We start from the raw sequence: 55,230 nt of genomic DNA, 5'->3' as shown, positions 1-55,230 counted from the left end.
GATTGTCTTGATAATTTTTGTTTGTAAAAAAATCAATATGATTTAATATGTTTTCATAAATATTAGGATTTAAAGAAGTAGTATATAAACTTAAAGTATCTAAAAACTCTTTAATGCTTGTATAATTGTATTTAGCTTGTTTAAATTCTTTAAATAAGAAAAGATAAGATCCTTTATACCAATTCTTATGAGTTTTTATTAAAGCTTCTCCCAAAAAATAACAAAGATGTAGTTTTAATTTTAAAGCTTCTTTATAGTCTTTACAATCTTTTAAGGGTGTATAAGTAAATTCTGGAAAGATTTGTGTGATTTGTTTATAGAGTATTTTTTGTTTTTGATGGGTTCTTTTTAAAATATAAAGCTCTTTTATAAGCTTTAAATACTCAATCCCCCCCCCAGAATACTATTATTATTTATTTTTTTATTAAAATTAATTAAAGCAAGTCCAAGTTTATAAGAGAGGGTATTTTTTATTCTATATGAGGCATTATCTTGCATTATTGTTCCTTTTCTGGCGCGGCGGACGGGGCTCGAACCCGCGACCTCCGGCGTGACAGGCCGATATTCTAACCAGCTGAACTACCGCCGCAAAAGAATGAAGTGGTGGTCACTATAAGACTCGAACTTATGACATCCACCTTGTAAGGGTGGCGCTCTACCAACTGAGCTAAGCGACCTAATATATTTTTGGCGACCCCTAGAGGATTTGAACCTCTGTTTTCACACAGAGAGAGTGATGTCCTGGGCCACTAGACGAAAGGGTCAAACCCTATAAAAGTGGTGTCCCGTGTTGGATTCGAACCAACGGCCCCCTCCTTAAAAGGGAGATGCTCTACCGGCTGAGCTAACGAGACAATGGCGCGGCGGACGGGGCTCGAACCCGCGACCTCCGGCGTGACAGGCCGATATTCTAACCAGCTGAACTACCGCCGCAAAAGAATGAAGTGGTGGTCACTATAAGACTCGAACTTATGACATCCACCTTGTAAGGGTGGCGCTCTACCAACTGAGCTAAGCGACCTAAGTGGTGTCCCGTGTTGGATTCGAACCAACGGCCCCCTCCTTAAAAGGGAGATGCTCTACCGGCTGAGCTAACGAGACGTGTTTAAAAACTGAGTTGTGATTATGCCAAAATATAAAGTATTTTGTCAAGGGTAAAAAGAAAAATATATCATTAATTAACTTTAATAAAATATAATCTTATCTTAAACTTAAAAATATAAAGGAAAATAGTGCGTTTTGTTTTTTTATTATTAATATTGTTTAATTTTATTTTTGCAAATATATTAAGTCTTGATAAAGCTTTTAATGTTACTTTAAATTCAGATAAACAAGCTCTTTATATTAATTTTAAACTTGGAGATGAAATTTATCTTTATAAAGATAAAATAACAATCAAACTTAATGAAAAAGATATTACAAAGTTATTAAATTTTCCAAATCCAATTATAAAAGATAATGAATACATATATTATAAAAACCTATCTCTTGCTGTGCCTAATATTTTACTAGATCAATATACACAAAAAAAAGATAGTTTATTGCAAATAACTTATCAAGGATGCTCAAATCAAGGCCTGTGCTATCAACCTCAAAAAATTAATTACTCCTTAAAAGAAAAAAATAATATTTATATCTATTCAAAAATAAATAAAATAAAACAACAAAACCCAACTTCTGCTTCAGAAGAAAGCATTATTGAAAAATTTATTAATACTGAAAATTTATTTACCATTTTAATAACTTTTTTTGGATATGGTTTATTATTATCCTTAACTCCTTGTACATTGCCAATGATTCCTATTTTATCTTCTTTAATTATGTCAAAAGTAGGTATTTCAAAAAAATACAGTTTTTTTCTATCTTTTATCTATGTTTTTTTTATGTCTTTAGCCTATGCGATCGCTGGAATAATTGCAAGCTATATTGGTGCAAGCGTTCAAGGATTGCTGCAAAAACCTGTTGTTTTAATTTTTTTCTCTCTTATATTTGTATTATTTTCTTTAGCCATGTTTGAAGTTTTTAACTTTGAACTTCCTAGCAAATTTCAAAATTTTATTCATAAAAAAACCAATCAAGGCAAAGGTATAATTAGTATTGCCATAATGGGATTTTTATCAGCTTTAATTGTGGGACCTTGTGTAGCCGCTCCTTTAGCTGGAGCTTTACTCTATATAGCAAATTCTGGAGATATGATACTTGGAGGCTTAACATTATTTACTATGAGTTTTGGAATGGGAATTCCTTTATTATTTATAGGTCTAGGAATTGGCTTTATTAAACCTGGACAATGGATGAAAAAAGTTAAAATTCTTTTTGGCTTTATAATGCTTGGTATGGCTATTTGGATTTTAGAAAGAATTTTAGATTTTAGATTTATTCTGATAGGATATGGAGTATTAGGTGTTTTCTTTTGTGTTTTTATGGGTATTTTTGATAAAGCAAAAAACTTTTTAAACTCTTTTAAAAAATCTTTACTTATTTTAATTCTTAGTTTAAGTATCGCATTGTTTTTAGCCGGAATCTTTAATATTAAAGAGGTTCCAAATTTTCTTTCTAATCAAACACAAAAATACAATTTTTTAAATTTTACTTATATCTCTAATTTAGATGAACTTTTAAATGTTATTAAAAATAGCCAAAAAAAAGTTATGATAGATTTTACTGCTACATGGTGTGAAAATTGCAAGCTTTTAGATAATATTACCTTTAAAGATCCTGCGGTTATTAAAGAGTTAAATGAATATAAACTTATAAAAGTTGATGTAAGTGAAAATAATGAAGAACAAATTAAAATAATGAAACACTTTAATGTCTTTGGTCCACCAGTTTTAATCTTTTTTCAAAATAACCAAGAAAAATTGAAAATTACAGGATTTATAAAGCCTCAAGATTTATTAAAAAAGATTTCTTTTGATGAAAATTAAAATCACTCTTGTGTTAAATTTTCATCTCTAGGAAAACCAACTTTATATGCATTAACACAATCTAAACTGATTATAGCATTGTGACGACACTCTAAAGATCTTTTTCTAGCCTCCTCTGGATGAGCTTTATAGTATTCTTCGCTTTTGTGCTCACAACCCATTAAAATAAATATAAACATCATAAATATAAATTTTATTTTCATATTATTTAACCTTTTTGTTTATTTTCCTGATCATTTTCATTATAAGAAAATATAGGCAAAGACCACTTATACTTAATAGCCAAAAGTCTTATGCTTACACCAAATAAAAGTGATACAAGAGTACATATCAAATCGCTAAATTCGAACCATATTCTTAATACAAAATAGACTGTTGCCGTAATAATAGCAATTCCTGCATAAATTTCTTTTTGAAAAACAAGTGGAATCCTCATACACAAAATATCTCTTAAAATTCCACCAAAAACACCTGTTATAACCGCCGCAGATACTGCTATAATATAACCATAATTCTGTTCAATTGCAATTTGTGCACCAAGTATACTAAAAACAACAAGCCCTACAGCATCAAGAGTTAAAAATAGACCTTCAAGCCTTGTAACTATACGCGGAATTCTTGTTGCAAATAAGGCAAAAAAACAAATTAAGATAATATATTCTGGATGTTTTACCCAAGTAAGTGGATAATGACCTAATAATATATCTCTAATACTACCTCCACCAATTGCAGTCACTAAAGCAATAAATATAACTCCAAACAAATCCATTTTGTATTTTCCAGCAGCCAGAGCACCTGTCATTCCTTCAGCAGATATTCCGATAATATATAAAATAGTAAGAAGCATAAATTTTTTGCCTAAAATATTTTACAATCAATCTTATAATTTTTAATTTTCTCGTCTTCTACATTTTGATTTGGGACTTGATAGCATTCTTTATAGCTATTTGTCTTTAAAATTTTAATATAATGACTAGGAATAGCGATATTATTTCTAATAAATTTTGGATTATCTTGATAAATTACTAAATTTAAAACCTCGATACTTCCATTTTTTAAAGCAAGCTGTCTTTCTCTTTTTTCAATTTTATTCCAAACTTTATTATTAATTTGTGCATTTTGTGGAGTAATATTACTCATTAAAAAAACTGATTTTTGCGCAGCCGCACTAAAACGAAATGAAGCATTTGGAGCAGTATGGCCTCTTGTATAACCACTCTTTTTATAATCTTGCCAATAAGTTCTATATTTTTTTGGTATATTTGTATCTTCTTCAAAGTATGGTCTATTTTTTAATTGAACAGCTTTTAAATTACTAGCTTCTACTCTATAAGCCACTGCTTTTGTTCCCTTATAACCATAATCATAACAATTTAAATAATAAAATTTATCCAAGACCAAAGAACAATCTTCATTGTTAAAATATTTCTTAAATTCTTTACTAGGGATATAACGATCATTAGCAAAAGTTAAGCCAAAAATACAAAACAAAATGATAATACTCTTTTTCATTAATAAAATCTCTAAATATTTTTAAAATTTTTATCTACAAAGGTTAATTATACTTTAGTTATTCTTAATAATTATTGTATTTTCGTAACATTAATTTTAATTTACATTAAACCTTGTTTAATTTTTATAATATTTTCAAGCAAAGATTTTTAAAATAAATTAAAATAATTTCTAGGAGTTTACATGAGTTTAAATTTTGACTTCTATGCAACACTAGTTGTTATAGTTTTAGTTTTATTACTTGGTTTTTTTATAACAAATAAAATTAAGTTTTTAAAAGATTATAATATTCCAGAACCTGTAGTTGGAGGCGGAATTGCATCTATAGTCATACTTCTTATATATTCTTTTGGGGATATAAGCATTAAATTTGACAATTCATTTAAAGATCCTTTGATGCTTACTTTTTTTGCCAGTATAGGTTTATTAGCTGATTTTTCTTCTCTAAAAAAGGGCGGGAAAAAATTAATTATTTTCTTATTTGTTATATCGGGATTGTTGATAACCCAAAACATTATAGGAATTGGCGTTGCTAGTGCTATGGGTCAAAATCCTCTCATTGGATTACTTGGAGGATCGATTACTATGAGCGGTGGTCACGGCACAGGTGCTGCTTGGGCAAGTGAATTTATAAAAGCTCCATATTTTTTCACACCTGCAACAGAAGTTGCAATTGCAAGTGCTACATTTGGATTAATAGCTGGAGGTATTATAGGGGGTCCTGTAGCAAGATTTTTAATTAATAAATATAGTTTAAAAACAAATCTAGAAGATAATTCATCAAATGAAGCTATTTTAAATTTTGAAGAACCTCAAAAAGAAAAACTTATCACCCCAACCTCTTTTATTAAGTCTCTTGCTTTAATAGGTCTTTGCTTATTAATAGGAAGTTATTTATCATCTTGGATTAAATCAAGCACTGGATTTACATTGCCAACTTTTGTATATTGTCTTTTTGTGGGAGTTATTTTACGCAATACTCTTTCTATTTCAAAAGTTCATCAAGTGTTTGATAGAGAAGTTTCTGTCCTTGGAAATGTCAGTTTATCGCTTTTCTTAACTTTTGCCCTAATGACTGTAAATCTTTGGGAGCTTGTTTCACTTGCGCTACCAATTCTAGTTATCTTAATTTTTCAAGTTATTACCATGATTCTTTATTCAATATTTATTACCTTTAAATTTTGTGGAAAAGATTATGATGCAGCAGTTTTAGCAGCGGGGCATTGTGGATTTGGATTGGGAGCAACTCCAACAGCTATGGTAAATATGCAAGCAGTTACAAATCATTATGGACCAAGTCATATGGCATTTATTATTGTGCCTCTTTGCGGTGCATTTTTTATTGATATAATCAACGCTTTAATTATTAATGCTTTTTTATATTTGCCATTCTTTGGTCATTAAACTATTTTATCTTTACTTTTGCACAAATGTTCTAAAAAACACTCTTTACAAAGAGGTTTTTTAGCCTTGCAAGTATACCTTCCAAAAAGAACCATTGCCTGATGAAGATAGTTTAAATTATTTTGAAAAATTTTTGTTAAATCTTTCTCGGTTTCTTCTGGAGTTTTTGCCTTACTAAGACCTAAACGATGCGACACTCTAAATACATGAGTATCTACAGCCATAAAATTTGCCCCACACCATTCGATTAAAACTACATGGGCAGTTTTTTGTCCAACTCCGGCCAAAGATTTTAAATCTTTCTCATTTAAAGGGATTTCTCCGTTAAAATTTTCACATACAGTTTTTGCCATTTTAATTAAGTTTTCTGCTTTATTATTAAAAAAAGAGCAAGTTTGAATAAAACTTTTAACACTCGCTAAATTGGCATTTGATAGAGCCTTTATATCAGGATATGCCTCAAAAAATGCAGGAGTGATTAAATTAACCCTTTTATCAGTGCACTGAGCTGAAAGCATTACGCAAACTAAAAGCTCATAAAGATTTCTAAATTTAAGCTCTGTTACAGGTTTATCAAATTTTTCTAAAAAAAGTTCTTTAATTTTTAAATTTCTTTTCATTTTTTTATTTTAGTTAATTAGCTTTAAACTAAGTTTAGATATAATCTATAGACAAAAATTTAAAAAAAGGAAAACAAAACGATGAAAAAAATTTCTTTAGTTGCAGCATCATTAATTGCTGGAATAAGTTTTAATTTAAATGCAGCTACTGTGGCTGTTCTTAATGGTAAAAACATTAGTGATACAGAAGTAGGAGAATTTTTTGCACCAATGCTAAGAGGACAAAATTTTACAAATCTTCCACAAGATCAGAAAAAAGCTTTAATTCAACAATATATTGCACAAGAACTTGTTTTACAAGATGCTAAAAAACAAAATTTAGAAAAAGATCCTCTTTATGCAAAAGAACTTGAAAAGGCTAAAGAAGGTATTTTATTGGCTGTTTATCAAGAAAAAATTCTTAACTCCGTTAAAGTTGATGAATCAAAAGTAAAAGCCTTTTATGAACAAAACAAAGACAAATATGTTCAACAAGCAAGAGTGCAAGCAAGACATATCTTAGTTTCTAGCGAAAAAGAAGCTACAAGCATTATTAATGAACTTAAAAATTTAAAAGGTGAGGCACTACTTAAAAAATTTAGCTCTCTTGCAAAAGAAAAATCAATTGACACAGGCTCAGCTTCTCAAGGCGGAGAACTTGGATGGTTTGATCAATCAACAATGGTAAAACCTTTCACAGATGCTGCTTTTTCTCTTAAAAATGGAGAGATAACGAAAACTCCTATAAAAACTAATTTTGGTTATCATGTTATTCTTAAAGAAAATTCTCAACCAAAAAAACAAATAAGCTTCAATGAAGTTAAACAAGGCATTGAAAATGGGCTTAAATTTGAAGAGTTTAAGAAAATAATGGCACAAAAAACTCAAGATCTTATTAATCAAGCAAAAGTGGAATATAAATAATGGGAATTTTAGATATAGTAAAACCTGGAGTTATAACCGGAGATGAACTTAATAAAATCTATGATTATGCTAAAGCTGAAAAATTTGCTATTCCAGCTGTTAATGTTGTAGGAACTAACTCTATTAATGCTGTTTTAGAAACAGCAAAAAAGGTTAATTCCCCAGTTATTATCCAATTTTCAAATGGAGGAGCAAAATTCTATGCAGGAAAAAATTGTCCTAACGCAGAAATCTTAGGAGCAATTAGTGGTGCAAAACATGTCCATTTGCTTGCAAAAGCTTATAATATCCCAGTAATTTTACATACAGACCACGCCGCTAAAAAACTTTTGCCTTGGATTGATGGTCTTATTAAAGCAAACATAGATTTCAAACAACAGTATTCTCAAGCACTGTTTAGCTCACATATGTTAGATTTGAGCGAAGAAAGCTTAGAAGAAAATTTAAGTATTTGTAGCTCCTATCTTAAGCAATTAAGTGCCCTAGGAATTTCTTTAGAAATCGAACTTGGTTGCACAGGCGGAGAAGAAGATGGTGTTGATAATACAAATATTGATAATGCCAAACTTTACACTCAACCAGAAGATGTGGCTCTTGCTTATGAAACATTAAGCAAGATTAGCAATAACTTTACCATAGCCGCGAGTTTTGGAAATGTTCATGGGGTCTATAAACCTGGAAATGTTACTTTACAACCTGAAATATTAAAAAATTCTCAAGAGTACGTAAAAAACAAATTCAAACTTTCTCACGCTAAGCCTATTAATTTTGTTTTCCACGGCGGAAGTGGAAGCGAATTAAAAGATATACAAGATGCAATCAGCTATGGTGTAATAAAAATGAATATTGATACAGATACTCAATGGGCATTTTGGGATGGTGTTCGTTTATATGAGAGCCAAAATAAAGCTTATTTACAAGGACAAATTGGCAATCCAGAAGGAGATGATAAACCAAATAAAAAATATTATGATCCGCGCGTTTGGTTAAGATCTGGAGAAAAAAGTATGATCAAACGTTTAGAAATTGCATTTGAAAATTTAAATTGTATTAATAAAAATTAAACCAACCAACGTTGGTTTAATTGTGAATATTTTTTAATTTTTACAATTAAACCAATACAAAAAAAGGTCCAATATGGAAATAAAATCAGAAGAAATTTCAGAACTTATTTTACCAGAAAGCAAAGAAAACAAAGGATACTTAGTTTATTTAAAAATTATTTTCATCCCTGCTATTTTATATATTTTAATTTTACTTGGATATTTTGGAAAAATTAGTTTTAAAGTGGAAATTCATACCGTTGTTATGACAGGTATTATTTTTATAACAGCTTTAATTTTTACAAGACACAATGCTGAGTATGCTTATAGCATCTTTGAACAACAAAAAAATGAATTTAAGCAGGCTTTAAAACGTTATATTATGAAACACTTTTTAACCATAGGCAAGGACACAAAATCAAATGCCAATTTCAATGACTTTGCTTACAATTACATAAAAGGAGCAAGAAATGAAAATTTTGCTTCTATAGGTTCTGCAATTTTTCCTATGATGGGAATTTTAGGAACATTTGTAAGCATTGCCTTATCAATGCCAAATTTTAATTCTAGCGATACAGCCTCTTTAGAACATGAAATTTCTCTACTTTTAAACGGAGTTGGAACAGCTTTTTATGTTTCTATTTATGGAATTTTTTTAGCCTTATGGTGGATATTTTTTGAAAAATACGGAATGAGCAAAATTCAAAAATTATTAAATCGTCAAAAGAACTCTACAAATGATTTTTTTTGGACAAAAGAAGAAATTGATCAAAGATACCTACGCGAAAGTTTGGAGCATTTTGATAAAATTGGGACTATTTTTAAACAAGTTAGCAACAATGATTTTTTTAAAGAATTAGATCACGCAATTGATAGAAAATTTAGTATTTTTCAAGATATGTTAAATGTAGAAGAAAAAGCTATAAGACTTAGTAGTGAACATATTAAACAAACTATGGGTGAACTAAGTAGAGCTCAAAGAGACCAAAGAGATCTTGGTAGACTTTACTCTGAAATGCTTAATGCGGTTGGTATTTTAAATCAAAATCTAAAAGAAATTAGCACCAGAATGTCAGAACAATATAATCGTTTACTAGACATTAGCTCCGAAAAAATTGCTCATTTTGATAAAACTTTAAGTAGTTTTGATGAAAAAGTGCAACATTTTCAAAAAGGATTTGAGCTTTATGAAAAATCTATGCTCGAAAATCAAGAAAAGATTTTTAACACTTTCAAAACAAGTCTTTTTGAAGGTATGCAAAAATTTAAAGAAATTTATGAAGAGGAAAGAAATATTGATGAGCAAATTGAAGTTATGAATACACTAAAAAAAGAAATCGAGGAGCTAGATAAAGAAACTAGTGAAGTAATTTCCAAGCTTGAAGATAATAATTCTTTATCAAATAACCAAAAAATTCGGGAAGAAAATAAAGAAGAAAATAAAGAAGAAAATAAAGAAGAAAATAAAGAAGAAAATAAAGAAGAAAATAAAGAAGAAAATAAATAAAAAGAAAGAATATGGAAAATCAAAATAAAGAAGAAAATAATTTTTGGATAGCCTATGCTGATTTAATGGCTGGCTTACTTTTTGTCTTTATTCTTTTAATTGGTGCTATTGTAGTAAAATATGTTTTAACCCAAAGTGATTTACAAGAAATTAAAAAAAATTTAAATAAGCAAGAACAACACCTTAAAAAAAGCGAAGAAGAATTAAAAAATAAAGAAGATATAGTTTTTAAATTAAGTAAAGAATTAAGCAAAACTTCTGATGCAATAAATCTTATCAACCAACAAAAAGCGGAACTTGAAGCAAATATAACAAACTATAAACAACTAAGCAAAGAATTAAATTTGAGTTTAGACAACAAAGATAAACAAATTTTAATTTTATTAGGACAGCTTGAAAAAAAAGATGAAGAATTTAAAAATTTAAAACAAGACTTTGAAGAAGCCAAAGAAAAAGTTCAAAACTTAAATTTTATTAAAGAAAATTTAAGTAAACAACTTCAATCAAAACTTGATTCTAATATCACTATAAATGAAAAAACTGGAGCAATTATATTACCAGCAGAAATTTTATTTGATAGAGATTCTTATATACTAAAAAATGAGGCAAAATCAAATCTTAAAAAAATACTTAATGAATATTTTAATGCAATATTAAACGATCCTTCTATTTTAAATAACATAGAAAATATTATCATAGAAGGGCACTCAGATAGCGATGGATCTTATATTTATAATTTAGACTTATCTCAAAAAAGAGCCTATGAAGTTATGAGTTTTATTTATACCTTTAATAAAGATCCAAGATTACAAAAACTTTTAATGGCAAGTGGAAGATCATTTTCTGATCCTATAATTAAAAATGGTGTAGAAGATAAAGAATTGAGTCGTAGAATAGAAATTAGATTTAGCATTAAAAATGATAATGCACTTAAAGAAGTCGAAAAATTTTTTGAATTTAAATAGTCCTATAGAAAAAATTACTTTTTGTGATTTTAGTTTTTATATAAAACGTGATGATTTATTAGGTGAAATTAATGGCAATAAAGCAAGAAAACTTTATTATTATTTCTTGAACAAATATCCAAAAAATCAACGTTTTATTAGTTTTGGGAGTTCTCAGAGTAATGCTTTGCTTGCTCTTAGTATATTTTGCAGACAAAATAATTATCAACTTCTTTTTGTTTGCGAAAAACTCTCTTCTTTTTTAGAACAAAATCCTCATGGAAACTATGCCTTAGCTCTAGAAAATAAAGCTTTAATTATACAGAATTTAGATTTTTCCCATCGCAGAGATAAGGCTCTTTCATTAAAACAAGAAAAAGATATTTTTATAGAAGAAGGAGTTGCCAATAAAGAAGCAGAAATTGGTTTTATACATCTTGCAAAAGAAATTGAACAACAAAGCAAAATTTTAAATTTAGATTTTGATATATTTTTACCTTCTGGGACTGGAACATCTGCGGCTTTTTTAGCAAAACATAGTAAATCAAAAGTTTTTACCTGTGCTTGTGTTGGCGATGAGGCATACTTAAAAAAACAAATTTTAACTCTTGATCCTTATTATGATTTTTCTAATTTATATATATTACAACTTTCTAAAAAATATCATTTTGCCAAACCTTATTTAGAATTTTATGAACTTTATTTAAAACTTAAAAAAGAATGTGGTATTGAATTTGACTTACTTTATGATATGCTAGGTATAAAGACTATGATGCATTATCAAGCTATTTTTAAAAAACCCATATTATACATTCATCAAGGTGGTATTATTGGCAATGACAGTATGTTAAACAGATATAAAAGAAAATTTACACATTTATAATTTTTTTAATTTAAATTGATATTTTATTTTATATAATTTTAACTAAAAATTAAAGTCTATAACTATGGGTAAAATTAAAAAATCTATTAAAAAAGCTGTTGCATTAGGCTATAAAAAAGATCAGCAAAATGCTCCAAAAGTTCTTGCAAGCGGAAAAGGTGAAAGTGCCTCTAAAATAATTTCTCTAGCCAAAGAACATGGAGTTCCTATAAAAGAGGATGAGGATCTAATAGAAATTTTAAGCAAACTTGACTTAGGCGATGAAATACCTCCTAATATGTATAAAGCGGTTGCTGAAGTATTTGCTTTTATTTATCAAATGGTAAATGAAACATCTGTAACAAAAAAATAATTAATATTACATTTATATAATTTTTTGTATTACTTTAAGAAAATCAAATTTATACTCTATAAACTATCAAATCAATGTAATTTTATTATCTAACAGTAAAAAATTAAATAACAAATAAGTAAAAGAATAACAAAACTCTTCAAGAGTTATCTTCAAAAAACTCCAAAATTTAAAATATTATTTTAGATAAAATTAGCTATATTTTTACCAAATTTAATATTTTGATTTTCTTGAATATTAAAATTTAAAAATCCTTTTTGAGACAATATAACAATAGTAGAACCAAGCTCGAAATTTCCTAACTCTTCTCCCTTTTTTATCTTTAAATTATGATATTTTGTAGAAAAATTATTGTATTTTCTAGTATTTGTTTGTATATTAGAATCAAAATTAAAACGCATTTTTCCAACATTTTGCGCTCCAACAAAAACAAGCCAAAATATAAAATTATTTTCACTTTTGCATTTTAAACACACTCTTTCATTTTCGCTATAAAGATTTGAAATTTTTTTTAAATATTTTTCATTTACACTATAAAGTTTTCCTCTAGTATAGACTGCACTTAAAATTTCTAAATCACAAGGGGCATGATAACGATGATAATCTTTTGGAGAAAGATAAATATTGACACAATCAAGCCCATTTTCAAGCTCTTTTGACTCAAAACTATCTCTTATAAGAGTATTTATATTATAAACTTTTCCTTTGATACTAAAACTAAAAAATTCATCTTTTTGAAAAAAGGAATTTGAAATCTGTAAAATTTTTCCATCGCAAGGTGCTATAAAATCATTTTCTAGATTTCTTGAAGTTTCTAAACTTCTTGTAAAAAGCGCATTTAAACTTTCATAATCACCAGCTTGTTTAAATTCGCTCATGTCAATTTTAAAATACTTTATATAAGCTTTATTAATCAATGTTTGCAAAGGTTTGATAAATTTAAATCTAGCTATAAGTCCAAAGACTCTTGAACTTTGATTAGAAAAGCTCATCTTTTTCCTTTTAATTCTAATAATACTATTTCACTTGGAGCAAAAACTCTTAAACTAGGACCCCAAAATCCAGCTCCGCTGCTTACATAAAGTTTTGTTTTTTCATTTAAATGATACAAACCATGTAAAAAACCTTGATTTAACTTAACAATAACCCCAAAAGGAAAAATTTGCCCAGCATGAGTATGTCCACTTAAAATAAGATCAAAATCATTTACATTATAAAGTAAAACTGTTTTTGGCTGATGAGATAATAAAATACTTGGTTTATTTTTGCTTAAATCTTTTTGAACCTTATCTAAATCTGGCCCATAAACACCTTGTCTTAGACCCATTAAATCACCTATTCCGGCTATATTGATAACTCCTAAATCTATATTTTTATTTAATAAAATGTGCATATTTGTATTTTCATTTAAAAGCTGTAAAACTTCATTCACATTATGATAATACTCATGATTTCCTAAAACATAGAAAGTTCCAAATTTTGATTTAAATTCATTCAATATGCCTATATAATCCTTTAAATGTTCAACATTAGTATCCACTAGATCCCCTACTATTACTATCAAATCAGGATTTAAGGCATTAGTTTTTATGATAAGCTTTTCTAAAAAATCTTTATGAAGATTTTTTCCTAGATGAATATCAGTAAGCATAGCTATTTTTAAATCTTGCTTGAGGTTATCAATATAAATTTGTTCTTTTTTAACATTAGGAATTTTAAGAGCATTATTAATGCTTATATATGTTAAAAAACCTCCCAATACCAAAATAAAAATTTCAAAAATAATGCGTAAAAATCTATATGGTATAGAATAATTTTTCCCTGAAAAAATACAGATAAATTTTATAAAATCTAAAAATAAAGTAATAAAAAAGAAACAATAACTAGGGGCAAATGATAAAGCCAAAATCTCATACACTTTATCAGTTAAAAAATCTTCTTTGCGAAGCAGAAAAAAGAATGCTTGCGAAATATAAAGCAATATAAAAAAATATTTAAAAAAATTATACAAATATTTAAAAAAAGAAATTCTAGTTATTAATCTTTTATAAATATATACATTTGCTAAAGCAAAAATAAATAAAATCGTGAAAAAAAAAATAAAAGCTAACATGTTCTAAATTATACACAAAAATATATTAAATTTTTATATATTTTTTTTTATTATAATGCAAATTTAACTAAAAAATTCATAAAGGTTATTATGATGTATAGATTTGCACCTTCTCCAACAGGAGATATGCATATAGGCAATTTACGTGCTGCAATTTTTAACTATATTTGCTCCAAACAAGATAAAAGTGGATTTGTTCTACGTATAGAAGATACAGATAAAATACGAAACATCGAAGGTAAAGATGAGGAAATTAAAGAACTTTTAAAACTTTTTGGTATTTCTTGGCAGTATTTATATATACAAAGCGAAAATTTAAATTTCCATCAAAAAATGGCTTTGAAGCTAGTAAGTGAAAAAAAGGCTTTTGCTTGTTTTTGCACCGAAGAAGAACTTAATCAAAAAAAAGAGTTGGCAAAAAAAAATAATCAGCCTTACCGCTATGATGGAACTTGTGAAAAATTAAAAGATATTGACGTTTTAAATTGTAATAAACCTTTTGTTATAAGACTTAAAAAGCCTCAAAACAATATAGGTTTTAAAGATTTGATTAAAGGAAATCTTGACTTTAAACCCGATGATATTGATTCTTTTGTTATTTTAAGGACAGATAAAACTCCAACTTATAATTTTGCTTGTGCAGTTGATGATATGCTTGAAAATATAACTTGTATTATACGAGGAGAAGATCATGTTTCAAATACTCCAAAACAAGAGCATATCCGCAAAAGTTTAAACTATGAAAAAGAAATTATTTATGCACATTTGCCTATTATTCTTAATGAAAATGGTGTAAAAATGAGCAAAAGAGAAGCACATTCTAGTGTAAAATGGCTTTTAGAATACGGTATCTTACCAGATGCGATTATTAATTACTTAATTTTACTTGGAAATAAAACTCCATGTGAAATTTTTACCCTAGAAGAAGCCTTTACTTGGTTTGACATTAAAAAAATTTCAAAATCTCCTGCAAGGTTTGATTTAAAAAAACTTTTACAAATCAATAGAGAACACATAAAGAGAATGCCAAATGCCAAGCTCAATGAAATTTTAGATTTAAATAAAGATATAGCAGAATTAGCTAAATTTTATACTCAAGAATCAAGTACTTTAGTAGAGCTTAAAGATAAAATGAAAGCTATTTTTTCTACTAAAGATTATAAAGATTTCAAAGAAGAATGTTTAATTCTTAAAGAAAATTTAAAGAATTTTAACTTACCTCAAAACTATGAAGACTTTAAAGAAGAACTGATGAAAAGAACTAATCTAAAAGGAAAAAAATTTTTTATGCCTTTAAGAATTGTTCTTACGGGAAATGTTCACGGCCCAGAACTTAGTGATTTGTATATTTATATAAGACCTTTTATCAATGACTTAGCAAGGATATAAAATGATTATAGATTCTTTAATACTCTCTTTGATTCAAATTTTACAAATTATTATTAATCTTTATATGTGGATTATTATTATTTCAGCATTGATAAGCTGGGTAAATCCTGATCCTTATAACCCTATAGTGCAAATTTTATACAAATTAAGTGCTCCTGCGTATAATATCATGAGAAAATTTCCTACACGTATTGGCAATATAGACTTAGCACCGTTAATAATCATTTTAGCTTTACAATTTTTAAGCATATTAATTTCAAATTTAGCGAGACAATTTGTATGAAAAAAATACTTTTAATTTTTTTATTATCTAATTTATTATTTGGTAATTCTTACGATCTAAAAGAGCTTAAACAAAAAGATAATTCTCTGGCTAAAGATTATTATATCTACAGACTTCTAGAAGAAAACAATATAAGCAAAAATGAAGCACAAAGTCTTAATTCTCATATTTTTCGTTATGTAGGAAAAATTAAAACTGAACTTGAAAAGATAATACCCGTTGCAACCTATATTAATCCTTTATATAAACAATGCTTTACTTATACTAAAAACAATATTTTAGATGCAAATCTAACATGTCAAAGCGTAAGATTAAACTCTATCACATTTATAGCTAGTTTAAACAATGAAACAAGAAAGATTCTAGCTTCAAATATGCAACAAGAAAAACCAGAAATTATTAATCTTTTACTTGCTTTTAATCAAGAAAAACCTGTTGCCTATTTAGACAAAAAAGAAGATGTTGATAATTTTTTTAAACTTTATAATTATTCTATGAAAATTGATTATCCTTTAAGTGCAACTTTTATCAATAAACTCTCCTTTTCTCAAAACTTTAAACAATTTGTCCAAAATGTTGTAATTAAAAAAGAAAATCCTAATTTTAGTCTATCTCTATTAAATGTTAAACCAGAAAATACACAAGAAAATTCTGCATTTTTTCTTGGTGTAAATGCCTTAGTTTATAATAAAAAAGATTTAGCTTTTAATTTTTTTGAACAAGCTTATAAAAGTTTTAGCAAACAAGAAAATAAAGATAATGCTTTATTTTGGATGTATATGATTAAAAAAGATAAGCAAGATCTAATTACTTTAGCTAATAGCACCTCATTAAATATTTACAACCTATATGCACGTGAACTTATAAATTTAGATTTTCCTAAAATCTTAAATCCTAAACCAAAAAAAGAAACAAACTTTTTTAATATGCAAGATCCTTTTGCGTGGCAAGAGCTTTCAAAAGAAATTGCAAATGCTAATCCAGATAAACTTAAAAATCTTGCCAATCAATTTAATACGCAAGAAACCTTGCCTATTTATACTTATATCCTAGAAAGGCTTCATAAATTTAAAAATCATTATTTTATAATGCCCTATTTTGAATTTATAAAAGATTATGATACTAAAAGACAAGCTTTAATTTTAGCTATAGCAAGACAAGAGAGTCGATTTATTCCAACTGCGATTTCAACTTCTTATGCCTTAGGAATTATGCAATTTATGCCATTTTTAGCCAATCACATTGGGAATAAAGAATTAAAAGTTGAAAATTTTGATCAAGATTTGATGTTTAATCCTAAAATAGCCTACTATTTCGCCAATCATCATTTAAATTATCTTGAAACTCATTTAAATTCACCCCTTTTTGTTGCTTATGCCTATAATGGAGGTATAGGTTTTACTAAAAGAATGTTGGCAAGAAAAGATCTTTTTAAAAAAGGAGAATTTGAACCTTTTTTATCGATGGAACTTGTGCCTTATCAAGAAAGCAGAATTTATGGCAAAAAGGTTTTAGCTAATTATATTGTGTATCGATATCTTCTGAACGATAATATAAAGATTTCGGATATTTTTGAAAATTTAGCTCAAAACAATGATTTAAACAAATCTTAATTTTAAGATTTGTTTCATTTTGATTAGAAGGTAGGGAAAATTTAAAATAGCTAGTAAATTCATTTTGAAATAAATATTTTAAATATTTACTATTTTTATCTATTTTAGATATCATGGCTTCTTTATCATTAATATAAACTTTTAAATGATCTATATTAAATGTATTAGGAGTAATTTGCAATGCAAATTCATCCTCTTTTGCCTTCTCATCTAAAACAGGATTTAAATAACTTATAGTGATTACAGAGCTTAATTTTCCATCATCAATTTTCTTTTTTTGAGAAAACATTAAAGTTTGTGTTTTTAAATTAATCTCAGTAATTTTATCATCTTTTAAAGAGCAAGCATTAAATAAAAAAAGAATCAATACTAAAATAAAAATTTTCATCAATAAACCCTAAAATTTTTAGTAATTATAACTTTTTGTCTCTATTTTTTGCTTTAAATAAGGTATAATTCCAAAAAAATATCCAAAGAGAAAAAATGACAAAATCTATTATGGCTTTTAGCGGGCCTTCAAATTCTGGAAAAACAACATTAATTACAAAAATCACTCAAAAAATGATACAGAACAATCTTAAAGTTTTGATCATAAAACATGACCCTTCTGATAAAGCTCAATTTGATTTTAATGGAAAAGATAGCTTTCGTTTTTTTCAAAGTGGTGCCGAAGTTATTGTTTTAAGCCCTACCAGAACAACTTTTTTTTCTCATCAAGAACGAGATATTTTAGAAAGTATTAAAATGGTAAAAGATTTTGATATATGTTTAGTTGAAGGTTTAAAAACGCTTGATCTTCCAAGAATTAGTGTATTTTGTAAAGAAATTGATGAAAGTTATTTTGCTTTTTCAGACGCTATTGCTTCTTATAAAGAAATTACAAATAAAAATCTTAAATGGCTTTATTTAGATGATATAGAAGGAATCTATACTTACATTTTAGAACACGCAAAAAAAATATAAGGAAAAATATATGCAAGAAATTTTTGATTTTATAAAAAAAGCTGTAATTAAAATCTCAAACGAACTTAAATTTCCAGATACCTCCTATGAAAAAACCCAAAATAACACAGGAGACACTCAACTTAAATTTGATATTTTAAGCGATCAAATCATTACAAATACTTTGAAAGAATGTCCAAATATCAAGGCTTTAATTAGCGAAGAAAAGCAAGAAGAATTAACAATCAATGAAAAAGCTAAATATATCATAGCTTATGATCCTTTAGATGGTTCTTCTTTAATGGATGTAAATTTTGCCATAGGATCTATTTTTGCCATTTATGAGCAAGAAGCTGATGCAAAAAATTTAAAAGCGGCTGTTTATAGTATATATGGACCTAGAGTTGAACTTGTAATTTGCGAAGATTTACCAAAACTTTATCGCTTGGATCAAAATAATCATTTTGTTTTTATACAAGAGCTTCACATGCAAGAAAAAGGAAAAATCAACGCAACAGGTGCAAGTCAAAAATTTTGGAGCAATAAACATAAAAATTTTATACAAGAATTATTTAACGAAGGTTATAGACTAAGATATTCTGGGGCAATGGTCAGTGATATACATCAAATTTTAATTAAAAAAGGCGGATTGTTTAGTTATCCTGCTACAGAAGATGCCCCAAATGGAAAATTAAGAGCATTTTTTGAAGTCTTTCCTTTAGCTTTTATTATAGAAAAAGCTGGTGGGCTTACAAGCAATGGAGATAACACTTCTTTATTAGATCTCAAATTTAAAGAAATTCATGCTAGTACACCTTGTTTCTTTGGATCAAAATATGAAATTCAAAAACTTTTAAATTTTAATAAGGCTAATTAATATGGAAGAAGCAGTCATTCTTGATAATTTTGAAAAAAACCTGCAACAAAATAAAGAAAAACTAGAAAATTGTCAAAGAACAAAAAATCTTACTTCTTGTTATAATTGCCCTGAAATTTTTACTTGTCAAACACGTAAAAATTATGTAGATGCAGTTTATAATAGTATGTCAAAAGGAAAAAATGAAGGTGGTTTTGACTTTTAAAAATTTAACTAAAGGAAAAAGATGCGTTATATAACTACACCAATTTATTATGTAAACGATAAACCTCATCTAGGTCATGCCTATACTACAATTTTAGCCGATACAATGGCAAGATTTTATCGCTTACAAGGATATGAAACAAAATTTTTAACAGGCACAGACGAACATGGACAAAAAATAGAACAAGCTGCCAAAAATCACAATAACTCTGCAAAAGAATACGCCGATAAAATAAGCTTAGAATTTAAAAAACTCTGGGATGAATTTGAAATTACTTATGATATATACGCAAGAACTACTGATCAAAAACATATTGATTTTGTTCAAAATATTTTTCTAAAAATGTATGAAAAAGGAGATATTTATAAAGATGAATATGAAGGACATTATTGCATCTCTTGTGAAAGTTTTTTTACTCCAACTCAACTAATCAATCATCTTTGTTGCCCAGATTGCGGAAAAGAAACTTCTCTTTTAAAAGAAGAAAGTTATTTCTTTAGGCTTTCAAAATATCAAGATAAAATTTTAAAATGGTATGAAGAATCCGATCCTATACTGCCTAAAAATAAAAAAAATGAACTTATTAATTTTGTTCAAAATGGCTTAAAAGATCTTTCGATTACTAGAACAAGTTTTAATTGGGGAATTAAACTTCCAAAAGAATTAAAAGACGATAAACATATTATTTATGTTTGGCTTGATGCACTTTTTATCTATGTAAGTTCTTTGCAAGATGAAAATTCAAAATTTTGGCCTGCACATATACATTTGGTAGGAAAAGATATCTTACGTTTTCACGCTATTTATTGGCCTGCTTTTTTAATGAGTGCAAATTTACCTCTACCAAAATTTGTAGCAGCACACGGATGGTGGATACAAGATGGAGAAAAAATGAGTAAATCTAAAGGCAATATTATAGATCCTAGAAAAATTGCTCATACTTATGGATTAGAAGCTTTTAGATATTTTCTTCTTAAAGAGGTATCTTTTGGCAATGATGGAGATTTTAATGAACAATCTTTAATCAATCATATCAATGCAGAACTTAGTAATGAATTTGGAAATTTACTTGGACGTATTATAGGAATGAGTGCAAAATACTCCCAAAATTACATAGATCATAAAGACGTTTTAATATATTTTAGCGAAGAATATCAGCAAGCAAAAAAACATTTAAAAGAAGCTATTAATTTTTTAGAAGTTTTACAAACTAATCATTATTTAGAAGAACTCTTTAAGGCTTTAAATGTAGCAAATTTAAGCATAAGCAAATATGAACCTTGGAATTTAATCAAAAACAACGAAAATAAAAAAGCAAATGCTCTAATCTCTCTTTGTGCAAATATCCTAGCACAAGTTAGCATACTTTTAAATCCAGTATTGCCAAATAGCACAAAAAAAGTTGCTAAAGCTTTAAATTTTGAAATATCAAGCAAAACTTATCAAAAACTCATTTTAAATAATGAACTTTTGGATTTTAAAGCTTCTCCTTGTGAAGCTTTATTTCCTAAAATTGAACAAAAAAGCCAAAAAGAAAATGAAATAAAACAAGAAAATAAAGCAAAAATTAAAATAGAAGATTTCTCTAAAATTGAAATCAAAATAGGCCTAGTTAAAGATTGTCAAGCCATACCAGGAAGCGATAAACTTTTAAGATTTGAACTTGAACTTGAAGATAATGAAATAAGACAAGTAATTTCAGGGATCGCTAAACACTATAATCCAAAAGATTTAATAGGAAAACAAATTTGTGTATTAAGCAATCTTAAAAAAGCAAAAATTTTTGGATACGAAAGTGATGGTATGATTCTTAGTGCTAAAAGCGGGGATAAACTTGTATTAATAACTCCTGAACAGTTGGTAGAAAACGGCTCTTTAATAGGATGAATATTTCAAATCTTAATGAACTTTTAAATACAAAAATTATCAACGAAGGAAAGGTCTTAAGCGTAGAAGGTTTTAGCCTTAATTTAAATGAAGTAAAATACGCTTATGCTTTTTTTTCAAATGATGAGCTAGAAATAAAAGAAGCTATTAAAAAAGGGGCTTTTGTTATTGTCTATGAAAAAGAAATTCCTATATTAGATAAAGAAATTTTTTATCTACAAAGCCAAAATTTAGAAGTATCTATTTTTAGACTTTTACGTTTTTTATGTGAAGAAAAAGAATTTAAATTTTTACTATGCAATCCTAATGAAATTCATTTTGCAAAAGCATTTTATTTAAAAAGTTTACAAGAGAATATTTTTTTAGATTTTAACTCTTTGATTAAAGCCGATAAAAATGAAATTTTTTGCTCTAGCAATAAAAATTATATTTTAAAACTTTGTGCCAATTTTGATCAACTTAATCAAGTTAATTTTGCCTTATTAGAAAGTTCGAGTCCTTTTTATATAAATTTAATTTGTGAAAACATATATTTTAAAAATATAAAATTACCTTTTATTTATGCACAAATTTTTGCTAATTTTATATCCTTTTTACAAGAAAAAAAACGTGATATTCGTTTTAATCTAAATAAATTAGATTTTTTTCAAATTTATTTTATACATTATGATTTTAAGCCTGCTGAATTTGGAAAAAGCGATAGAGCTCTTATTTTTGTTTTTAATGAAAACGATTTTGAATTTTTTAAAGAAAATTTTAAAAATATTAAAGGTTTTAAATCCGCTTTAAAAAATTCTTTATTTTGTGATTTTTCGTATTCTCATATTTTTGATTTAAAAAACAAAGATTTTAAGTACTGTCTTATACTAGATGAACATAAAAACTATATTAAAGATTTTTGTTTGCAAAATGAGATAGAAGAATCAAACCTATTTGACTGATTTTTCAAGGTCAATTAAAAATTTTTTAATCTCCAAGCCCCCATTATATCCGCCAATCCCATTACTTGCTACTACCCTATGACAAGGAATAAAAATAGGAATATCATTTTTAGAATTAGCATTACCCACAGCGCGAAAAGTCTTAGGATGAGCTATTTTTAAAGCTATATCCTTATAAGTTAATAAAACTCCATAAGGAATTTGAATTAAAGCTTTGTATACTTTTTGTTCAAATTCGCTTCCTTTAAATTTTAAAGGTGTTTTAAATTCCTTTAATTTACCTGAAAAATAAAGTTTTAATTCTTCTTTTGCTTGTTCTAATACTTCGCAACTTTTATCTTCAAAATAAGTTTGATGAAAATCAACCTTAGTCAAAAATTTTCCATCACTATGTAGAGATAAGTAACATAAAGGGGATTTAAAACAAATTTTAAACATTATTTATCCTTAAATAAAGAAAATTATATTATTCTACTTTTCTAAAAACAATTGATTATTTTTAATAAAAAATTATTAAGCAAATGCCGATTTAAACTTGAAGTTTAACACAAAAAAGGATTAAATTGAAATTTTTATTTTCTCTTATATTATCTCTTTCTTCTATATTAGCTTTTGATTGTAAAAATATCTTAAACCAAAAATTTGATTTATCTGATCAAAATATCATTAATAAAATTGACAATTGTAAAGAGTCTTTAAAAAATGCAATTTTTACAAAAGATCTTTATAAGATTTCTAATGAAATAAGAGGAAGCAATAGTTCTTGTTCGGGTATATCTTATTTGCCAAAGCTTACAGAGTTTAATCTTTTGTTATTAAAGATTTCTATTGATCCTTTAGCTTACCAAAAAGAGCTTGAAAGAAAAACAAATCTAGATAAAAAATACCAAGAACTAAATACTTATTTTAAATATTGGGCTTATCAAAGTATAGGAAATTTTAGACTTTACCAATCTTTTTGGCAAAAATACAACAACGCTTTAAAACCTTTAGAAAACTATTATCAAAAAACATTTAATTTGGATAAAACAACTTCGTTTTTTTTAGCAAAGCAAGCCTTAAATGAATTTTTAAATTGGGCAGTTGGTGAAACAAAAATTATAAAAGATATTTTACCAATATCCAAAATACTTGAAAATAAAAATTGTAACGAAAGCTGTTTAAAACAATTTATTTACACAAATAATCCCTCTAGAACAGAACTCACTATAGCATTAAGATCTGCCTTATTAAATCAAAGAAACACAACAATTATTCAAACTCTTTTAGATTTTGGTGCCAAGCTTGATGAAGGATATGAAAGTGCTATTTTTTATGCTTTAGAGAATTATCAAAATACAAAATTTTTAATCGAACAAGGAGCAAATGTAAACCAAAGTAATGCATTTGGAAAAACTCCTCTTTTTTATGCTATAGAATTTCAAAAAAAAGACATCATAGAACTTTTACTTAATAATAAGGCAGATGTAAATCATAAATACATTAACAACAATGAAAAACTAGCACTAAGCGCCAATATAGAAAGTGATACACCTTATTTTATAACCTTTTGTGCTCTTGAACATACTTCTAAAAATGTCCTAATGCATGCTGCAGCATACGGAAATACGGAAATTTTAAAACTTTTGGTGCAAAAAGGCGTAAAACTTTTTGAAAAAGATGATTTAGGTTTTAATGCCTTAGACTTTGCTTTAGCCGCTAAAAAAGAAGAAAATGCTAAATATCTAAAATCTTTAGGTCTTAAACCAAGCGAAAATTTATTTTATGGAGGTTCTTTAGAATGAAAACAGCTTTAATCACAGGAGCTAGTTCTGGCTTTGGAAGAGCTAGCGTAGAAGCATTAATTAATGAAGGTTTTAAAGTTATAGCCATAGCAAGACGCGAAGAAAGATTAAAGCTTTTAAAAGAAAAATTTAAAGATAAACTCCATATTATTGCACTAGATGTGCGTGATAAAGAAAAAATAAATTCTGAACTTAAAAATTTACCCAAAGAATTCAGCGATATTAGCCTTTTAATCAATAACGCAGGACTTGCGCTTAATCAAGACGAATTTGATAGCTTGAGTTTAGAAGATATAGATACTATGGTTGATACAAATATTAAAGGCTTTTTATATATTGCAAGGGTGATCATTCCCATACTTAGAAAACAAAAAAATGCTTATATTTTTAATATAGGATCAGTAGCAGCGACAAATCCTTATTTTGGCGGTAATGTATATTGTGGCACAAAAGCATTTGTAAGGCAATTTTCTCTTGCATTAAGAAATGATTTAAGATCAAGCAATATTAAAGTTACCAATATAGCTCCAGGACTTTGTAAAACAGAATTTTCCGAAGTTCGCTTTAAAGGAGATAAAGAAAAAGCAGAACAAATTTATAAAAACACCAAATTTATTAGCGCTGATGATATTGCAAAAGTTATTATTTCCATTATCAATCTTCCAGAACATATTAATATCAATGAAATAGAACTTATGCCAGTTACACAAACTTGGAATGGTTTTCATATAGAGAAGTTTTCATGAAAATTATATTTATATTTTTAATGCCTATTGCTCTATTTGCTGATGCTGATACTAATGCTAATTTATATGGTTTTTTTACTCTTATACCGCCTATTATAGCAATTGCTTTAGCTTTTGTTACAAAAGATGTTATCTTATCTTTGTTTGCAGGGGTTTTAAGTGGAACTTTTCTTTTAAGCTTGTCTTCTAATATTTTTTTAAGTCAAAAGATACAATTTTTAAATATCTACAATACCCTTTTAGAATCATTTACAAAAATGATTTCTTATATCTTGCACTCCACTTCAGATCCTTTAAATGCTGGAATTATTTTACAAATTCTTTGCATAGGAGGATTGGTAGCTCTTATTACCAAAATGGGTGGAGCTAAAGCTATAGCTTTAAATTTTGCAAAAAGAGCTAAATCTGCTGTAAGCGCTCAAATAAATACTTGGTTCATAGGCCTTTTAATATTTTTTGATGATTATGCTAATTTGCTAATCGTTGGTCCCATCATGCGACCCTTAGCAGATAAATTTAAAATTTCAAGAGAAAAATTTGCTTTTATTATTGACTCAACTGCTGCTCCGGTTGCTGGAATAGCTATCATTTCAACTTGGATAGGTCTAGAAGTTTCTTTAATTAAAAATGCCTATAATCATATAGGTATAGAAAATATTAGTGCTTTTGGAATTTTTTTAGAAACTATTCCTTACAGATTTTATAATATTTTTATGCTTTTTTTTGTTTTAATGACAGCATTAATGAAGAGAGAATTTGGACCTATGTATCAAGCAGAAATAAGGGCTAGAACTACAGGAGAAGTCGCACCAAAAATCAAATCTCAAGCACTAAATACAGCTGAATTAGAAGATCAATTTTTAGCACCAAAAGAAAATATAAGTATCAAAGCTTCAAGTGCTATTATTCCGATTTTTATTCTTATTTTTCTCTGTATTGTTGGTTTTTATTTTAATGGACTTGGCGTATTAGAAGGAGATGAGTTAAAAAAAGTTAAAGAAAATCCTTTATCTTTTTATGCTTTTAGAACAACTTTTGGGAACGCAGATTCTTCTGTAGTATTGTTTCAATCTGCTTTATTTTCTGCCATTATTGCCATTTTTATGGGAATTAGAAGGAAGATTTTTGATCTTAAAGAAGCAATAGAAACTTGGATTTATGGTTGGAAAACTATGATTTTTACTATAGTTTTACTTTTGCTTGCATGGTCTCTTTCTAGTATAGTTAAAGATCTTGGAACTTCTAAATATATAGTTTCTCTTCTTGTTGGAGAACTACCCTCTTTTGTTCTTCCTTCGGTAATTTTTCTATTTGCCTCGGGAATTTCTTTTGCTATAGGAACTAGTTATGGAACAATGAGTATTTTAATGCCACTGGCCGTACCTTTAGCCTACGCCATTGCACAACTTAATCAATTTGATCCTAATTCTTTGCATCATTATATGGTTATTAATATAAGCTGTGTTTTAACAGGGGCTATTTTTGGAAATCATTGCTCTCCTATTTCAGATAATGTTATACTCTCTTCAATGAGTGCAAAATGCGATCATATGGAACACGTTAGAACTCAAATTCCTTATGCTTTATTTATCTGTATAATCTCTTTAATCACTGGTTATTTGCCTATCTCTTTAGGATTTAGTGTGTGGATTATCCTACCTTTAAATCTAGCACTTATTGTAATTTTGTTAAGAATGATTGGAAAAAAAGTCGAATGAAAGATTTTTCTAAACTGTGCATCAATAATACTTTAGAAGAAAAAATTAGACAAATTAAAGAGCTTTTCAAAGAAAATTATAAAGAAGAATTTGAAATTTTTATTTCTTCTTTTAAACATTATAGAACAAGAGCTGAGCTTTCCTTTTATCACAAAGATGATGATATATTCTATGCTATGTTTGATGAAAAAACTAAGAAAAAATATATTATTGATACTTTAGATTTTTGCGATGAAAAAATATGTAATCTTATGCCTTTATTGCTTGATTACATAAAAAAGAATTTTGCATTAAAAGAAAAACTTTTTGGAGTGGAATTTCTAGCAAGTAAAAAAGAATTAAGCGTAACATTGCTTTATCATAAAGATATAAATTTAATAGAAAAAGAACTTTCTGATTTAAGTAAAAACCTCCAATTAAATCTTATTGCAAGAAGCAAAAAGAAAAAATTAATTTTTCAAAAAGAAATTCTTACCCAAAATCTAAATATTTTTGATAAAGAATTTATTTATGAATTTAATAATGATTGCTTTATACAACCAAATACCCTAATCAATGAAAAAATGATAGAATGGGTTTTAACAATACTTAAACAAGAAACAACAAAAGATTTATTGGAGCTTTATTGTGGTTATGGAAATTTTACAATAGCTTTAGCTTCTTGTTTTAAAAAAGTATTAGCCACAGAACTTTCTAAAAAAAATATACAATTTGCATTAAAAAATTGCGAGTTGAATCAAATTTCTAATATAGATTTTATAAGACTTTCAAGCGAAGAACTTAGTCAAGCATTTAAAAAAGAAAGAGAATTTAATCGTTTAAAGCATATAAATCTTGATGATTTTAATTTCTCTCATGTTCTAGTTGATCCTCCAAGATCTGGACTTAATAAAGAGGTTATAAATTTAATAAAAAACTATAATAATATTATTTATATTTCTTGTAATCCTTTAAGTTTAAAAGAAAATTTAGATTTTCTTTTAAAAACTCATCAAATTAAAAAATTTGCACTTTTTGATCAATTTGTTCATACCAAACATTTAGAATGTGGTATTTTACTTAAAAAGATATAAAAAAATAATTCATTAATTTTGCTAAAATTACAATCACCATGGCCAAAATAAAAACAATAGGATGTATTATCTTGCCTAAAGGATTTGGCTTTTTAAATATAAAACGACAAAACAAAGAAAATAACACCAAAGCAAAAATAATAGAAGCTAAAATAATCTTTATAGCAAAATAACCATTTAATGGCTTAAAATGAAAACTTGCTAACATTCCACCACTTAAAAATAATATTAAAACTATAAAAGGCATTATTTTAATTGCTGTATTTGATAAAAGTTTAGAGTCAAAATCATTATAATTCTTTTTTACTTTTCTTATAACAAAAATATCAACAAATAAATATCCTATAAAAAATATAGCACAAATTAAATGCACAAGCAAAATATATACATAATACCCACTCATATTTACTCCTTTTTTTTTCTGTATTCTATACAAAAAATAGAACAAAAAAATTAATATGTGTTAATTTATATCAATATAAAATTCTATGCAAATAAAGTCCATTGGGGGGAGCTAAAATTCTACAGTGCTCTTTTTTTGCCTCAATTTGTTCTTTAAGTTGTTCTTTGCTTAAACGATTTTCTAAAACAGCCAAAACACTAGCAACACTTAAACGAATTTGAGCCCTTAAAAAACCATTAGCCCTAAAAGTAAAAATGCTTAATTTCTTATAAGCATAGGCTTTAGCAAAATACATCTTTCTTATTGTACTTTTTGTAGAACTACCTTCTTTTTGAAATAACTTAAAATTATGCTCTCCGTTAAATAAAGCAAGAAGTTCATTTGCTTGATTTATATCAAATGAAGGATAAAAATAAGCATAACGTGATAAAAAAGGATTAAATTTGTCATGATTAAATATATAACGATATTCTCTTGCCTTAGCATCAAATCTTACTTCAAAGTCTTGTTCCATCTTTTGAATTTGTTTTATATGTATAAAAGGATGAGTATATTTATTAAGTTGATTTTTAAGATAATGTAAATCTTTAAAATAATCTCCACATTCTACACAACCTACGGCATTATTAGCATGCACTCCTTTATCTGTTCGTGAAGCCATTAAAAACGAATTATAAATTCCAAGATGAGAAAGAGCATTTTCAAAGTTATCTTGAACACTTTTTTTATGTGGTTGTTTAGCAGAACCTAAAAAAGCTGAACCATCGTAAGAAAAAACAAATTTTAATTTCATTAATAACGACTTAAAATCATTTTTTTAAAACATATAAACGAAGCAATAAAAATACTTAAAAAAATTAAAATACAGGATAAAATTGGGGGCTGATGAAAAATGTTTAAAAGTCCAAAATATACGCCAATAACCCCAAACATACCAAAATATATAAAACCTTTTTCATAGCGGTAAGTCACTATACCAAAACTTAAAGCAAAAAGAGTGCTTGCTAAAGGAAAAAGAGCAATTGTAGTATAAACAACAAATTCTTTTGCTTTCTCTTCATTGATAGAAATATCACTCCAATATTCATAGAAACTTTTTATTTTAGTATTTAAATTATCCACTTGAGTATTAATTACAAGCTTTTCAAAATCTCCTATAAACATAGTTTGATTATCCTCAAAATTATACATTTTGCCGGAATTTAATTCAAAAGAAAGACCATTTTCCTTTGATAATACTTTAGCATCTTTAGCAATGATAAATTGTTCCTTATCAGTTTTTAATTTTTTTGGATGATATAAAATAATATTTTTATACCCATTTGCTTCTTCTTTTTCAATAAAGATCATCCAATCTAAGAATTTTTGACCAAATTCTCCTGTTTTATAATTAAATTTAACTTGAGTTTTTTTATAATTAATAAAATTATCTTGAAGTTCAAAAACTATTGGAAGCACAATTAAAGCTACAATGAGCATTAAAGCACTCACACAAGCTGCAATTTGCAAGAAAAACTTAGCTAAATTTAAAGGTGAAAAACCTAGTGTAAAAAACACTATACTTTCATTCTCCTTAGAAAGTCTATAAAAAGCCAAAGTTAAAGCTATAAAAAAAGCTATAGGTAGAGTAAAGATTAAAATTCTTGGCAACATAAAACCATAGAGTCTTAAAAGATCCAAAAAATTAATTTCTATATTTGAGGTAAATTTCGCAAGCTGTATAAAAAATACCATAGAAACGATACTAAATAAAGTAAAAAAAATTGATAAATTTGTACTTAAAAATTGGTTTAAAATATATTTATAACAAAGTTTCATAATTTATCCTAAAAATCCAAACTAGAATAAAAGATAGAGTTAAAAAAGGTATCATAGCAAGTTCTTTCTCTTTTCTTGCTTTAATGATAAAAAAAGGCAAAGTCAAAATACAAGCAATAAACAAAGAGATAAATCCATCTTTAAAACCTAAAATTCCACCTATACAAGCAACTATAATAATATCTGCATCTCCTAAATTATCAGATATTTTATTTTTTCTTTTTAAATTTGTTAAAAATAAAATAAAACTTTTAAATAAAAACAAAGCCCCAGAAAAACTTACGGCATAAAGTAAAAACCCTTCTTTTAAATTTTCAAAAATAAAAATATAAAAAATTTCCTCCATTTTAAAAGCATAAAAACCCGCTAGAAAAAAAGCACTCCAAAGCAAAATTTCTGGAACAGCTTTTAATTTTATATCAATCAAAGAAAGTAAAAATAAATTAAAAACAAAAAAAGAAAAAACAATAAAATCATATAAATTTGTATTAAAAAAATAAGCAATACAAATTAAAAAAATACCAATTATTTCGCTTAAAAATACTTCAAAGGGAATTTTATTTTTACAATATTTACATTTTGCTCTTAAAAAAATATAAGAAAAAATAGGAATTAATTCTAAAAATCCTAAGTTTCTTCTACAACTAAAACAAAAAGATCTAGGATAAAAAATCTTTTGTTTATAGATGATACGATCAGCTAAAGCTTTACAAAAAGAACCTAAACTTGCACCTAAAATCAGCAAAAAAAATATCATAAACCAAAAGTTCTTTCGCGATTTTTATAATCTTTTATAATCCTTTTAAATTCTCTTTTTGTAAGGCTAGGAAATAAAGTTTCACTAAAGTATATTTCAGCGTAAGCGCATTGCCACAATAAAAAGTTAGAAAGTCTTTTAGCATTGCCCACTCTAAGAAGCAAATCCACATCTAAAGGCAGATCTAAATTTTTACTTAAATTTTCTTCATTAAGTTCTAAACCTTTTTCTAATACTCTTTTTGTAGCTCTAATAATTTCATTTTTAGAGCCATAAGAAATAGCTAAATGAATATAAAGCAAATTACAATGCTTTGTTTTTTCTTCAACTAAGGCTATTTTTTCTCTTAAATTCTTATCAAGTTTTGATAAATCACCAATTGCTTTTAAACAAACATTATTTTTTTCAAATTTTTCCAAAGCTTCATCTAAACAGCGATCTAAAAGTTTAAAAATAAAGTCAATTTCATCTTGTGGACGACCCCAATTTTCAGTACTAAAAGCAAAAAGACTTAAATTTGAAATTCCCTCCTCAACGCAAACTTCCATAATTTTTTGCATTGTTTTAACACCTTGAGAATAGCCTAACTTTACTAAAACTCCCTTAGCTTTAGCCCAACGTCTATTACCATCCATTACAATAGCAAGGTGTTTTAATTTATTCATTTTTATCCTTTAAAATTAAATAGTTTTTTAAATTCAAATAAAGGCTTCACATTTGTATCTTGTAAAACCTGTATTTTTAAGTGCTCGCTTAAAAATTTTTGCACTTTAAAAAAAGGTGTTTTAATTAAAATTTCATTTTCTTTAATAAAAATTTTTAAGGGTCCAAATACACCAAAAAAAAGATAAATTTCTAAAAATTTGTCTTTTTTCATTTGTAAAAGAGCGGCTTTGTTTTCAAAAACAAAAGGAATATGATATACATTTTCAAAACTTGCAAAAAGCATTTCTTTTAGAATTTGATATTTTTGCTTATCTTTGCATTCTATAAGATTATGTAAAATAAATTTTTTAAAATCAATTCCTTCTTCCAAAAGGCCAGTAATTAAAGATAATCCTTGTTCAAAAAAAGATAAACTAGGTTTTTTATAAAGATTTTTAAATTCTATTATACTACCACTATCATTATATAATTCTACTAAATATTGCACCCCAACTTCAAGCTCAATCATACTTTTAGTTTGAATTTTTTTATTATTTATTAGTAAAGTATAGTGCCCATATCCAGATTTAGCAAGAACTTCAATTTGTATAGGCAATATTGGATTAATAATACTCATAATTCTTTACATTTATAGGCTAGTTTATAGGCTAAATTTTTTTTATCCTGCATGGAAAATAACACCTCATCTTTGGCACTAATACACAATATTTCATTCAAATTAGATCCAAAAGAATTTTCTTTTTTTAAAATATTTAAGCATACCATATCAAGCTTTTTATCCTTTAATGAATGCTTAGCATTTTTTATAGCATTTTTTTCATCAAATTCTAGTTTAAATCCTATCTTTTTACCTTTAAAATCTATATTTTTAAGCAAATCTTCATTAGGTAAAAGCTTCAGCTCTAAACCTTCTAAATGCTCATTTTTTTTAATTTTTCCAGCTTGCATTATAGGGATAAAATCACTAACAGCGGCACTCATTATCAAAAAATCTTTATTTTTATTTTCTATTAAAAGTTCTTTTAGCTCTTTAGAACTTTCGAATTTTAAAAGTTTATAAGGAGTTTTAAAATCTACACTACTTAAAAAAGTGACATTAGCACCCAAAAAATAAAAAGCATCTGCTATAGCTTTAGCCATAAGTCCGCTTGAAAAATTACTAATACATCTTACCTCATCAATCTTTTCTTTCGTGCCTCCACCAGTTACAACAACACTTTTGCCTATAAAAAATTTTTCTTTTAAAAGTTCTCTTTTAACAATATTAAAAATATCCAAAACTTCTGCTAAAGCTCCTATGCCCTCGTCATTACAAGCAAGCTTTTTACAAATAGGATCTATTATCAAAGCACCCTGTTCTTTTAAAAGTTTCAAAGAATTCTGCACACTAAAATGCAAATACATATTTGTATTTGCTGCTGGAGCAATAATCAAAGGAAGTTTAGCTGCAATTAAAGTTTGTATAAATAAATTATCACAAATCCCTAAAGCAAGTTTATTAATAGAATTTATACTCGCAGGAGCAAAAAGTATAAGATCGCAATCTTTACTAAAAGCTATATGATTGTTTGCATTTTTCCAAGTTTCATTCTCTTCACATAAAACATCATCACAAAGTGCTTCAAAACTTATTTTAGAAGCAAATCTTAAAGCCCCATTGCTAAGTAAAACTTTAACCTTAAAGCCTTCTTTCTTAAATAAAGATATAAGCTCATAAGTTTTATAAAAAGCTATGCTTCCGCTAATTGCTAAAAGTAAAGTTTTCATTGAAATTTTTTATAAAAATAATCTTTAATTATTTTACTCGTTGCTCTATTGATAAATAAAGCTCCTTTTTCAACTTTTTTATCCACACAACTTCCAGCGGCTATAATCACATCATCTTCTATATTAACAGGGGCTATAAGCTCTGAATTTGAGCCAATAAAAACATTTTTACCTATTATACTTTTGTGCTTTTTGATACCATCATAATTGCAAGTAATAACCCCACAACCTATATTGGTCCCTTCATCGATTTCACAATCTCCAAGATAACTTAAATGCCCTGCTTTAATTTTGTTTAATTTTGCATTTTTGCATTCTACGAAATTTCCAATATGTGAATTTTTAATAATATTTTTAGGTCTAAGATGTGCCAAAGGTCCTATATCGCTATTAAATACTTCGCTCTCTTCTATAACACAAGAACTTTTAATGATAGAATTTACAATAAGACTCTTTCCTTCAATACGAACATTTTCATAAATTTCACATTCTCCTTCAAAACAAACATCAGGATCTATATAAATAGTATGAGGCAAATGAAAAATCACTCCTTGTTTCATCCAGTATTTCTTAAGCTCATCTTGCATTAATTCCTCAGCTTTGCTTAATTCAAATTTATCATTAACTCCCATAAATTCAAACTCATCTACAAAAACAGGATGTATTAAAACTCCTTTTTCTCTAGCTAATTTAATCGCATCTGTTAAATAATACTCTTTGGCTTCATTTTTATTATCAATCAAAGGCAAAATTTGCATTAAAAGATCTGAATTTATAGCATAAACTCCGGCATTACAAAGAGAAACATTTCTCTCCTCTTCACTAGCATCTTTAAATTCAACAATTTTTTCTAAAGAATCTTCTTTTAAAATTACCCTCCCGTAATTTTTAGGATCTTTAGCATTAAAAATTGCTACATTAAAATCATAATTTGTATCAATAAGTTTTTTTAAACTTTGTTCTTTTATTAAAGGCATATCTCCACATAAAATTAGTGTTTGTTTAGCTTGTGGTTTATAGTTTTTTAAAGCTCCTGCAGTTCCTGGAAATTTGTTTAAATCTTGTTCTAAAATTTTAGTTTTTGGAAAATGATCTAAAATTTCTTTTTCAATTAATTCTTTCTCATAAGATAAAACTACACTTACATCATCACTTATCTTAAAAGCTTTTTCAAGTATATATAAAATCATACTTTTTTTACATATTTTTTGTAAAACTTTTGGCTTTTTAGACTTCATTCTTGTTCCAAGTCCAGCAGCTAAAATTAAAATAGAACTTTGCATTTAAAACCTTATTCAAAAATTTTAAAGTATTTTACCAGCTTAAAATTAAGCAAAGTTTATCAAAAACTAAAGTTAAACTTGTTTTAAAACATCTAAAGATAAAATTAAAAATTATAAATATAAAATAGACTAAAAGAAAACTCCAAAGGTTAAAAAATTTGAAAAAAATTCTTTTATTGTTTTTATTTTCTTTAACTCTTTTTGCTGCTCCAGAAGCAACAATTCCTACTGTGAATTTAAGTTTAAGCGCCCCTGATACCCCAAATCAGCTTGTAACAACTTTAAACATTATCATTGTTTTAACCATACTTGCTTTAGCGCCAAGTATTATTTTTGTTATGACTTCTTTCTTGCGTTTAATTGTTGTTTTTTCATTTTTAAGACAAGCTATGGGAACGCAAAGTATGCCGCCTAATACTATTTTAATAACCCTTGCTCTTATTTTAACCTTTTTTATTATGGAACCTGTAGCCACAAAGTCATATAATGAAGCAGTTAAGCCTTATTTAGAGGAAAAAATAGGCTATGAAGAAGCATTTGCCAAAGGAGTTAAACCCTTTAAAGAATTTATGCTAAAAAATACTAGAGAAAAAGATCTTGCTTTATTTTATAGAATTCGAAATTTGCCTAATCCTAAAACCATAGACGATGTTCCTTTAAGCGTTCTTGTGCCAGCCTTTATGATTTCAGAATTAAAAACGGCTTTTGAAATAGGCTTTTTAATCTATCTACCTTTTTTAGTTATAGATATGGTCGTAAGTTCTGTATTAATGGCAATGGGTATGATGATGCTTCCGCCTGTTATGATATCTTTACCTTTTAAACTACTTATTTTTGTTTTAGTAGATGGATGGAATTTATTAGTACAAAGATTGGTAGAAAGTTTTGTAACCTAAATAAAAATTAATCAATAAACAAAATAATATTATTTTTATAAAAACTTCTGAAAAATTCAAATATTAAATATTACAAAAAAGATTCCAATACCTAGAATTTTTCAATATGTGATACCGAATATATATTCTTTTGGCTATTCTATGCTAATTATATACCTTTTATCTTTTGATTTCTAAATTATCTATATCTTTTTAATTAAATATTAAAAAACATTTTTTAGTATCTATATAGCCAATACTTTGGCTATATAGATGGCTACAAAATGATAAGAAAAATTTCAATCATAATAAAATCTGAATGCAGGAAAATCGTTTAAAATAGTAGATTTTATATCTTAATGTTATTTAGTGAATTATTACTTGGTGTCCACGGCGAGATTCGAACTCACGGCCTCAAAATTAGGAATTTTGTGCTCTATCCAGCTGAGCTACGAGGACATTTAGAATTTGCCAAAAAAGCAAATTCTAAGCTAATATAATTATCCATTTCTCTTTTTGATAATTTCTTCAGAAACATTCTTAGGAACTTCATTGTAATGATCAAATTCCATAGAATAAGTTGCACGTCCTTGAGTTTGACTTCTAAGATCAGTAGAGTAACCAAACATTTCAGCCAAAGGACAAAATGCGGTAACGATTTTATTTCCACCTCTTTCATCCATAGAATTCACTTGACCACGACGTTTATTAAGATCTCCAATAACATCTCCCATATACTCTTCAGGTGTTTCAACTTCAACTTTCATCATAGGTTCTAAAATAACAGCTCCTGCTTTTCTAGCACCTTCTTTAAATCCCATAGAAGCAGCAAGTTTAAATGCCATTTCAGAAGAATCCACTTCGTGATAACTTCCATCATAAACAGTTACTTTAACATCTTCAACAGGATAGCCGGCTAAAACACCATTTTGTAATGCTTCTTGGATACCTTTATCTACGGCTGGGATATATTCTTTAGGGATTACACCACCTTTGATATCATTTACAAACTCATATCCACTACCTGGATCAAGTGGCTCAAGACGCAAGAAAACGTGTCCATATTGTCCACGACCACCTGATTGTTTTGCGTATTTGTATTCTTGTTCTACTACTTTTCTAATAGTTTCACGATAAGCAACCTGAGGCTGACCTACTTCAGCTTCTACTTTAAATTCACGAAGCATTCTATCTACAATAATTTCAAGGTGTAATTCACCCATACCAGAAATAATAGTTTGACCACTTTCTTCATCGGTTGAAACTCTAAAACTTGGATCTTCTTGTGCTAATTTATTTAAAGCTATAGACATTTTTTCTTGATCTGCTTTAGTTTTTGGTTCCACTGCAACAGAAATAACAGGATCTGGAAAATCCATTCTCTCAAGAATTACTTTATCTTTTTCACTCGCTAAAGTATCACCTGTTAATGTATCTTTAAGTCCTACAACAGCACCAATTTCTCCAGCATAAAGAACTTTAATTTCTTCTCTTTTATTAGAGTGCATTTTTAAAAGACGCCCTATTCTTTCTTTCTTATCTTTGGTTGAGTTATAAGCATAAGATCCACTTTCTAAACTTCCACGATAAACACGAACGAAAGTAAGTTGTCCTACAAAAGGGTCTGTCATAATCTTAAATGCAAGTCCTGCAAATTCTCCATCATCAGTTGATTTTACAGAAACTTCTGTGCCATCTTCATATTCCCCTTTAATATTTGCAACTTCATCTGGAGCTGGTAAATACGCAATAACCGCATCAAGTAAAGGCTGAATTCCTTTGTTTTTAAAAGCTGTTCCACAAAGCATAGGAATCATAGAAAGATTTAAACATCCCGCTTTAATACCTGCTCTAATTTCTTCTATACTTAATTCTTCTCCGCCTAAGTATTTTTCCATAAGTTCATCAGAAGTTTCAGAAACAGCTTCTATCATTTTTACACGATATTCTTCTGCTTGATCTTTAAGCTCAGCAGGAATTTCTTTTTCTACATAATCAGTTGGCTTGTTTTCATCTTCCCAAACCAAAGCTTTCATTGTAATAAGATCGATTACGCCTTTAAAATTATCTTCAGAACCGATTGGAATTTGAAGTGGAACTGGATTAGCTTTTAAACGTTCGCGAATTTGTTCTTCTACTCTAAAAAAATTCGCACCGATTCTATCCATCTTATTAACAAAAACAATTCTTGGAACGCCATACTTATTAGCTTGTCTCCAAACTGTTTCGCTTTGTGGTTGAACGCCACCTACAGAACAAAACACTGCAACAGCACCATCTAAAACACGCATTGATCTTTCAACTTCTATAGTAAAATCAACGTGGCCTGGAGTGTCAATTAGATTGATTTGATGATCTTTCCAAAAACAAGTTGTTGCAGCAGAAGTGATAGTAATACCTCTTTCTTTTTCTTGTTCCATCCAATCCATAGTAGCAGCACCATCATGCACTTCGCCTATTTTATGACTCATACCTGTAAAGAAAAGTATTCTTTCACTTGTTGTTGTTTTTCCTGCATCAATATGTGCAGCAATTCCTATATTTCTAACTCTTTTTAAAGGAGTACTTCTTGACATTTATTCTCCTTTTTACCAGCGATAGTGAGCAAATGCTTTATTTGCTTCAGCCATTTTATAAGTATCTTCTTTCTTCTTAAATGAAGCACCTTTGCTATTTGCAGCGTCCATCAACTCAGCAGCAAGTTTTTCTATCATAGTTCTCTCGCTTCTTTTTCTCGCAAAAGAAATAATCCAGCGGATCGCTAAAGCTTGTTGTCTAGCAGGTCTTACTTCTACTGGAACTTGATAAGTAGCTCCACCAACACGACGTGATTTAACTTCTAAAATAGGCTTGATATTTTCAATTGCTTCATTAAAAACATCTATACCTTTTTTTTCGCCACCTTTTTTGTCAATAGCTTCTAAAGCACCATACAAAATAGTTGTTGCAACACTTTTTTTACCATCATACATTAAAGAATTAATAAATTTCGTAATTACTTTGTTACCATAAATCGGATCAGGCAAGACTTCTCTTACCGGAGCTTTTCTTCTTCTCATTTTTTTCCTTCAAATTTTAAATTTTACTCAAACAAAATCAAATCAAACGGATTTGTCTGTCTTTAAATTTACTTAGCAGCACCTGCTTTAGGACGCTTAGCACCATATTTAGAACGAGAAACTGTTCTTTTTGCAACACCAGCAGTATCCAATGCGCCACGCACGATATGATACTTAACACCCGGTAAGTCCTTAACCCTTCCACCACGCACTAATACTATGCTGTGCTCTTGAAGGTTATGACCCTCACCACCTATATAACTAATGACCTCAAAGCCACTTGTAAGCCTTACTTTGGCAACTTTTCTTAACGCTGAGTTTGGTTTTTTAGGTGTTGTTGTATAAACCCTAGTACAAACTCCCCTTCTTTGTGGACAATTTTTAAGCGCTGGAGATTTAGATTTTTCTAAAACTTTTTTGCGCTCTTTTCTAACCAATTGATTTATGGTAGGCACAATAATTCCTTTCTTTAAATGATATAATAAACTTTGGATAATATCTAAATTTTACTTACAAAAACATAAACTAGAACCGATTTATTTTATACATCTTTTTAAAATGAAATTTGATGATAAGTAGTTAATGCTTGTATAAACTACTTTAAAACTTAAAAGCATAAATACAATAAAGTGCAAAATTCAAAATACTTTTTTAAAATTTTATAATCTCAAAATATAAATTTAAAGATTAAATAAATCCTATCATTTTAGATAGGATAAAAATTATTGCTTGTTGGTATTATATTGCAAATAAACAACATGAGTAGCCAAATACTCTTCAAGACCATGCTTACCATCAGCTCCACCTATGCCACTTTTTCTAAATCCTGCATGAAAACCTTGCATAGCTTCAAAATTTTCACGGTTAATATAAGTTTCCCCAAATTTAAGCTCTTTGCTTGCTCTCATTGCTATATCTAAATTTTGCGTATAAATAGAACTTGTAAGTCCATATTCACAATCATTTGCCATATCAATTGCCTCATCAAGTGTATCAAATTTAGCTATAGGTAAAATCGGAGCAAAAATTTCTTTTTGCATAATCTCATCTTCGTGTTTTACATTAGTTAAAACAGTTGCTGGAAAATAATACCCGGTTGTATCAGTAATTTTCCCTCCGCATTCTACAATAGCTCCTTTAGCACTAGCTCTTTGAAGCATAGCTAAAGCATTATCAAGTCCTGCTTGATTTACCAAAGGTCCCATATCAAAATTTCCTTGCATAGTATTTCCGACACTTACCTTACTCATTGTTTTTACAAATTTATCCACAAATTCATCATAAATACTAGTATGCACATAAGCTCTTTCAGCACAATTGCAAACTTGCCCGTTATTGCAAATCCTGCTTGCCTTAATCGCTTCTACAGCTAAATCAATATCTGCATCTTTGCACACTATAGCAGGTGCTTTTCCGCCAAGTTCTAAAGAAACTTTTATGATATTTTTTGCCGCAGCTTCCATTACTCTAATACCTGCTTCAACGCTTCCTGTAAGACTTACCATACCTATATTTTCATTGCTTGATAGCTCAGTTCCTACCACACTACCCTTACCCGCTACAAGATTAAAAACTCCTTTTGGCAAAGAACTTTGCGAAACAAGTTTTGCAAATTCAAAAGCATTATTTGGAGTCTCGCTACTTGGTTTTATAACAATGGTATTACCAGTAAGCAAAGCTGGAGCCATTTTTCTAACGATTAAAAAGAAAGGAAAATTCCAAGGCAAAATCCCACTTACTACACCTATAGCACTCTTATATAAATATATATGCTCATTAGCTCTATCGCTTTGTATGATTTCACCCTCGTATCTTCTAGCCCATTCAGCCATATAGTCCATATAATTTGCGCTAAAATTGATCTCAACCTCAGCTAAACTTCTAATTTTTCCTTGCTCTTGCATTAAAACTTCGGTTAAAAAGGTAGAATTTTTACGTATTAAATTTGCTATTTCTCTTAAATAATTTGACCTTTCAATGGCTGCTTTTGCCTCCCAAGCTTTTTGTGCTTTTTTAGCTGCCTCAATAGCTCTTTTTGTATCCTCTAAAGATGCACTAGCTACTCTTGAAATCACTTCTTTTGTAGCCGGATTTAAAACTTCCATAAAATCTCCATTATGCGGAATAAATTCTCCATCAATAAAATTTAAATAAGTTTTCATTTTTTCTCCTTTTTTAATCTAAATGAAATACTTCTTCCATATCAAGCCATTTTTGACCTGCATAGCCTAAGGAAATTTGACAAGGATCTGTCACTTTCCACCATTTTTGCGTATTTTTATCTTGTGCCATTTTTTCCATATCTGCCTTAAAATCGGTGCCTATATATTCAAAATATGCAAATAAATATTCACCAAAAAGATAAATAGAATAATTTTGTATATTACACTCTTTAATCATTTCACAAACCCCACTATAAGGATTTTGATGAAGTTTTTTATACTCGGTTATTTTTTCCTTTTTTATTTTTATAATTTGTTCATATCTTTGCATTAAACTCCTTTATAAAGTGATAAAGCATTTTTAAAAAATATCTTGTCTAATTCTTTAAAAACTTTACTTTCTATAATCAAATTTGCCCATTCATTAGGACTAAGTCTTGTTACTGGATAATTGCTTCCAAAGATGAATTTATCTTCATTAAAATTTTCTTTTAAAAAAGCAAAAAGCTCAAAAATAAATTCTTTTGAACTTTCATTAGAAAAATCATCAGGGGCTGAAAATTTGATATATAAATTTGAAAATTCCTTTAAACTTTTTAAATCTTTTTTATACTCATTAAAACGAGATTCTTTAGGGCTTCCCATATGATCTAAAACAACTTTTAAATTCGGATTTTGATTTAAAAATTCTTGCAAAAAGAAAAGTTCTTCATTTTTAACACAAGCTTCAAAAACGATATTTTCTTTTATTAAAAGCTCTATGATTTTTTTAAAATCATCTTCAAAAAGTCTTTTAGCTCCTTTAAAACTTGTATGCATAACCTCTCTAAAAGCGCAAAGATCTTTTTTGTATTCTAAATTTGCAAGACAAAGCTTAAGCTTATGATTTTGTTTTAAATTTAAAGCATATAAAGCTTCTTTATGTTTATCATCGCTATCGCTTTCAACATACATAGCACCTATAAAATCAAAATTTTTATATTCCTTTTTTGCCTTTAAAAAATCAAAATTTTGCTCTAATCTTTTATCATTTTTTAACCAAGAAATATTTACTTTTTCTAAATCCCAAAGGTGCAAATGTGCATCAAAAATCTTTTGCATTATCAACCTTTATATAAGATCCAAAAAATCCATAATAAGCCACATACAAAAATAACGGCGCCATAGCCAAATATCCCATACTTGTGCCAAAATGATCATTAATAAAACCAATAATTATAGGCGCAATCGCTCCTCCTACTATGCTCATTACAAGCAAAGACCCACCTAGTTTTACTTGATTAAAAGGTAAATTCTTAGTTGCAATTGCAAAAATAGTAGGAAAAGAAATAGACATAAAGAAAAATAAAGCAATTAAAAGCATTACACTAAAAAAGCCACTTGCAAAATAAAGCATTATACAAATAAAAACATTGATTAAAGAATAAAGTCCTAAAATACTTTCTCCTTTAATTTTTTTCATCAAAGGCGTAGAAACAATGCGTCCTAACATAAAAGCAACCAAAGCTATAGAAAAATAATAAGCCGCTTTCGAATCTGTTAAATTCTCATTATGCTCAACCGCATAATTTATAAAAAATGCTCCTGCGGCAACTTGATTGGCTATATATAAAAATTGTGCTAAAAGTCCTAGATTAAAATGTCTGTGTTTAAAGACTTCTATAGCCTTAGAATTATCTTTTGATTCATAATCCTTACTTACCTCGCTACCTTCTGGAATTTTATTCATAGCAAAAGCAATAAGAATTAAAATCACTATAACAGCAATAGCCACATAAACAAGCTGAACATTTCCCATGTTTGTTATTAAAGCTGCTTCAATTTGCTCTTTAGTAGCCCCTTCTTCTTGCTTAGTAATAGACAAAAACAAAGCTCCGCCTATAATAGGTCCTAAAAATTGACCCAAACCATTAAAACTTTGTGCAGCATTGATTCTAAAACTTGCATTTTTTTCATCTCCAAGTTTTACCATATAAGGATTTGCACTTGTTTCTAAAGAACCAATACCACAAGCTAAGATAAAAAAAGCAAATAAAAATAAATAAAAAGAAGCTAAATTTGTAGCCGGTATAATAAGTAAAGCCCCTATAGCATAAAGACAAAGACCAAAAATAATACCCATTTTATAAGAATAACGATTAGCGATATATCCTGCTGGTAAAGCTATAATAAAATATGCCCCAAAATAAGCAAGTTGTAAAAAGCTACTTTCGTGTTGAGTGATATGTAAATGATTTTGAAAATTTTTATTCATCACATCAATAAGTCCATAACTTACTCCCCACAAAAAGAAAAGTGAGCTTACTAAAATAATAGCTATTTTGATATTTTTATTTTCATTCATTTTCACTCCTTATCCCAGTTTAACGCCCTATCTAAATGCACATAACCCCCATCAGCAAATAAAATTTGTCCTGTAGTATGAGAAGCTAGAGGACTTAGAGTAAAAACTGCTGTATTTGCAATCTCTTCTATAGTAGTAAAACGATGACCTAAAGGTATATCCTTAGCGATTTTTTCATATTGTTTTTTTGGATCGGCAAAATTTAAAAGCCATTTTTCATAAAGAGGAGTCATCACTTCAGCAGGAGCTATAGCATTTACTCTAACATTATCTTTTGCAAAAGCACAAGCCCATTCTCTAGTAAAACCCATTTGTGCGGCTTTTGCTGAAGCATAAGCACTAGTTCTTCCTTGACCTGTAATACCTGTTTTACTAACTACATTTAAAATACTTCCTTGTTCTTTTTTGATATAAGGCAAACACTCTTTTGCCATAGCATAATAATGAAAAAGATTATTTTCATAAGATTTGATTAAATCCTCAACGCTTGTATTTTCAATGTGTAAATTATCATTTGCCCCTGCATTATTAACTAATGCATAAATCCCTTTATGCTTAGCTACAACTTCATTGACAAGCTTAGCAATTAAGTCATAATTTTTTAAATCGATCTCAAAAAAACTATAATTTTTACACAAGCTTTTTAATTCCTTATCATGCTCTTTTGGCATAGATCTTGAAAAAACTACAGGAATTCCACCCTCGCTAGCCCATAATTTTGCAATACCATAACCAATTCCCTTAGCACCACCTGTAATAATACAAATCTTATCTTTAATTCTTAAATCCATTATTTTCTCCTTTATCTAAAGTAAAATATTTTTCTTTTCTAACAAGTTGTAGCCAGTCTCCAGATTGAAAAATCATTTTGTCCATTGATCTCAGCTTTAACCAATTCCCCTTTAGAAATTCTCACAATCAAAGCTATAAGTTCATCGCGCACTTCTTCTTTTGTTTTTATCCCATCTATAATACTTCCTGCGTTAATATCTATAGCATCATTCATATTTTCATAACAAAAAGTATTTGAACTCATCTTAATTGTAGGCACTATTGCAGATCCTGTAGGAGTGCCACGACCTGTAGTAAAAACACAAATATTTGCTCCACCTGCAACCATGGCACTAAGTTGTTCTATATCATTTCCGGGTGTATTCATAAAAGTAAGGCCTTTAGAGATCACAGGTTTAGCATAATCAATCACATCCATTAAAGTTCTAGTTCCAGCCTTATAAACACAACCTAAAGACTTTTCTTCTATAGTGCTAAGCCCTCCTTGTATATTGCCTGGACTTGGATTTGCTCCTCTTATATCCGCATGGAAAGATTTAACTAAATTTTCATATCCTAGTATCTTTTCATACACTTTTTTAGCCACTTCATCATTTTTTGCTCTTTTGGCTAAAATATCTTCACAGCCTATAAGTTCTGTAGTTTCAGCCAAAATTACAGCTCCGCCTTGATCGATTACAAAATCACTCAAACTTCCCAAAGCAGGATTTGCACTAAGTCCACTATAACTATCACTTCCACCACACTCTGTGCCCAAAATAAGATCGCTAAAATCTCCTTTGCTTTTTTCTAAATTTGTAGCTTCTTTAAGCATAGCTTTAACAATTTTTACGCCTTTTTCTATAGTATTTTTACTCCCGCCACATTCTTGTATGATTAAGTATTCCACTTTTTTATAAGGTGTTGATTCTTTAATTTTTTTAGCCACCACTTCAGCTTGTATCACTTCACAACCAAGCCCTACAATTAAAACTCCAAAAACATTAGCATTGGTGCCATGCCCTATTAAAACATCTCTGGTTTGCAAAGCATCAAATTCAAGCTGGGAACAACCGTGTTGATGATTGATATAAACCGCACCTTCACATTCTCTAGCTATATTTTCACACACTTTATTAGCACAATGCACACTTGGTATGATGATGACTTTATTTCTAAGTCCAAATTTATTATCTTCTCTTCTATAACCCATTAAATCCATTTTTACTCCTTATCCCCACGACCACGAATACCTTCGGTGTTATGAATATGCACCCATTCTCCTGTTTTGATATTAGCGTTTGCTAAAGCGATAGCTTCGGCATATTTGATAATCAACTCACCTTTTTTTATATCTTTAATTGCAAACTTATGACCACTTTTTATATCTTCTAATAAAACAATATTGTCTATTTTTTCACCTTTTTTAAAGTCTTTTAAGGCAGTGGCAACATTGTCCTTTTCATTTACGATTATAAAACTTTTCATTATTTTCCTTTAAGTTTGTATTTTTAAATTGATACACTTATACCTGTTTCTTTTTCCATATCTTTAATGATATTTTTTGCCTCATCAAGTTTTAAATTTAAATCTTTCATCGCTTCTAAAGATAAAGGGTGAGGAGTGAAATTTGCAAATTCAAAACCTCTTGCTTTTAAAAATAATGCAAATCCCATAGGAAAAGGTTTACTCATACCAAATCTTATTGCTTTTAATAAGCTTTTTTGTATGAGCAAGGCTCTATCATATTTTTTTTCATTCATACTTTTATAAATTTCACTCATAAACTCAGGAAAAATCCCTCCTATGCTTGTCATAGATCCTTTAGCACCCAAAAACAAAGCTCCTGCATAAAATTCTTCTCTTCCCACAAACACATCAAAATCACTAGGCACTACATCTAAAATATGACTTAACAACAAAGCATCGCCACTGCTATCTTTAATGCCCACTATATTGTCTATTTTTGAAAGTTTTTCTATAAGATTAAGCGAAAGAGATGGTGCAAAAAGCGGGATATTGTAAATATATAGTGGAAGTTTTACTTTAGAAGCTAAATTTTTTACATAATCAAAAAGCATTTCTTCGCTCAGTTTATAATAATAAGGCATAGCAAGTAAAAGCGCATCAAGACCCATTTCATAAGCTTTTTGAGCTAAGATATAAGTATTTTCATATACGCTTGAGGTAATTCCTGTGATTATAGGAACATTATTTTTAGCCACTTCTTTTGCAAGTTTCATTAATTTGATCTGATATTCTATACCCAAAGCCTGAGAATCTCCAGCGCTACCATTGCAAAAAAGTCCATCAAGTCCTTTTGAAATTCCAAATTCACAATAACGCATAAATTCTTTTTCATTGATACTTCCATCATTATTATAAGGTGTAAGCAAAGCCGGGAATGTTCCTTTTAAACTTTTCATTTAATTCTCCTTTTTTTGTATATACAAAAATATATCTATATACAAAAAATATAACTCATTATTTTTTAAAAATCAAGCTCTAAAATGCCTGATTTTACTTTTTATATATCCCTTAAAACTAGCCATATCAAGCAATAAAAACTAAGCTAAAAAAATAATTCTGTGTTACCAAAAGTAAAATATATGTTAGAATTTAAAGTATATTGATCAAAGGATTGCAATGAATTTACATCAACCCACACTTAGAGTTTTAAAAATCTTAGAACTTTTAGCAAAAGAAAAATCAAATCTCACTCAAATTTCTAAAAAAACAAATATCCCTACAGGAACACTTTCTCCGATACTACAAACCTTACAAGATAAAAAATACATTAAATGCGATTTAATAAATAAAACTTATGAGTTAGATTCTAAAATTCTAGAATTAAGCCATAGCATAAAAAGTGAAAATGATATTTTAAAGCTCATTAAAAAACATATGAGAAATATAAGAGATTTGACTCATCAAACTTGCCAATTAGGTATCTTAAAAGGTTCTAATGTTCTTTATATAGAAAAAGTAGATGCAAATAATCAAGTGCAATTAAAATCTTTTGTTGGCACTTCTTATCCAGCCTATGCTACTTCTTTGGGTAAGGCTTTATTGGCCAATAAAAGCAAAAAAGAATTAAACGCTTTATATCCTAAAAATTTTGAAAAAATTACTCCAAATACTTTAAATAATATAGATGAACTTATCAATCAAACCAAACAAATTAAAAAAGAAAAGATCGCTTTAGAAAGCGGGGAAATGAATCCTCAAATCGAATGTATGGCCATAGCTATAGAACATAAAGAAAAAATCATTGCTGCTATAAGCATTTCTTATCTTATTTTTTATTCCAATAAAGAATTCAGAGAAAAAAATAAAAAAATTTTACTAGAGGAAAAAGAAAAGATAGAACAAGCAATTCAAGCATTTTTTCCCAATTTAGAAGAGCTTTATTGATAAATTTATGTATTTATTTGATAATTAATTTAATCTTTAAAATTTTTAACAATAATTTTTTATCAAAAATTTGAAATTAAAATATTTAATACAAATATTAAATTAAAATCTCATAGCAATTATTTATAAACTATAAAAATATAGATTAAATTTTAATCTTTATTTTTACATAAATAAAAACAAAGATAAAGCAAAATATTATAATAAAAACTAAAATTTGACTTAAATAGGTTTTGATAAGTTCTTCATTTTCTCCTATAAAATATCCTAATAATGCAAGTATGCTAACCCAAATAGCACTGCCTAAAGCCGTAAAAAAGACGAAATTTAAAAGTTTCATTTTAGAAAGTCCAGCTGGCATTGAGACGTATTGACGAATGCCAGGTAAAAGTCTGCAAATAAAAGTTGAAATTTCTCCGTATTTTAAGAAAAATTCTTCAAATTTGGAAAATTTTTTTTCATTGATACCAAAATACTTTCCAAATTTCAAAACAAATTTCTTACCCCAAAAAAAACAAATATAATAATTTATCAAAGCCCCTAAAACAGAACCAAATACCCCACTTAAAATACACAAAAAAAGATTAAGCTCTCCCTTATGTGCCAAATATCCAGCAGGTATCATCACAACTTCACTCGGAAAAGGTATAAAAGAACTCTCTAAAGTCATTAAGATGATAATACCTAAGTATCCCCAAGAACTAGCAGTATCAACTATAAATTGAATGATTTCTTGCATATTGACCTTAAAAAATTTTAGAAATTGTAGCTTAAAAGATTAAATGATAAAAGCGCTATAAAAGCGCTTTTTTGTTATTTACCTGCAACTGAAACTTGATTTGGATTATCAGCAGCACGTGCTATCATACACTCTGAAAGGATGGCTGCATCTTTTGGGTCTTTTACTTTTTTACTAACCCATCTTTCAACTTGTTTCATAGTTTTTGACTCAGGCTCTGGAGCTTCATATTTTTTCATCAAAGTATCACAATCATTAGCAAAAGCAAAGATTGGAAGAGTTAGAAATAAGGCAAAAATTACTTTTTTCATCTTTAACTCCTTAGAATTTTACATTATACATAAGCATTATATTATCAGCTCTTGATTTTTCTTTTTTAGCTCCCATTAATGGAATTCCACGATTTCCCCATTTGTTTTGGATATTTGTATAGCTAAGTCTTAAGAATTGATATCTATCAAGTTGATAAATCACATAAACATCATGAGCTGTTCCTCTTGTCATTCTGATATTTAATGGATCATTGATACTTGGACGGCTCATAGTATACCAGTATCTGCTTCCCCAGAAAAACTCATAACCCACTTTTAAAGCTTGAGTGAAATCATAGCGTCCGCCTACATGCACAGCATAACCATCTTCTTCATTAAATTTTAAACCATTTGCTAATTGAGGCACATTAGGTAACCAAGATGTATTAGCATTGCTTCCATTGTAGTATCCTAAAGAAGTAAACCAGTTAAAATTTGTTCCAAAAGCTTTGTAGTTTTCAAAATGGATATTTGCTATAGTGGCATCACCAAGATTTTTAACACCGGCACCACCAATTGCAGCATTAAGATTACCAGCGTCAATAGGAAGTGAAAAGTCGCTAATATAAGCTACATTAAGAAGTAATAAGTTATCCCCCATACCTTCTATAGGAAGTTGCCCTTCTACTGCAGCATAGTAAAGATTAGCATCAGCATCTTTTTGATCACTCATCCAGTCTCTTACTTTACCTTCTTCATCCCATTGATAAGTTTTACCATAAGCAGCACGCATAGCTACTTTATAATCTTGTAAACTTTCTGGCTTATAAGTTAAAACCGCAGCATCACCTAAAGCATTGATGGCTAAAGCTGGATAGGTTGATTGTCTTAAGGCATTGTTTCTTAGGTTGCTTCCTGGACCATCTGTTCCTGGTTGACGTCCTATAGTGGCGATTAAATTCGGAGTGATATAGTAATCTAAATAAGCTCTATCTACATAAAGAACAGGACCGCTTGTTCTAGTGTTTCTTCCTGCATCCAGATCAAGTGGAGTTGTTCCCCAACCCATTTGAGACCAGTTTTTAGCCATAGATAAACGACCATAGAATTTGGTTTTGTCATTGATATCAGCGTTCATATTTAAATGAAGCTCCATCATCCATTTATTGTTTGCACTGTAACTTTGTGCAGGAAGTTTAAAATTTGTATTTGATACAGCAGTTGAGAATTCAAGACCAAATTTAACCTTACTCAAGGCTGCTTGGAACTCATTTGCATCAGCTCTATCGCTTAGATCATCAAGCTCAGCTCTTACTTCTTCGTTTTGCTTAGCTTGAGCCTCTTTTTCTTTTTTTAACTGCTCAATTTCCTTTTGAATTTGTGCAAGTTGTTTTTGAAGTCTTGTGATCTCATCATCAGCTTTTGCATAAAGAAAAGAAGACGAAAGAAGACAAGCGCTTAAAATAACCGAAAACTTCGTTTTCATTTAATCTCCTTGAAAATTGTTACATTTTTGAATGTTAAGTGCAATTATAGGAAAAAAAATTTAAAAAAAAATTATTTGTTAATTTTTTTATGATAAGGCTAAAAATGTAAATTTGTTGAGTTTGTTAATTTACAAAAAAGATTAAAAAATTTATTTTTATTAATCTTTATTTTAAAAATTTGTTATAATTTTTTAAAAATTTTAAAAAAAGCAAAACAAAAGATGCAAAAACCAAATATCCAAACTTTGACAAATTTTTTAATCGAATATGTTAGTATAATGTTAAGCTCTGGAACTTACACATCAAGAATTGCAAAATGTGTTGATAGAATAACACGAGTTTATGGATATGAAATACACATAAATTTCTTTTTTCACCATTTTACACTCAATATCGTTGATAGAAGTGATAAATCTTCACAAAGAACTTACGTAGTTCCAACTAAAAGTGAAAATATAAATTTCAAACTTATCTCTGATCTTAGTGCACTTAGCTGGGCTATTTATGATAAAAGATATTCTTTAGAATATGCACAAGAAACTTTTAAAGAATTAATCTCTCAAAAAAAACATTCTTCTCTTAGTAGAATTTTGTTTATATCCGTTGCTAATTCTGCTTTTTGTAGGCTTTTTGGTGGAGATTTTGGTGGATGTTTGTTTGTGCTTTTTGGAACTTTAGTGGGGCTTTTTTTCAGATATATTTTTACACGATTAAAAATAAATATAAAAATTCAGTATATCTTTTGCTCTTTTATCACTTCTTGGATTGTATTTTTAGGTATAGATTTAAATTTTGTCAAAGAAGCAAATGTTGCTTTAGGATCTAGTATTTTATATCTTACTCCTGGGGTATTTTTTATCAACTCTATCATCGATATACTCAAAGATCACATTTTAATGGGACTTAGTCGTATTATAAGCGTCATCATTTTAGTTTGTTGTATTAGTATAGGAATTTATATGACCTTAAGTATTTCTAATCTTGGGATTTTGCAATGATTAGCTTTAGTTCGATAATTGGCGATATGTTTTTTGCTGCTATAGCTGGATTTGGTTTTGCATATGCTTGTAATCCTCCTTTTAAAACTTTGATACTTTCTGCATTACTTGCTGCGATAGCACACGGATTTCGTTTTGTTTTAATTGAATATTTACACTTTCAAACTTTAGCTATAGCAACTTTTTTGGCTTCGTTTTTTATAGGTTGTTTAAGTATAGCTTTGGCTAAAATATTTAAAACCCCTGCTGAAATTATAGTTTTTCCAGCTCTTATACCTATGATACCTGGAATTTATGCTTATAAGGCGATATTAAATTTGATTTCTTTTATTAGAAGTGAAAGTATGGAACTAAAAACAACTTATTTAATAAGCTTTTTTGACTATGCTTTTACAGCTTTGTCTGTTACTTTGGCTCTAGCCATAGGAGTAAGTGTGACTTTGCTAATCTTTTTTGAGCAAAGCTTTATGATGACAAGACACGCAAAACTACACAAAAGAAGATAATCACTCATCTTGATGATGAAATTTCAATATCGCTTTACATTTTTTGCATTTAAATTGCGTTGTGCCTGATTGAATTTTATGATAAATACTTAAAGGGACTTGATGAATAAAATTTTCACACTTACAAGTGCAATATACTTGGCATTCTTCAAAGCTTAAATTTTTAACATTTTCATTTATAATACACTCTTCAAAAGTTAAATCATCATCTAATATTCTATTTTCTATAAAATCTAATTTACTTTTCCATTTTGCAATTTCCATATCTTCACAAATTACATGTTCTATAAATTTATGTTTAATAGTTTTATAAAATTTTTCTTTAAGATCATTTGTAGACTTAATATCTTTAATCATACTGATCATATTGCTTATAGTTTGCTGATGAATTTTGCAATGTTGTTCATAATGAGGATAGTTAATTTCTCTCATATATTGTTCTTCATCTTCACAATGCTCTTTAATATAATAAAAAAGTTCAATAAGCAATTGTTTAAGCTCATCTTTTTAACATAACGATAAAATGCAGATTTAACATTTTGTGCAAGTTCAAAAAGTTTTTTATGCCAAGAATCAATTATTTCATGACCAATACAATATTTTTTATCCCATCTTGGAAGCACTTATCTTAAAACCTTTAATTAAATATTGGTTTTCTTTGTTATATCTTAAAAATATTATTTTATCAATTTTGAAACGAATGATTTAAATTTTATGATTATAATTCTTTAATTTTTTAAAGGAGTATTAATGCTATGTCCAGTTTGCAATATTGATTTAATGATGAGTGATAGAAATGGGGTTGAAATTGATTATTGTCCAAAATGCCGTGGGGTATGGCTTGATCGAGGAGAGCTCGATAAAATAATAGAAAGAAATAATGCAACTTCTTATAATCAATCCTATAACTCTCACTCTCAATACGATCATCACAATAACTACTATAAAAAGAAAAAAAGAGAAAGTTGGCTTGGAGAAATTTTCGACTTTTAAAGAACTAATCTGCAATTTTTTGCAGATTATTCCATTTTATTTTTAGCTTCAATTCCCATTAAGGAAAGACCTGTTTTTATACTCAAGGCAACCAAAGAAAAAAGTTTTAATAAAGTATCTTCATTTTCTGCACCGACAACGCGATTTTCATTATAAAATTTATGAAAATTCGATGCTAAATTTTTCAAATAATCAGGAAGTTTTTGTAAAGATCTTGATTCAAAAGCATCATTTAAGATAGATTCTAAATTTAAACTTTCAAAAACTAAATTAATACCCTCTTGATTTAAAGACGAAAAATCAGCATTTAAAACATCTTGTGGAGTTTTTTTAGCTTTGATAAAAACTTGATGAATTCTTGCATGAGCGTAATTAATATAAAAAATAGGATTTGAACTATCTTCTTTTTTAAGATCATTAATATCAAATTCTAAATGCGTATCACATTTTTTACTAAGAAATATAAATCTTAAAGCATCAGCACCTATCTCGTCTAAAACTTCACTCATTAAAATAAAATTTCCAGCTCTTTTGCTCATTTTATAAGGTTCTTTGTCTTTAAGTAAAGATACCATTTGAGTAAGTATAATTTCTAATTTATTAGAATCAAAACCTAAAAACTCCATTGCTGCTTTCATTCTTAAGATATAGCCGTGATGATCTGCTCCCCATATATTGATACATTTATCATAAGAACGACTCATTTTATCTTTATGATAAACAATATCTGCAGCAAGATAAGCACCCTTGCCATCTTCTTTTATGATAACGCGATCTTTTTCATCGCCTTTTAAGGTTGATGCAAGCCAAATTTTACCTTCTTTTTCATAGATTCCCCCATGCTTTTTTAAGACTTGAAGTGTTTCGTCTAAAGCATCATAATAAGAACTTTCATTAGAATACGCATCTATGTTTACTTTAGCTTTTTGAAGATCTTCTTTGATTAAGTGTAACATCTTATCTTTAGCCCAAGAGGCTAATGCAGGGATATTTTCTTCTTTAAAAAAATCTTTTTCAAAATGCGCAAAAGCTTCTTTGGCTAATTCAGCTATATACTCACCCTTATAATACTCATTAGGATATATAACTTTTTCTTTAAGACATTGTTCTTTTACGCTTAAAAGAACTGAAAGTCCTAAAAGATAAATTTGATTTCCCGCATCATTGACATAATATTCTGTATCCATTTTATAGCCTAAATGCCTGGCTATCCTTGCTAAAGTATCACCAAAAATAGCTCCTCTAGCATGACCTATATGCAAAGGTCCTGTTGGATTTGCACTTACAAATTCAAGTAAAAAGCTTTGATCTTTAACCTCTCCTTTGGTAAAATTTTGAGGTTCTTTTAAAGCTTTGGTTGCTAAAACATTTAAAAATTCTTTAGAAATCTTAAAATTCAAATATCCATTAAGTGCTTCAACTTTTTCAAAACAATGATGATTTTCAAATTTAAGTGCTAATTCTGTAGCAATAAGCATAGGATTTTTCTTAAGCGTTTTGGCCAAAGAAAAAGCCAAAGGGGTAGCAAAATGAGCTAAATTTTTATCTTTTGGATTTTCGAGTATAAAATCTTGCTCTAAAATTTTAGAAATTTCTTTAAAAATAATATTTTTCAAAATAAACCTTAAGCTTTTTTCAATTCATCTTTATCTTGTGTTTGCGACTGCAAATCATCATTTGTTTTTTCTTCAATCTTTTGGGTGTTTTTTACTACCGTATCATCTGAATTCATCTCATCTTTAAAAGTTTTAATACCTTTTCCTAAACCTTTTGCAAGTTCTGGAATTTTTTTTGCTCCAAAAAGCAATACAACAATTAGTAAAATAATCAACCATTGGGTTCCACTTGGCATATGCATAATTAATCTCCTTTACTCCAATTAATTTGAAATTGATTTAAATTTTGATTTTGAACTTTAATCTTTTGAGCTTTTAGAATAGTTCTTAGCTTTTCATAGCTATCTTCTAAATCATCATTAATAATTAAATAATCATAATTTTCAATCCATTTCATCTCTTCACTTGCATTTTCTAATCTTTTTTGCAATGCATTTATTGTATCAGTATTTCGCTTAATAAGTCTTTGTTTTAACTCTTCTTTATTTTTTGTAGTGATAAAAACAGAAACAATTTTATCAGCTAATTTCTTTTTCACTATACTAAAACCCTGCACATCGATATCAAAGATTACAATTTTTCCATTTTCTAAAGCATCTATTGTATTTTTTAAAGAAGTCCCATAATAATTTTCATGAACCTTAGCCCACTCTAAAAAATAATCCTCTTTTATACCTTGTTCAAATTCGTCTTTAGATATAAAATAATAATGCTTTGAGTGAATTTCTCCTTCTCTTGGTTTTCTCGTTGTAGAAGAGATAGAAAAATAAAGCTCATCATTAAATTCTTTAAAAAGTTTCTTTAAAAGAGTAGATTTACCTGCTCCACTAGGACCTGAAATAACTAAAATAAAACCTTTCAATCTTTCATATCCTCAAAACTAATCTTAATGTTTATATTCATATTCATACCTTTTAATGCTGCTTTTAAGGTATCATCTTTAATACTTGAAGAAATAGTTTGAGCTATGCTTTGGCTTAATTCATTAACTATTTTTTCTTTGTTATTATCATTTTCATTTGTATCATTTGATGTGCTAGAAATTTCAGAAGTTTCTGTAATTTTTTCTCCTAAAGCTTGTTGAATTTCGCTTTCTTTTAACTCATCAAAATCATTGTACTGCATCTTTGGAACAACAAGTTCTTCATTATTACCAGCTGTCAAAATTTCATCTCCTAAAATTGATTCTTGTTTAAAATCATCTAATATTTTAGTGCTTTCATAATCTTTTATATTATCATCTAATTCATCAAGCGCTGCAAGCTCTTCTTTGATTTGATCTTGAGTGCTCAAATCAGAATTAATACCAAGATCATCGTCTAAATTTTCCTTTTCTTTTAACTCTTCTTCTACTATAGGTAGAAAATCTTCTGCTTGTTTATTTTCATTTTTATTTTGTCCTAAGAATTCAGCATCTTGAGGAATATCATCAAAATTTATTTCTTTAATTTCTTCTTCTACTATAGGATACTCATCATCTTGGGTTAATGATTCTTCTTGTTGATTTTCTTCTATTTGAGGTATATTGTCTTGTAATTCATCTTCAATTTTTTTAGCATCGTCATTTATTTCATCATCTTGGGTTAATTCTAAATCATCGGTTGGATCTTGGACTTGGTTATCTTCTATATTTAACTCATCGCTATGATTTATCT

General features: G+C 28.2%; 60 protein-coding genes, 8 tRNA genes and 2 pseudogenes. 25 read left to right on the top strand and 45 right to left on the bottom strand.

The genetic code is table 11. The features are described 5' to 3' along the window. From DU473_RS08355 to DU473_RS03660, 9 genes are all read right to left on the bottom strand, one after another. Positions 1-325: DUF8374 domain-containing protein (locus tag DU473_RS08355; protein WP_498365875.1), on the bottom strand; the 325-nt coding region annotated here is incomplete at its 3' end. Positions 326-375: 50 nt separating this feature from the next. After that, positions 376-498: a hypothetical protein gene (locus DU473_RS08425; protein ID WP_262867800.1), complete on the bottom strand. Its 123-nt coding sequence runs from the start codon at positions 496-498 to the stop codon at positions 376-378. A gap of 14 nt (positions 499-512) precedes the next feature. Beyond that, positions 513-589, bottom strand: a tRNA-Asp gene (locus DU473_RS03690). Positions 590-601: 12 nt separating this feature from the next. Then, positions 602-677, bottom strand: a tRNA-Val gene (locus DU473_RS03685). An 11-nt stretch (positions 678-688) separates the two neighbouring features. Continuing rightward, positions 689-764, bottom strand: a tRNA-Glu gene (locus tag DU473_RS03680). Between the two features lie 14 nt (positions 765-778). After that, a tRNA-Lys gene (locus DU473_RS03675) sits at positions 779-854 on the bottom strand. Between the two features lie 2 nt (positions 855-856). Then, positions 857-933: transfer RNA gene (locus tag DU473_RS03670), tRNA-Asp, on the bottom strand. Positions 934-945: 12 nt separating this feature from the next. After that, positions 946-1,021: transfer RNA gene (locus DU473_RS03665), tRNA-Val, on the bottom strand. 4 nt (positions 1,022-1,025) lie between these two features. Next, positions 1,026-1,101, bottom strand: a tRNA-Lys gene (locus DU473_RS03660). Positions 1,102-1,232: 131 nt separating this feature from the next. Between DU473_RS03660 and dsbD the strand changes: the two genes are divergently transcribed. Next, on the top strand, positions 1,233-2,927 hold the full coding sequence (gene dsbD / locus DU473_RS03655; RefSeq protein WP_131163533.1) for a protein-disulfide reductase DsbD: 1,695 nt from the start codon (positions 1,233-1,235) through the stop codon (positions 2,925-2,927). Positions 2,928-2,929: 2 nt separating this feature from the next. On the opposite strand, the gene DU473_RS03650 is transcribed toward dsbD, so the two are convergent. From DU473_RS03650 to DU473_RS03640, 3 genes are read right to left on the bottom strand one after another with little or no spacing between them, the layout of a single operon-like run. After that, complete coding sequence (locus DU473_RS03650; RefSeq protein WP_131163534.1) at positions 2,930-3,130, bottom strand: EexN family lipoprotein; 201 nt, start codon at positions 3,128-3,130, stop codon at positions 2,930-2,932. Positions 3,131-3,135: 5 nt separating this feature from the next. Further along, positions 3,136-3,774, bottom strand: a complete 639-nt coding sequence (locus DU473_RS03645) for a trimeric intracellular cation channel family protein (RefSeq protein ID WP_131163535.1) — start codon at positions 3,772-3,774, stop codon at positions 3,136-3,138. An 11-nt stretch (positions 3,775-3,785) separates the two neighbouring features. Continuing rightward, the gene (locus tag DU473_RS03640; RefSeq protein ID WP_131186539.1) at positions 3,786-4,439 is read right to left on the bottom strand and encodes a DNA/RNA non-specific endonuclease; all 654 of its coding nucleotides are present in this window, start codon (positions 4,437-4,439) and stop codon (positions 3,786-3,788) included. A 183-nt stretch (positions 4,440-4,622) separates the two neighbouring features. On the opposite strand from DU473_RS03640, the gene gltS reads away from it, so the two are divergent. Then, positions 4,623-5,843, top strand: a complete 1,221-nt coding sequence (gltS, locus tag DU473_RS03635; RefSeq protein WP_131163537.1) for a sodium/glutamate symporter — start codon at positions 4,623-4,625, stop codon at positions 5,841-5,843. Here gltS and nth read toward each other — a convergent pair. Further along, positions 5,840-6,463 (bottom strand): endonuclease III, encoded by a 624-nt coding sequence (gene nth / locus DU473_RS03630; RefSeq protein WP_131163538.1) that lies wholly within the window; start codon positions 6,461-6,463, stop codon positions 5,840-5,842. The genes gltS and nth overlap by 4 nt on opposite strands. A gap of 81 nt (positions 6,464-6,544) precedes the next feature. Between nth and DU473_RS03625 the strand changes: the two genes are divergently transcribed. The 6 genes from DU473_RS03625 (at position 6,545) to DU473_RS03600 (ending at position 12,095) form a co-directional block, all read left to right on the top strand. Next, complete coding sequence (locus DU473_RS03625) at positions 6,545-7,366, top strand: peptidylprolyl isomerase (RefSeq protein WP_131163539.1); 822 nt, start codon at positions 6,545-6,547, stop codon at positions 7,364-7,366. After that, on the top strand, positions 7,366-8,430 hold the full coding sequence (gene fbaA / locus DU473_RS03620; protein ID WP_131186538.1) for a class II fructose-bisphosphate aldolase: 1,065 nt from the start codon (positions 7,366-7,368) through the stop codon (positions 8,428-8,430). The genes DU473_RS03625 and fbaA overlap by 1 nt, the downstream gene beginning before the upstream one ends. A 73-nt stretch (positions 8,431-8,503) precedes the next feature. Then, positions 8,504-9,916, top strand: coding sequence for a MotA/TolQ/ExbB proton channel family protein (locus tag DU473_RS03615; protein ID WP_131186537.1), 1,413 nt, complete (start codon positions 8,504-8,506; stop codon positions 9,914-9,916). 11 nt (positions 9,917-9,927) lie between these two features. Further along, positions 9,928-10,881: an OmpA family protein gene (locus DU473_RS03610; RefSeq protein WP_131163542.1), complete on the top strand. Its 954-nt coding sequence runs from the start codon at positions 9,928-9,930 to the stop codon at positions 10,879-10,881. Next, positions 10,841-11,743: a 1-aminocyclopropane-1-carboxylate deaminase/D-cysteine desulfhydrase gene (locus DU473_RS03605; protein WP_131186540.1), complete on the top strand. Its 903-nt coding sequence runs from the start codon at positions 10,841-10,843 to the stop codon at positions 11,741-11,743. Before DU473_RS03610 ends, DU473_RS03605 begins: the two co-directional genes overlap by 41 nt. A 64-nt stretch (positions 11,744-11,807) precedes the next feature. Further along, on the top strand, positions 11,808-12,095 hold the full coding sequence (locus DU473_RS03600) for a FlhB-like flagellar biosynthesis protein (protein ID WP_131163543.1): 288 nt from the start codon (positions 11,808-11,810) through the stop codon (positions 12,093-12,095). A gap of 182 nt (positions 12,096-12,277) precedes the next feature. On the opposite strand, the gene DU473_RS03595 is transcribed toward DU473_RS03600, so the two are convergent. After that, complete coding sequence (locus DU473_RS03595) at positions 12,278-13,087, bottom strand: phosphatidylserine decarboxylase (protein ID WP_131163544.1); 810 nt, start codon at positions 13,085-13,087, stop codon at positions 12,278-12,280. Continuing rightward, positions 13,084-14,208, bottom strand: a complete 1,125-nt coding sequence (locus DU473_RS03590) for a metallophosphoesterase (RefSeq protein WP_131186536.1) — start codon at positions 14,206-14,208, stop codon at positions 13,084-13,086. Before DU473_RS03590 ends, DU473_RS03595 begins: the two co-directional genes overlap by 4 nt. Positions 14,209-14,301: 93 nt before the next feature. On the opposite strand from DU473_RS03590, the gene gltX reads away from it, so the two are divergent. The 3 genes from gltX to DU473_RS03575 are packed head-to-tail and all read left to right on the top strand — an operon-like array spanning position 14,302 to position 17,493. Further along, positions 14,302-15,597, top strand: coding sequence for a glutamate--tRNA ligase (gene gltX / locus DU473_RS03585; RefSeq protein WP_131186535.1), 1,296 nt, complete (start codon positions 14,302-14,304; stop codon positions 15,595-15,597). A gap of 1 nt (position 15,598) precedes the next feature. Continuing rightward, positions 15,599-15,880 (top strand): YggT family protein, encoded by a 282-nt coding sequence (locus DU473_RS03580; protein ID WP_131163546.1) that lies wholly within the window; start codon positions 15,599-15,601, stop codon positions 15,878-15,880. Then, positions 15,877-17,493 (top strand): lytic transglycosylase domain-containing protein, encoded by a 1,617-nt coding sequence (locus DU473_RS03575; RefSeq protein WP_131163547.1) that lies wholly within the window; start codon positions 15,877-15,879, stop codon positions 17,491-17,493. The genes DU473_RS03580 and DU473_RS03575 overlap by 4 nt, the downstream gene beginning before the upstream one ends. Here the strand turns inward: DU473_RS03575 and DU473_RS03570 are convergent. Continuing rightward, complete coding sequence (locus DU473_RS03570; protein WP_131163548.1) at positions 17,396-17,881, bottom strand: hypothetical protein; 486 nt, start codon at positions 17,879-17,881, stop codon at positions 17,396-17,398. The genes DU473_RS03575 and DU473_RS03570 overlap by 98 nt on opposite strands. A gap of 95 nt (positions 17,882-17,976) precedes the next feature. On the opposite strand from DU473_RS03570, the gene mobB reads away from it, so the two are divergent. From mobB to DU473_RS03545, 5 genes are read left to right on the top strand one after another with little or no spacing between them, the layout of a single operon-like run. Next, complete coding sequence (gene mobB, locus DU473_RS03565) at positions 17,977-18,456, top strand: molybdopterin-guanine dinucleotide biosynthesis protein B (protein WP_131165967.1); 480 nt, start codon at positions 17,977-17,979, stop codon at positions 18,454-18,456. 10 nt (positions 18,457-18,466) lie between these two features. After that, the gene (locus DU473_RS03560) at positions 18,467-19,312 is read left to right on the top strand and encodes a class 1 fructose-bisphosphatase (protein WP_131186534.1); all 846 of its coding nucleotides are present in this window, start codon (positions 18,467-18,469) and stop codon (positions 19,310-19,312) included. A gap of 1 nt (position 19,313) precedes the next feature. Continuing rightward, positions 19,314-19,517, top strand: coding sequence for a hypothetical protein (locus DU473_RS03555; protein ID WP_131163551.1), 204 nt, complete (start codon positions 19,314-19,316; stop codon positions 19,515-19,517). Positions 19,518-19,538: 21 nt separating this feature from the next. Then, positions 19,539-21,404, top strand: coding sequence for a methionine--tRNA ligase (metG, locus tag DU473_RS03550; RefSeq protein ID WP_131163552.1), 1,866 nt, complete (start codon positions 19,539-19,541; stop codon positions 21,402-21,404). Continuing rightward, positions 21,401-22,345 (top strand): hypothetical protein, encoded by a 945-nt coding sequence (locus DU473_RS03545; RefSeq protein WP_131163553.1) that lies wholly within the window; start codon positions 21,401-21,403, stop codon positions 22,343-22,345. The genes metG and DU473_RS03545 overlap by 4 nt, the downstream gene beginning before the upstream one ends. Here DU473_RS03545 and DU473_RS03540 read toward each other — a convergent pair. Continuing rightward, the gene (locus DU473_RS03540; RefSeq protein WP_131186533.1) at positions 22,334-22,783 is read right to left on the bottom strand and encodes a methylated-DNA--[protein]-cysteine S-methyltransferase; all 450 of its coding nucleotides are present in this window, start codon (positions 22,781-22,783) and stop codon (positions 22,334-22,336) included. The two genes, DU473_RS03545 and DU473_RS03540, sit on opposite strands and share 12 nt — an antisense overlap. 125 nt (positions 22,784-22,908) lie before the next feature. Here DU473_RS03540 and DU473_RS03535 point away from each other — a divergent pair, with 125 nt between their 5' ends. From DU473_RS03535 to trmA, 4 genes are read left to right on the top strand one after another with little or no spacing between them, the layout of a single operon-like run. Beyond that, entirely contained in the window at positions 22,909-24,129 is a 1,221-nt protein-coding gene (locus DU473_RS03535; RefSeq protein WP_131165962.1) for an ankyrin repeat domain-containing protein, read from the top strand. Continuing rightward, positions 24,126-24,875, top strand: coding sequence for an SDR family NAD(P)-dependent oxidoreductase (locus DU473_RS03530; RefSeq protein WP_131165961.1), 750 nt, complete (start codon positions 24,126-24,128; stop codon positions 24,873-24,875). The genes DU473_RS03535 and DU473_RS03530 overlap by 4 nt, the downstream gene beginning before the upstream one ends. Next, entirely contained in the window at positions 24,872-26,593 is a 1,722-nt protein-coding gene (locus DU473_RS03525) for a Na+/H+ antiporter NhaC family protein (protein ID WP_131163557.1), read from the top strand. The genes DU473_RS03530 and DU473_RS03525 overlap by 4 nt, the downstream gene beginning before the upstream one ends. After that, positions 26,590-27,666 (top strand): tRNA (uridine(54)-C5)-methyltransferase TrmA, encoded by a 1,077-nt coding sequence (gene trmA / locus DU473_RS03520; RefSeq protein ID WP_131186532.1) that lies wholly within the window; start codon positions 26,590-26,592, stop codon positions 27,664-27,666. The genes DU473_RS03525 and trmA overlap by 4 nt, the downstream gene beginning before the upstream one ends. Here trmA and DU473_RS03515 read toward each other — a convergent pair. The 8 genes from DU473_RS03515 to glmU form a co-directional block, all read right to left on the bottom strand. Next, positions 27,653-28,069 (bottom strand): hypothetical protein, encoded by a 417-nt coding sequence (locus DU473_RS03515; protein WP_131186531.1) that lies wholly within the window; start codon positions 28,067-28,069, stop codon positions 27,653-27,655. The genes trmA and DU473_RS03515 overlap by 14 nt on opposite strands. 70 nt (positions 28,070-28,139) lie before the next feature. Then, positions 28,140-28,862 carry a tRNA pseudouridine(38-40) synthase TruA gene (truA, locus tag DU473_RS03510; RefSeq protein ID WP_131186530.1) on the bottom strand — a complete coding sequence of 241 codons (723 nt, stop codon included), beginning with the start codon at positions 28,860-28,862 and terminating at the stop codon, positions 28,140-28,142. After that, positions 28,862-29,887, bottom strand: a complete 1,026-nt coding sequence (locus DU473_RS03505; protein WP_131165956.1) for an LptF/LptG family permease — start codon at positions 29,885-29,887, stop codon at positions 28,862-28,864. The genes truA and DU473_RS03505 overlap by 1 nt, the downstream gene beginning before the upstream one ends. Next, positions 29,871-30,644: a prepilin peptidase gene (locus DU473_RS03500; RefSeq protein ID WP_131165955.1), complete on the bottom strand. Its 774-nt coding sequence runs from the start codon at positions 30,642-30,644 to the stop codon at positions 29,871-29,873. The genes DU473_RS03505 and DU473_RS03500 overlap by 17 nt, the downstream gene beginning before the upstream one ends. Then, the gene (uppS, locus tag DU473_RS03495; RefSeq protein ID WP_131163563.1) at positions 30,641-31,309 is read right to left on the bottom strand and encodes a polyprenyl diphosphate synthase; all 669 of its coding nucleotides are present in this window, start codon (positions 31,307-31,309) and stop codon (positions 30,641-30,643) included. Before uppS ends, DU473_RS03500 begins: the two co-directional genes overlap by 4 nt. 2 nt (positions 31,310-31,311) lie before the next feature. After that, positions 31,312-31,926, bottom strand: a complete 615-nt coding sequence (locus tag DU473_RS03490; RefSeq protein WP_131186529.1) for a hypothetical protein — start codon at positions 31,924-31,926, stop codon at positions 31,312-31,314. Then, positions 31,923-33,077 (bottom strand): bifunctional phosphopantothenoylcysteine decarboxylase/phosphopantothenate--cysteine ligase CoaBC, encoded by a 1,155-nt coding sequence (gene coaBC, locus DU473_RS03485; RefSeq protein ID WP_131186528.1) that lies wholly within the window; start codon positions 33,075-33,077, stop codon positions 31,923-31,925. The genes DU473_RS03490 and coaBC overlap by 4 nt, the downstream gene beginning before the upstream one ends. Beyond that, entirely contained in the window at positions 33,074-34,360 is a 1,287-nt protein-coding gene (gene glmU, locus DU473_RS03480; RefSeq protein ID WP_131186527.1) for a bifunctional UDP-N-acetylglucosamine diphosphorylase/glucosamine-1-phosphate N-acetyltransferase GlmU, read from the bottom strand. The genes coaBC and glmU overlap by 4 nt, the downstream gene beginning before the upstream one ends. 158 nt (positions 34,361-34,518) lie before the next feature. Here glmU and fliP point away from each other — a divergent pair, with 158 nt between their 5' ends. Next, positions 34,519-35,256, top strand: a complete 738-nt coding sequence (gene fliP / locus DU473_RS03475; RefSeq protein WP_131163567.1) for a flagellar type III secretion system pore protein FliP — start codon at positions 34,519-34,521, stop codon at positions 35,254-35,256. A gap of 361 nt (positions 35,257-35,617) precedes the next feature. Here the strand turns inward: fliP and DU473_RS03470 are convergent. The 12 genes from DU473_RS03470 to DU473_RS03415 form a co-directional block, all read right to left on the bottom strand. Next, positions 35,618-35,694 (bottom strand) — tRNA-Arg (locus DU473_RS03470). 41 nt (positions 35,695-35,735) lie between these two features. Next, the gene (fusA, locus tag DU473_RS03465; protein WP_131163568.1) at positions 35,736-37,811 is read right to left on the bottom strand and encodes an elongation factor G; all 2,076 of its coding nucleotides are present in this window, start codon (positions 37,809-37,811) and stop codon (positions 35,736-35,738) included. 12 nt (positions 37,812-37,823) lie between these two features. Beyond that, positions 37,824-38,294, bottom strand: coding sequence for a 30S ribosomal protein S7 (gene rpsG / locus DU473_RS03460; RefSeq protein WP_131163569.1), 471 nt, complete (start codon positions 38,292-38,294; stop codon positions 37,824-37,826). A gap of 68 nt (positions 38,295-38,362) precedes the next feature. Further along, positions 38,363-38,749 carry a 30S ribosomal protein S12 gene (rpsL, locus tag DU473_RS03455; protein ID WP_002782934.1) on the bottom strand — a complete coding sequence of 129 codons (387 nt, stop codon included), beginning with the start codon at positions 38,747-38,749 and terminating at the stop codon, positions 38,363-38,365. A gap of 267 nt (positions 38,750-39,016) precedes the next feature. Further along, positions 39,017-40,456 carry an aldehyde dehydrogenase gene (gene aldA, locus DU473_RS03450; protein WP_131163570.1) on the bottom strand — a complete coding sequence of 480 codons (1,440 nt, stop codon included), beginning with the start codon at positions 40,454-40,456 and terminating at the stop codon, positions 39,017-39,019. A gap of 13 nt (positions 40,457-40,469) precedes the next feature. Beyond that, positions 40,470-40,787, bottom strand: coding sequence for an L-rhamnose mutarotase (locus tag DU473_RS03445; RefSeq protein ID WP_131186526.1), 318 nt, complete (start codon positions 40,785-40,787; stop codon positions 40,470-40,472). Next, positions 40,787-41,557, bottom strand: a complete 771-nt coding sequence (locus DU473_RS03440; protein WP_131163572.1) for an amidohydrolase family protein — start codon at positions 41,555-41,557, stop codon at positions 40,787-40,789. The genes DU473_RS03445 and DU473_RS03440 overlap by 1 nt, the downstream gene beginning before the upstream one ends. Then, the gene (fucP, locus tag DU473_RS03435; RefSeq protein WP_131186525.1) at positions 41,541-42,800 is read right to left on the bottom strand and encodes an L-fucose:H+ symporter permease; all 1,260 of its coding nucleotides are present in this window, start codon (positions 42,798-42,800) and stop codon (positions 41,541-41,543) included. Before fucP ends, DU473_RS03440 begins: the two co-directional genes overlap by 17 nt. A gap of 2 nt (positions 42,801-42,802) precedes the next feature. Then, positions 42,803-43,591, bottom strand: coding sequence for an SDR family oxidoreductase (locus DU473_RS03430; protein WP_131163574.1), 789 nt, complete (start codon positions 43,589-43,591; stop codon positions 42,803-42,805). A gap of 38 nt (positions 43,592-43,629) precedes the next feature. After that, a complete protein-coding gene (locus DU473_RS03425; protein WP_131163575.1) occupies positions 43,630-44,793 on the bottom strand; it encodes a UxaA family hydrolase in 1,164 nt (387 codons plus the stop codon). 2 nt (positions 44,794-44,795) lie between these two features. Further along, positions 44,796-45,059 carry a UxaA family hydrolase gene (locus DU473_RS03420; RefSeq protein WP_131163576.1) on the bottom strand — a complete coding sequence of 88 codons (264 nt, stop codon included), beginning with the start codon at positions 45,057-45,059 and terminating at the stop codon, positions 44,796-44,798. 23 nt (positions 45,060-45,082) lie between these two features. Beyond that, positions 45,083-45,997 carry a dihydrodipicolinate synthase family protein gene (locus DU473_RS03415; RefSeq protein WP_131163577.1) on the bottom strand — a complete coding sequence of 305 codons (915 nt, stop codon included), beginning with the start codon at positions 45,995-45,997 and terminating at the stop codon, positions 45,083-45,085. A 220-nt stretch (positions 45,998-46,217) separates the two neighbouring features. On the opposite strand from DU473_RS03415, the gene DU473_RS03410 reads away from it, so the two are divergent. After that, the gene (locus DU473_RS03410) at positions 46,218-46,985 is read left to right on the top strand and encodes an IclR family transcriptional regulator (protein ID WP_131163578.1); all 768 of its coding nucleotides are present in this window, start codon (positions 46,218-46,220) and stop codon (positions 46,983-46,985) included. A 145-nt stretch (positions 46,986-47,130) separates the two neighbouring features. On the opposite strand, the gene DU473_RS03405 is transcribed toward DU473_RS03410, so the two are convergent. The 3 genes from DU473_RS03405 to omp50 form a co-directional block, all read right to left on the bottom strand. Continuing rightward, positions 47,131-47,724, bottom strand: a complete 594-nt coding sequence (locus tag DU473_RS03405; protein WP_131163579.1) for a DedA family protein — start codon at positions 47,722-47,724, stop codon at positions 47,131-47,133. Positions 47,725-47,798: 74 nt separating this feature from the next. Next, entirely contained in the window at positions 47,799-48,035 is a 237-nt protein-coding gene (locus DU473_RS03400) for a hypothetical protein (protein ID WP_131186524.1), read from the bottom strand. Positions 48,036-48,045: 10 nt separating this feature from the next. Beyond that, positions 48,046-49,461 carry an outer membrane tyrosine kinase gene (gene omp50 / locus DU473_RS03395; RefSeq protein WP_131186523.1) on the bottom strand — a complete coding sequence of 472 codons (1,416 nt, stop codon included), beginning with the start codon at positions 49,459-49,461 and terminating at the stop codon, positions 48,046-48,048. Positions 49,462-49,683: 222 nt separating this feature from the next. Between omp50 and DU473_RS03390 the strand changes: the two genes are divergently transcribed. Together DU473_RS03390 and DU473_RS03385 are read left to right on the top strand one after the other, a co-directional pair. Beyond that, positions 49,684-50,460 carry a threonine/serine exporter family protein gene (locus tag DU473_RS03390; RefSeq protein WP_131163581.1) on the top strand — a complete coding sequence of 259 codons (777 nt, stop codon included), beginning with the start codon at positions 49,684-49,686 and terminating at the stop codon, positions 50,458-50,460. Continuing rightward, entirely contained in the window at positions 50,457-50,966 is a 510-nt protein-coding gene (locus DU473_RS03385; protein ID WP_131163582.1) for a threonine/serine exporter family protein, read from the top strand. The genes DU473_RS03390 and DU473_RS03385 overlap by 4 nt, the downstream gene beginning before the upstream one ends. Here the strand turns inward: DU473_RS03385 and DU473_RS03380 are convergent. Continuing rightward, positions 50,967-51,461: pseudogene (locus DU473_RS03380) on the bottom strand (hemerythrin domain-containing protein); the annotation flags it as partial. 255 nt (positions 51,462-51,716) lie between these two features. Here DU473_RS03380 and DU473_RS03375 point away from each other — a divergent pair. Then, the gene (locus tag DU473_RS03375; RefSeq protein ID WP_131163584.1) at positions 51,717-51,959 is read left to right on the top strand and encodes a TFIIB-type zinc ribbon-containing protein; all 243 of its coding nucleotides are present in this window, start codon (positions 51,717-51,719) and stop codon (positions 51,957-51,959) included. Between the two features lie 26 nt (positions 51,960-51,985). Here DU473_RS03375 and argS read toward each other — a convergent pair whose 3' ends face one another. The 4 genes and pseudogenes from argS to DU473_RS08245 form a co-directional block, all read right to left on the bottom strand. Then, positions 51,986-53,575 carry an arginine--tRNA ligase gene (argS, locus tag DU473_RS03370; protein ID WP_131163585.1) on the bottom strand — a complete coding sequence of 530 codons (1,590 nt, stop codon included), beginning with the start codon at positions 53,573-53,575 and terminating at the stop codon, positions 51,986-51,988. A gap of 8 nt (positions 53,576-53,583) precedes the next feature. Then, entirely contained in the window at positions 53,584-53,817 is a 234-nt protein-coding gene (locus tag DU473_RS03365) for a Sec-independent protein translocase subunit TatA/TatB (RefSeq protein WP_131163586.1), read from the bottom strand. A 2-nt stretch (positions 53,818-53,819) separates the two neighbouring features. Continuing rightward, complete coding sequence (gmk, locus tag DU473_RS03360; protein ID WP_131163587.1) at positions 53,820-54,437, bottom strand: guanylate kinase; 618 nt, start codon at positions 54,435-54,437, stop codon at positions 53,820-53,822. Further along, positions 54,434-55,230, bottom strand: a pseudogene (locus DU473_RS08245) (hypothetical protein); the annotation flags it as partial. The pseudogene DU473_RS08245 and the gene gmk, both read right to left, overlap by 4 nt.

This window comes from Campylobacter novaezeelandiae, from assembly GCF_004323845.1.
Lineage (GTDB): Bacteria > Campylobacterota > Campylobacteria > Campylobacterales > Campylobacteraceae > Campylobacter_D > Campylobacter_D novaezeelandiae.
Note: the sequence above shows the minus strand (reverse complement) of the source record. Positions and strands in the feature narration are given on the sequence as shown.

Bases quoted from the DNA above. Each gene is read 5' to 3' on its own strand.
- DU473_RS08425 (WP_262867800.1), bottom strand. From the start codon at position 498: ATGCAAGATAATGCCTCATATAGAATAAAAAATACCCTCTCTTATAAA.
- DU473_RS03650 (WP_131163534.1), bottom strand. From the start codon at position 3,130: ATGAAAATAAAATTTATATTTATGATGTTTATATTTATTTTAATGGGT.
- DU473_RS03645 (WP_131163535.1), bottom strand. From the start codon at position 3,774: ATGCTTCTTACTATTTTATATATTATCGGAATATCTGCTGAAGGAATG.
- DU473_RS03640 (WP_131186539.1), bottom strand. From the start codon at position 4,439: ATGAAAAAGAGTATTATCATTTTGTTTTGTATTTTTGGCTTAACTTTT.
- gltS (WP_131163537.1), top strand. From the start codon at position 4,623: ATGAGTTTAAATTTTGACTTCTATGCAACACTAGTTGTTATAGTTTTA.
- nth (WP_131163538.1), bottom strand. From the start codon at position 6,463: ATGAAAAGAAATTTAAAAATTAAAGAACTTTTTTTAGAAAAATTTGAT.
- DU473_RS03625 (WP_131163539.1), top strand. From the start codon at position 6,545: ATGAAAAAAATTTCTTTAGTTGCAGCATCATTAATTGCTGGAATAAGT.
- fbaA (WP_131186538.1), top strand. From the start codon at position 7,366: ATGGGAATTTTAGATATAGTAAAACCTGGAGTTATAACCGGAGATGAA.
- DU473_RS03615 (WP_131186537.1), top strand. From the start codon at position 8,504: ATGGAAATAAAATCAGAAGAAATTTCAGAACTTATTTTACCAGAAAGC.
- DU473_RS03610 (WP_131163542.1), top strand. From the start codon at position 9,928: ATGGAAAATCAAAATAAAGAAGAAAATAATTTTTGGATAGCCTATGCT.
- DU473_RS03605 (WP_131186540.1), top strand. From the start codon at position 10,841: ATGCACTTAAAGAAGTCGAAAAATTTTTTGAATTTAAATAGTCCTATA.
- DU473_RS03600 (WP_131163543.1), top strand. From the start codon at position 11,808: ATGGGTAAAATTAAAAAATCTATTAAAAAAGCTGTTGCATTAGGCTAT.
- DU473_RS03595 (WP_131163544.1), bottom strand. From the start codon at position 13,087: ATGAGCTTTTCTAATCAAAGTTCAAGAGTCTTTGGACTTATAGCTAGA.
- DU473_RS03590 (WP_131186536.1), bottom strand. From the start codon at position 14,208: ATGTTAGCTTTTATTTTTTTTTTCACGATTTTATTTATTTTTGCTTTA.
- gltX (WP_131186535.1), top strand. From the start codon at position 14,302: ATGTATAGATTTGCACCTTCTCCAACAGGAGATATGCATATAGGCAAT.
- DU473_RS03580 (WP_131163546.1), top strand. From the start codon at position 15,599: ATGATTATAGATTCTTTAATACTCTCTTTGATTCAAATTTTACAAATT.
- DU473_RS03575 (WP_131163547.1), top strand. From the start codon at position 15,877: ATGAAAAAAATACTTTTAATTTTTTTATTATCTAATTTATTATTTGGT.
- DU473_RS03570 (WP_131163548.1), bottom strand. From the start codon at position 17,881: ATGAAAATTTTTATTTTAGTATTGATTCTTTTTTTATTTAATGCTTGC.
- mobB (WP_131165967.1), top strand. From the start codon at position 17,977: ATGACAAAATCTATTATGGCTTTTAGCGGGCCTTCAAATTCTGGAAAA.
- DU473_RS03560 (WP_131186534.1), top strand. From the start codon at position 18,467: ATGCAAGAAATTTTTGATTTTATAAAAAAAGCTGTAATTAAAATCTCA.
- DU473_RS03555 (WP_131163551.1), top strand. From the start codon at position 19,314: ATGGAAGAAGCAGTCATTCTTGATAATTTTGAAAAAAACCTGCAACAA.
- metG (WP_131163552.1), top strand. From the start codon at position 19,539: ATGCGTTATATAACTACACCAATTTATTATGTAAACGATAAACCTCAT.
- DU473_RS03545 (WP_131163553.1), top strand. From the start codon at position 21,401: ATGAATATTTCAAATCTTAATGAACTTTTAAATACAAAAATTATCAAC.
- DU473_RS03540 (WP_131186533.1), bottom strand. From the start codon at position 22,783: ATGTTTAAAATTTGTTTTAAATCCCCTTTATGTTACTTATCTCTACAT.
- DU473_RS03530 (WP_131165961.1), top strand. From the start codon at position 24,126: ATGAAAACAGCTTTAATCACAGGAGCTAGTTCTGGCTTTGGAAGAGCT.
- DU473_RS03525 (WP_131163557.1), top strand. From the start codon at position 24,872: ATGAAAATTATATTTATATTTTTAATGCCTATTGCTCTATTTGCTGAT.
- trmA (WP_131186532.1), top strand. From the start codon at position 26,590: ATGAAAGATTTTTCTAAACTGTGCATCAATAATACTTTAGAAGAAAAA.
- DU473_RS03515 (WP_131186531.1), bottom strand. From the start codon at position 28,069: ATGAGTGGGTATTATGTATATATTTTGCTTGTGCATTTAATTTGTGCT.
- truA (WP_131186530.1), bottom strand. From the start codon at position 28,862: ATGAAATTAAAATTTGTTTTTTCTTACGATGGTTCAGCTTTTTTAGGT.
- DU473_RS03505 (WP_131165956.1), bottom strand. From the start codon at position 29,887: ATGAAACTTTGTTATAAATATATTTTAAACCAATTTTTAAGTACAAAT.
- DU473_RS03500 (WP_131165955.1), bottom strand. From the start codon at position 30,644: ATGATATTTTTTTTGCTGATTTTAGGTGCAAGTTTAGGTTCTTTTTGT.
- uppS (WP_131163563.1), bottom strand. From the start codon at position 31,309: ATGAATAAATTAAAACACCTTGCTATTGTAATGGATGGTAATAGACGT.
- DU473_RS03490 (WP_131186529.1), bottom strand. From the start codon at position 31,926: ATGAGTATTATTAATCCAATATTGCCTATACAAATTGAAGTTCTTGCT.
- coaBC (WP_131186528.1), bottom strand. From the start codon at position 33,077: ATGAAAACTTTACTTTTAGCAATTAGCGGAAGCATAGCTTTTTATAAA.
- glmU (WP_131186527.1), bottom strand. From the start codon at position 34,360: ATGCAAAGTTCTATTTTAATTTTAGCTGCTGGACTTGGAACAAGAATG.
- fusA (WP_131163568.1), bottom strand. From the start codon at position 37,811: ATGTCAAGAAGTACTCCTTTAAAAAGAGTTAGAAATATAGGAATTGCT.
- rpsG (WP_131163569.1), bottom strand. From the start codon at position 38,294: ATGAGAAGAAGAAAAGCTCCGGTAAGAGAAGTCTTGCCTGATCCGATT.
- aldA (WP_131163570.1), bottom strand. From the start codon at position 40,456: ATGAAAACTTATTTAAATTTTATTGATGGAGAATTTATTCCGCATAAT.
- DU473_RS03445 (WP_131186526.1), bottom strand. From the start codon at position 40,787: ATGCAAAGATATGAACAAATTATAAAAATAAAAAAGGAAAAAATAACC.
- DU473_RS03440 (WP_131163572.1), bottom strand. From the start codon at position 41,557: ATGCAAAAGATTTTTGATGCACATTTGCACCTTTGGGATTTAGAAAAA.
- fucP (WP_131186525.1), bottom strand. From the start codon at position 42,800: ATGAATGAAAATAAAAATATCAAAATAGCTATTATTTTAGTAAGCTCA.
- DU473_RS03430 (WP_131163574.1), bottom strand. From the start codon at position 43,591: ATGGATTTAAGAATTAAAGATAAGATTTGTATTATTACAGGTGGTGCT.
- DU473_RS03425 (WP_131163575.1), bottom strand. From the start codon at position 44,793: ATGGATTTAATGGGTTATAGAAGAGAAGATAATAAATTTGGACTTAGA.
- DU473_RS03420 (WP_131163576.1), bottom strand. From the start codon at position 45,059: ATGAAAAGTTTTATAATCGTAAATGAAAAGGACAATGTTGCCACTGCC.
- DU473_RS03415 (WP_131163577.1), bottom strand. From the start codon at position 45,997: ATGAAAAGTTTAAAAGGAACATTCCCGGCTTTGCTTACACCTTATAAT.
- DU473_RS03410 (WP_131163578.1), top strand. From the start codon at position 46,218: ATGAATTTACATCAACCCACACTTAGAGTTTTAAAAATCTTAGAACTT.
- DU473_RS03405 (WP_131163579.1), bottom strand. From the start codon at position 47,724: ATGCAAGAAATCATTCAATTTATAGTTGATACTGCTAGTTCTTGGGGA.
- DU473_RS03400 (WP_131186524.1), bottom strand. From the start codon at position 48,035: ATGAAAAAAGTAATTTTTGCCTTATTTCTAACTCTTCCAATCTTTGCT.
- omp50 (WP_131186523.1), bottom strand. From the start codon at position 49,461: ATGAAAACGAAGTTTTCGGTTATTTTAAGCGCTTGTCTTCTTTCGTCT.
- DU473_RS03390 (WP_131163581.1), top strand. From the start codon at position 49,684: ATGCAAAAACCAAATATCCAAACTTTGACAAATTTTTTAATCGAATAT.
- DU473_RS03385 (WP_131163582.1), top strand. From the start codon at position 50,457: ATGATTAGCTTTAGTTCGATAATTGGCGATATGTTTTTTGCTGCTATA.
- DU473_RS03375 (WP_131163584.1), top strand. From the start codon at position 51,717: ATGCTATGTCCAGTTTGCAATATTGATTTAATGATGAGTGATAGAAAT.
- DU473_RS03365 (WP_131163586.1), bottom strand. From the start codon at position 53,817: ATGCATATGCCAAGTGGAACCCAATGGTTGATTATTTTACTAATTGTT.